At 69.8% G+C, this 57671-nt stretch carries 44 protein-coding genes and 1 pseudogene (2 of these 45 running past the window's edge); 31 read left to right on the top strand and 14 right to left on the bottom strand.

Annotation, left to right across the window (positions count from 1 at the left end; translation table 11 throughout):
- From ACIREO_RS05845 to ACIREO_RS05835, 3 genes are all read left to right on the top strand, one after another.
- On the top strand, window positions 1-169 hold the final stretch of the coding sequence (locus ACIREO_RS05845) for an acyl-CoA synthetase (protein WP_404105534.1). It extends 1289 nt beyond the left edge of the window; 169 of the gene's 1458 nt are visible here — the last part of the coding sequence; its start codon lies off the left edge, out of view; the stop codon is at window positions 167-169.
- 16 nt (window positions 170-185) lie between these two features.
- The gene (locus ACIREO_RS05840; RefSeq protein WP_404105757.1) at window positions 186-1526 is read left to right on the top strand and encodes a carboxyl transferase domain-containing protein; all 1341 of its coding nucleotides are present in this window, start codon (window positions 186-188) and stop codon (window positions 1524-1526) included.
- Between the two features lie 81 nt (window positions 1527-1607).
- The gene (locus tag ACIREO_RS05835; RefSeq protein ID WP_404105530.1) at window positions 1608-2396 is read left to right on the top strand and encodes a VOC family protein; all 789 of its coding nucleotides are present in this window, start codon (window positions 1608-1610) and stop codon (window positions 2394-2396) included.
- Window positions 2397-2416: 20 nt separating this feature from the next.
- On the opposite strand, the gene ACIREO_RS05830 is transcribed toward ACIREO_RS05835, so the two are convergent.
- Window positions 2417-3685 (bottom strand): MFS transporter, encoded by a 1269-nt coding sequence (locus tag ACIREO_RS05830; RefSeq protein WP_404105527.1) that lies wholly within the window; start codon window positions 3683-3685, stop codon window positions 2417-2419.
- A gap of 101 nt (window positions 3686-3786) precedes the next feature.
- On the opposite strand from ACIREO_RS05830, the gene ACIREO_RS05825 reads away from it, so the two are divergent.
- Complete coding sequence (locus tag ACIREO_RS05825; protein WP_404105524.1) at window positions 3787-6210, top strand: GH92 family glycosyl hydrolase; 2424 nt, start codon at window positions 3787-3789, stop codon at window positions 6208-6210.
- A 521-nt stretch (window positions 6211-6731) separates the two neighbouring features.
- A complete protein-coding gene (locus tag ACIREO_RS05820; protein ID WP_404105521.1) occupies window positions 6732-8270 on the top strand; it encodes a PQQ-dependent sugar dehydrogenase in 1539 nt (512 codons plus the stop codon).
- Between the two features lie 66 nt (window positions 8271-8336).
- On the opposite strand, the gene ACIREO_RS05815 is transcribed toward ACIREO_RS05820, so the two are convergent.
- From ACIREO_RS05815 to ACIREO_RS05805, 3 genes are all read right to left on the bottom strand, one after another.
- Entirely contained in the window at window positions 8337-8960 is a 624-nt protein-coding gene (locus ACIREO_RS05815; RefSeq protein WP_404105519.1) for a DUF6461 domain-containing protein, read from the bottom strand.
- Window positions 8961-9101: 141 nt separating this feature from the next.
- A complete protein-coding gene (locus ACIREO_RS05810) occupies window positions 9102-10514 on the bottom strand; it encodes a hypothetical protein (RefSeq protein WP_404105516.1) in 1413 nt (470 codons plus the stop codon).
- 96 nt (window positions 10515-10610) lie between these two features.
- Window positions 10611-13970: an ALF repeat-containing protein gene (locus ACIREO_RS05805; protein ID WP_404105513.1), complete on the bottom strand. Its 3360-nt coding sequence runs from the start codon at window positions 13968-13970 to the stop codon at window positions 10611-10613.
- Between the two features lie 609 nt (window positions 13971-14579).
- Here ACIREO_RS05805 and ACIREO_RS05800 point away from each other — a divergent pair.
- The gene (locus ACIREO_RS05800; RefSeq protein ID WP_404105510.1) at window positions 14580-15077 is read left to right on the top strand and encodes a hypothetical protein; all 498 of its coding nucleotides are present in this window, start codon (window positions 14580-14582) and stop codon (window positions 15075-15077) included.
- 134 nt (window positions 15078-15211) lie between these two features.
- The gene (locus tag ACIREO_RS05795) at window positions 15212-17314 is read left to right on the top strand and encodes a trypsin-like serine protease (protein ID WP_404105507.1); all 2103 of its coding nucleotides are present in this window, start codon (window positions 15212-15214) and stop codon (window positions 17312-17314) included.
- 70 nt (window positions 17315-17384) lie between these two features.
- Here the strand turns inward: ACIREO_RS05795 and ACIREO_RS05790 are convergent, their stop codons facing one another.
- Entirely contained in the window at window positions 17385-19778 is a 2394-nt protein-coding gene (locus ACIREO_RS05790; protein ID WP_404105504.1) for an MFS transporter, read from the bottom strand.
- 171 nt (window positions 19779-19949) lie between these two features.
- Window positions 19950-20459, bottom strand: coding sequence for a MarR family winged helix-turn-helix transcriptional regulator (locus ACIREO_RS05785; protein ID WP_404105501.1), 510 nt, complete (start codon window positions 20457-20459; stop codon window positions 19950-19952).
- Between the two features lie 152 nt (window positions 20460-20611).
- Between ACIREO_RS05785 and ACIREO_RS05780 the strand changes: the two genes are divergently transcribed.
- The 12 genes from ACIREO_RS05780 to ACIREO_RS05725 all read left to right on the top strand — a co-directional run bounded on the left by ACIREO_RS05780 (window position 20612) and on the right by ACIREO_RS05725 (window position 36184).
- Entirely contained in the window at window positions 20612-23776 is a 3165-nt protein-coding gene (locus ACIREO_RS05780) for a discoidin domain-containing protein (protein WP_404105498.1), read from the top strand.
- An 85-nt stretch (window positions 23777-23861) separates the two neighbouring features.
- Window positions 23862-23996, top strand: coding sequence for a hypothetical protein (locus tag ACIREO_RS05775; protein WP_404105495.1), 135 nt, complete (start codon window positions 23862-23864; stop codon window positions 23994-23996).
- Between the two features lie 204 nt (window positions 23997-24200).
- Complete coding sequence (locus ACIREO_RS05770; RefSeq protein WP_404105492.1) at window positions 24201-24950, top strand: TetR/AcrR family transcriptional regulator; 750 nt, start codon at window positions 24201-24203, stop codon at window positions 24948-24950.
- Between the two features lie 101 nt (window positions 24951-25051).
- On the top strand, window positions 25052-26737 hold the full coding sequence (locus tag ACIREO_RS05765; RefSeq protein ID WP_404105489.1) for a (2,3-dihydroxybenzoyl)adenylate synthase: 1686 nt from the start codon (window positions 25052-25054) through the stop codon (window positions 26735-26737).
- Entirely contained in the window at window positions 26734-28380 is a 1647-nt protein-coding gene (locus ACIREO_RS05760) for an FAD-dependent monooxygenase (RefSeq protein ID WP_404105486.1), read from the top strand. The genes ACIREO_RS05765 and ACIREO_RS05760 overlap by 4 nt, the downstream gene beginning before the upstream one ends.
- A gap of 49 nt (window positions 28381-28429) precedes the next feature.
- A complete protein-coding gene (locus ACIREO_RS05755; protein WP_404105483.1) occupies window positions 28430-29092 on the top strand; it encodes a VOC family protein in 663 nt (220 codons plus the stop codon).
- Entirely contained in the window at window positions 29089-29406 is a 318-nt protein-coding gene (locus ACIREO_RS05750) for a hypothetical protein (RefSeq protein ID WP_404105480.1), read from the top strand. The genes ACIREO_RS05755 and ACIREO_RS05750 overlap by 4 nt, the downstream gene beginning before the upstream one ends.
- A gap of 69 nt (window positions 29407-29475) precedes the next feature.
- Window positions 29476-30282, top strand: a complete 807-nt coding sequence (locus tag ACIREO_RS05745) for an Asp/Glu racemase (RefSeq protein WP_404105477.1) — start codon at window positions 29476-29478, stop codon at window positions 30280-30282.
- The gene (locus tag ACIREO_RS05740; RefSeq protein WP_404105475.1) at window positions 30282-31532 is read left to right on the top strand and encodes a hypothetical protein; all 1251 of its coding nucleotides are present in this window, start codon (window positions 30282-30284) and stop codon (window positions 31530-31532) included. Before ACIREO_RS05745 ends, ACIREO_RS05740 begins: the two co-directional genes overlap by 1 nt.
- 30 nt (window positions 31533-31562) lie before the next feature.
- On the top strand, window positions 31563-32891 hold the full coding sequence (locus ACIREO_RS05735) for an MFS transporter (RefSeq protein ID WP_404105473.1): 1329 nt from the start codon (window positions 31563-31565) through the stop codon (window positions 32889-32891).
- An 18-nt stretch (window positions 32892-32909) separates the two neighbouring features.
- The gene (locus ACIREO_RS05730; protein WP_404105470.1) at window positions 32910-35069 is read left to right on the top strand and encodes a hypothetical protein; all 2160 of its coding nucleotides are present in this window, start codon (window positions 32910-32912) and stop codon (window positions 35067-35069) included.
- A 443-nt stretch (window positions 35070-35512) separates the two neighbouring features.
- Window positions 35513-36184 carry an enoyl-CoA hydratase-related protein gene (locus ACIREO_RS05725; RefSeq protein WP_404105467.1) on the top strand — a complete coding sequence of 224 codons (672 nt, stop codon included), beginning with the start codon at window positions 35513-35515 and terminating at the stop codon, window positions 36182-36184.
- A gap of 293 nt (window positions 36185-36477) precedes the next feature.
- On the opposite strand, the gene ACIREO_RS05720 is transcribed toward ACIREO_RS05725, so the two are convergent.
- Together ACIREO_RS05720 and ACIREO_RS05715 are read right to left on the bottom strand one after the other, a co-directional pair.
- Entirely contained in the window at window positions 36478-36606 is a 129-nt protein-coding gene (locus ACIREO_RS05720) for a hypothetical protein (RefSeq protein ID WP_404105464.1), read from the bottom strand.
- Between the two features lie 219 nt (window positions 36607-36825).
- Complete coding sequence (locus tag ACIREO_RS05715) at window positions 36826-37353, bottom strand: SRPBCC family protein (protein WP_404105461.1); 528 nt, start codon at window positions 37351-37353, stop codon at window positions 36826-36828.
- Window positions 37354-37491: 138 nt separating this feature from the next.
- Between ACIREO_RS05715 and ACIREO_RS05710 the strand changes: the two genes are divergently transcribed.
- Both ACIREO_RS05710 and ACIREO_RS05705 read left to right on the top strand, forming a co-directional pair.
- Entirely contained in the window at window positions 37492-38397 is a 906-nt protein-coding gene (locus ACIREO_RS05710) for a helix-turn-helix domain-containing protein (RefSeq protein WP_404105458.1), read from the top strand.
- Window positions 38398-38489: 92 nt separating this feature from the next.
- Entirely contained in the window at window positions 38490-39554 is a 1065-nt protein-coding gene (locus ACIREO_RS05705; RefSeq protein WP_404105455.1) for a hypothetical protein, read from the top strand.
- A 98-nt stretch (window positions 39555-39652) separates the two neighbouring features.
- Here ACIREO_RS05705 and ACIREO_RS05700 read toward each other — a convergent pair whose 3' ends face one another.
- Together ACIREO_RS05700 and ACIREO_RS05695 are read right to left on the bottom strand one after the other, a co-directional pair.
- On the bottom strand, window positions 39653-39928 hold the full coding sequence (locus tag ACIREO_RS05700; RefSeq protein WP_404105452.1) for a GlsB/YeaQ/YmgE family stress response membrane protein: 276 nt from the start codon (window positions 39926-39928) through the stop codon (window positions 39653-39655).
- 182 nt (window positions 39929-40110) lie between these two features.
- Window positions 40111-41292: an alpha/beta hydrolase family protein gene (locus ACIREO_RS05695; RefSeq protein ID WP_404105449.1), complete on the bottom strand. Its 1182-nt coding sequence runs from the start codon at window positions 41290-41292 to the stop codon at window positions 40111-40113.
- Window positions 41293-41590: 298 nt separating this feature from the next.
- Here ACIREO_RS05695 and ACIREO_RS05690 point away from each other — a divergent pair, with 298 nt between their 5' ends.
- On the top strand, window positions 41591-42907 hold the full coding sequence (locus ACIREO_RS05690; protein ID WP_404105447.1) for a sensor histidine kinase: 1317 nt from the start codon (window positions 41591-41593) through the stop codon (window positions 42905-42907).
- Window positions 42904-43590 (top strand): response regulator, encoded by a 687-nt coding sequence (locus tag ACIREO_RS05685; RefSeq protein ID WP_404105444.1) that lies wholly within the window; start codon window positions 42904-42906, stop codon window positions 43588-43590. Before ACIREO_RS05690 ends, ACIREO_RS05685 begins: the two co-directional genes overlap by 4 nt.
- A gap of 111 nt (window positions 43591-43701) precedes the next feature.
- Here the strand turns inward: ACIREO_RS05685 and ACIREO_RS05680 are convergent, their stop codons facing one another.
- The gene (locus ACIREO_RS05680; protein WP_404105441.1) at window positions 43702-45114 is read right to left on the bottom strand and encodes a cytochrome P450; all 1413 of its coding nucleotides are present in this window, start codon (window positions 45112-45114) and stop codon (window positions 43702-43704) included.
- A gap of 287 nt (window positions 45115-45401) precedes the next feature.
- Complete coding sequence (locus ACIREO_RS05675) at window positions 45402-46292, bottom strand: LysR substrate-binding domain-containing protein (RefSeq protein ID WP_404105755.1); 891 nt, start codon at window positions 46290-46292, stop codon at window positions 45402-45404.
- 328 nt (window positions 46293-46620) lie between these two features.
- On the opposite strand from ACIREO_RS05675, the gene ACIREO_RS05670 reads away from it, so the two are divergent.
- Window positions 46621-47190: a hypothetical protein gene (locus tag ACIREO_RS05670; protein ID WP_404105438.1), complete on the top strand. Its 570-nt coding sequence runs from the start codon at window positions 46621-46623 to the stop codon at window positions 47188-47190.
- Between the two features lie 818 nt (window positions 47191-48008).
- Here the strand turns inward: ACIREO_RS05670 and ACIREO_RS05665 are convergent.
- Both ACIREO_RS05665 and ACIREO_RS05660 read right to left on the bottom strand, forming a co-directional pair.
- On the bottom strand, window positions 48009-48365 hold the full coding sequence (locus tag ACIREO_RS05665) for a transposase (protein WP_404105437.1): 357 nt from the start codon (window positions 48363-48365) through the stop codon (window positions 48009-48011).
- Window positions 48288-48652 (bottom strand): annotated as a pseudogene (locus ACIREO_RS05660) (hypothetical protein); the annotation flags it as partial. The gene ACIREO_RS05665 and the pseudogene ACIREO_RS05660, both read right to left, overlap by 78 nt.
- Before the next feature lie 698 nt (window positions 48653-49350).
- On the opposite strand from ACIREO_RS05660, the gene ACIREO_RS05655 reads away from it, so the two are divergent.
- From ACIREO_RS05655 to ACIREO_RS05625, 7 genes are all read left to right on the top strand, one after another.
- Entirely contained in the window at window positions 49351-50052 is a 702-nt protein-coding gene (locus ACIREO_RS05655) for a YciI family protein (RefSeq protein ID WP_404105434.1), read from the top strand.
- The gene (locus tag ACIREO_RS05650) at window positions 50049-51296 is read left to right on the top strand and encodes an RNA polymerase sigma factor (protein ID WP_404105431.1); all 1248 of its coding nucleotides are present in this window, start codon (window positions 50049-50051) and stop codon (window positions 51294-51296) included. The genes ACIREO_RS05655 and ACIREO_RS05650 overlap by 4 nt, the downstream gene beginning before the upstream one ends.
- 519 nt (window positions 51297-51815) lie before the next feature.
- Window positions 51816-53534, top strand: a complete 1719-nt coding sequence (locus ACIREO_RS05645; protein WP_404105429.1) for a carboxylesterase/lipase family protein — start codon at window positions 51816-51818, stop codon at window positions 53532-53534.
- Window positions 53535-53951: 417 nt separating this feature from the next.
- Entirely contained in the window at window positions 53952-54266 is a 315-nt protein-coding gene (locus tag ACIREO_RS05640) for a hypothetical protein (protein ID WP_404105427.1), read from the top strand.
- Window positions 54267-54461: 195 nt separating this feature from the next.
- Window positions 54462-54695 (top strand): hypothetical protein, encoded by a 234-nt coding sequence (locus ACIREO_RS05635; RefSeq protein ID WP_404105752.1) that lies wholly within the window; start codon window positions 54462-54464, stop codon window positions 54693-54695.
- A 46-nt stretch (window positions 54696-54741) separates the two neighbouring features.
- Window positions 54742-55764, top strand: coding sequence for a glycoside hydrolase family 16 protein (locus ACIREO_RS05630; protein ID WP_404105425.1), 1023 nt, complete (start codon window positions 54742-54744; stop codon window positions 55762-55764).
- A gap of 456 nt (window positions 55765-56220) precedes the next feature.
- Window positions 56221-57671 carry the start of a GH92 family glycosyl hydrolase gene (locus ACIREO_RS05625; protein WP_404105750.1) on the top strand. Its footprint extends 1831 nt past the window's final position, so the window shows 1451 of its 3282 coding nt (coding positions 1-1451); its start codon is at window positions 56221-56223; its stop codon lies beyond the right edge, outside the window.

Below are 57671 nucleotides of genomic sequence, written 5' to 3'. Positions count from 1 at the left end.
CGCCTGGGTGGTGCCGTACGACCCCGGATCGCCTCCCGGAGAGCAGGAGCTGGCGGACCATGTCGCCGGCCTGCTGGCACCGCACAAGCGCCCGCGCGTCGTCCGCTACCTCGACGTGCTGCCCCGGAACGAGCTGGGCAAGATCATGAAGAGGTCACTCGGTGTCTGACTCCGTACGCACACGCATGTCGGCGCGGGAGGCGATCGGGGCCGTCGCCGTCGCCGGGAGCTTCACGGAACACCGCGCGGCCGCCCGCCCCGTATCCCCGGACGGCCCGCTCGGCTGGAGCGGTTACGCGGAGTCCAGGGCGCGTGCCTCGGAGCGGACCGGTGAGGAGGAGTCCGTGCTGTACGGGACGGCTGTCGTCGGCGACCGGGAGTGCGTGCTGGTCTCGTTCGAATTCGGCTTCCTGGGCGGCTCGTTGGGCGCTCGCACCGGGGACCGCCTGGAGGCCGCGTACGCCCTGGCGGGTGAGCGGCGGCTGCCGCTCGTCTCACTCGTGGCCACCGGGGGCAGCCGGATGCAGGAGGGCATGATCGCGCTGATACAGCTTCAGCGGGTCGCCCGCGCGTCCACACGGCTGAGGGCCGAGGGGCTGGCGCAGATCGCGGTGCTGCGGGATCCGACGACCGGGGGCGGCTGGGCCACCGTGGGGGCCGGCTCCGACGTGGTGCTGGCGCTGCCCGGGGCGCAGATCGGGTTCGCGGGTTCCCGGGTGCGGCCCGCCGGCGCGGATCCGTACGCGTACACCGCCGAGGGTCAGCTCGCGGCGGGCCAGGTCGACGCGGTCGTCACGCCCGGGGAGCTGCCCGGGACGCTGGGCCGCTGGCTGGCCGTGCTGACCGTCACCGGGCCGGTGCGGGCCGCTCCGGTGCCGGGCGCGCTGTCGTCCGCGGGACTTCCGGAGACCGGCTGGGAGGCGGTGGAGCAGGCACGGGCGGCGGCGCGGCCACGGGCCGAGGCCTATCTGGACGCGTATTTCGAGGACCGGCTGCCGTTGAGCGGCGACCGGTGCGGCGGCAGGGACCCGGGGCTGCTCTGCGGGGTGGGCCTGCACGCAGGGCGGCCCGTCGCGTACGCCGCCCAGTGCGGCACCGCGACCCGCCCTGCGGGCTACCGCACGGCGGCCCGGCTGATCCGGCTCGCGGACCGGCTCGGCCTCCCCGTGCTGACCCTGGTCGACACCCCTGGCGCCGCCAACGACGCGGAGGCGGAACGGGCGGGTGCGGGCGCCGCCATCGCCGACGCCTTCGCGGCGGTCGCCGGCGCCCGGGTCCCCGTGACGACGCTGGTGATCGGCGAGGGCGGATCCGGCGGCGCGCTGGCCCTGGCGGCCCCGGACAACACCCATGTCACGGCGGACAGTTACTTCTCGGTGATCGCACCCGAACTGGCGGCGGCCATCCTGAAGCGCGGCCCGGAGGAGGTGAGGTCCACCGCCGACCAGCTCCGGCTTCGCCCCCAGGACCTGGTGGAGCTCGGGGTCGCCCGCTCGGTGGTCGGCGCCCCCGGGCCCGAGCACTGAGACGCGTTCGGCGCGCCGCTCGGGCGGGGCTTGGTTAGCGTGACGGGAGGACCATCCGTCGAGCGAAGAAAGGTCCGAGTCATGGCCGCAGAATCCGAGGGCACTCCCTGCTGGGCCGACGGCACGTTCGGCGACCTGGAAGGGGCGAAGCGCTTCTACGGTGAGCTCCTGGGGTGGACGTACGGCGACTCGATGCCGGAGTACGGCAACTACACCCAGGCCTACGTGGACGGCAAGGCGGTCGCCGCGCTGTCGCCGCCCATGCCCGGCCAGGAGGTGCCGCCCGCCTGGTGCCTGTACATGGCGTCGCCGGACGCCACCGCCACCGCCGCGAAGATCCGCGAGCACGGGGGCGAGGTGCTGGTCGAGCCGATGCGGGTCGGCGACTTCGGGACGATGGTGCTGGCCGCCGACCCCGGCGGGGCGGCCTTCGGGGTGTGGCAGGCGGACAGCCATGAGGGGTTCGAGGCGCGGGCGGTGCCCGGCGCCTACGCCTGGGCGGAGATCTTCACCCGGGAGCCGGCGAAGGCGGACGCCTTCTTCCCTGCCGTCTTCGGGTACGGCGTGAAACACCTGGACGACGCCTCGATCGACTTCTCGCTCTACGACCTGGGTGCCGACCCGGTACTCGGCCGGATGAAGATGGGAGAGGAGTTCCCGTCCCAGGTGCCGGCCCATCTGAACGTGTACTTCACCGTCGCCGACTGCGACGCGGCGGTGGAGAAGGCGAAGTCGCTGGGGGCGGAGCTCCGGTTCGGCCCGATGACCATCCCGTTCGGCCGGTTCGCGTCCCTGACGGACCCGCAGGGCGCGGTTTTCTCGGTGTTCGACCCCACGACGACGGGCGGCGGGATGCCGGACGTCTCCTGACCGGCCCCGGCCCCCGGCCCCTACGGCTGCGGATCGCGTGCGTCGTACCGGGCGAAGCCGCGCCAGCGCAGCCCCAGCAGGCACACCACCAGCACGCATGCGATGCCGCCGCCGGTCACCGCCACGGCCGGCGATGTCAGATCGGCGACGGAACCGGCCACGAGATCGCCGAGCCGGGGGCCGCCCGCGACGACGACGATGAACACGCCCTGAAGCCGGCCCCGCATGTCGTCCGGCACCGCCGCCTGGAGCATGGTGTTGCGGAAGACCATGGATATGGAGTCGGCGCACCCGGCGAGCGCGAGAAGGACCAGCCCGGGCCAGAGCTGCCGGGTGAGCCCGAACACGGCGATGGCTCCGCCCCAGCAGGCGACGGCGATCAGCACCGCGAGCCCGTGCCGGCGGATGCGCCCCAGCCACCCGGAGAAGATGCTGCCGAGCAGTGCGCCCAGCGCCGGGGCCGCGACCAGCAGTCCGGTGGTCTTCGCGTCGCCACCGAACCAGACCACGGCGACCACCGGGAAGAGGGCGCGGGGGTGGGCGAGCACCATGGCGCTCAGGTCGCTGAAGAAGGTCATCCGAAGGTTGGGCCGGGTGCCGAGGAAACGCAGACCGTCCATGACGGACGCCCGCTTGGCGCCCTTCTCCCCCTCCGCCCGGTCGGGCAGCATCGAGGGCAGCCGCCACATCGCGTAGAGCGAGGCGGTGAAGGTGACGGCGTCGACGGTGTACGCCGCCCGGTAGCCCCACCAGCCGACGATGAGGCCGCCGAGCATCGGGCCGGCCAGGCCGCCGGTGGTGGATGTCATGGCGTTGAGCGCGTTGGCGGCGGGCAGCTGTCCGGCCGGGAGCAGCCGGGCGATCATCGAGCTCCGGGCCGGGGAGTTGAGCGCGAAGCAGACGGCCTGGAGGGCGACGACCGCGTAGAGCAGACCTATGTGCTCGACACCGGCGAAGGTCACCACTGCCAGCACGAGGGAGAGCAGGAACGACCCGGTCGCGCTGAAGAGCCCCAGCTTGCGCCGGTCGACGGTGTCGGCGACGGCCCCGCTGTACAGCCCGAGGAGCACCAGCGGAACGAGTGAACAGAGGCCGATCAGCCCGACGGAGAACGCGGACCCGGTGATGTCGTAGACCTGGAGGGAGACGGCCAGCGCCGTCATGCCCTGCCCGATCCAGGAAACGGTGTTCCCGAACCAGAGCCGCCTGTAGTCGGGGGACGAACGCAGGGGCGTCAGGTCGGCGAGTATGCGGGTGCGGGATACACCTTGTTCGGCTGTTTCGGTCACAGGGGATGGTAACGAGCCCTCGCGGCGGATGCTTCGGCCCGGTCCCGTCCGGGCCCGGCACCCGGGCAGCCGAAGTGGCAACGATGGGTTGACGGAACAGCGTGGCAACGGCAAAGATCGTCGAGCTCGAAATTGACAACGTTGTCTACGAGAGGATCGCGATGAGAGCGTTGCAGCGCGTGTTCACCACCTTGTTGGTCACCGCCACCGTGGCCGCGGCTTCCGTCACCTCCGGCGTCGCCTACGCCAAGGAGCAGGGACCGAAGTTCGCCGATGACCCCACCACTCTTGTCGACACATCGATAGGCAACAACGGGGACGGGACGACCTTCCCGGGCGCCACCGCCCCGTTCGGCATGGTGCAGCTGAGCCCCGACACACAGCTGAACAAGTACGCCTCCTACGACTACGCGCAGGACACCATCCTCGGCTTCAGCCACACCCACCTCTCGGGTGTCGGCTGTCAGACGATGGGCAACTTCCGGTTCATGCCGACCACCGGTGCGGTCACGTCGTCCGACCCGGCCCAGTACGGCGCGAAGTTCAGCCATGACAACGAGACCCGCGCGCCGGGCTACTACGGCGTGAAGTTTGACAACGACATCCAGGCCGAACTCAGTGCGACCGAGCGCACCGGCCAGCACCGCTACACCTTCCCCGCCGGGGCGACATCGCAGAACGTCCTCATCGAGAGCGGCCAGAGCAACGGCAGCACCTATGCCGGCGACATCAAGGTGGTCGGTGACGACACCGTGGAGGGCTGGCTCCAGGGAGGCAACTTCTGCGGTGAGACCGGCAAGGAGCGTTACCGGATCTACTTCAGCGCCAAGTTCGACCGTACGTTCTCGAAGTTCGGCACCTGGTCCGACGACACCCTCACCCCGAACCGGCGCGAGGCGACACGCGGCACCGAGCGCGCCGGCGCCTGGTTGTCGTTCGACCCGTCCGATGGCGACCAGGTCGGTGCCTCGGTGGGCCTCTCCTACACCTCGGCCGACGGCGCGCGCCTCAACCGCAGGACCGAGCAGCCGCGCTCGTTCGACAAGGCGCGCACCGGCGCGCACGACGCCTGGCAGGACGAGCTGAACCGCATGCGCGTGGCCGGTGGCAGCACCGCCGACCAGCGCACCTACTACAGCGCGCTCTACCGCTCGCTGCTGCACCCGTCGATCGGGTCCGACGTCGACAACCGTTACCGCGGCTTCGACGACAAGGTGCACCGCGCGGATTCCACGTACTACCAGATGTTCTCGCTCTGGGACACCTACCGCTCGCAGAACCAGCTGGTGGCCCTGCTCAACCCGGACAAGGCCGCGGACATGGCCAAGTCCGTGCTGCGCGTCTACAAGGACGGCGGCTGGCTGCCGCGCTGGGGCCTCGGCAACGGCGAGACCAACGTGATGAGCGGCGATCCCGTCACCCCGTGGGTCGTCGACATCTACAACCGGGGCCTGCTCGACGACCGCACCTCGCGACAGCTCTTCGAAGCACTCTGGAAGAACGTCAACGAAGTCCCCTCGGACCAGTCGGCCTTCCGCGGCCGTGACGGCAACCCGACGTACGTGAAGAACGGCTGGGTCGGCTACCAGGACCTGCCCGGTTACACGTACGGCGACAGCCGCCAGGCGGGCTCGGCCACGCTCGAGTATTCGCTCGCCGACTGCGCGCTGTCCACGATGGCCGACGGCCTCGGCTACAAGGACAAGGCCGCGGCGCTCGCCCCGCGATGCGACAACTTCACCAAGCTCTGGGACGACGACGTCACGTCGCAGGGCTTCTCGGGGTTCCCTGTCACGAGGAACGCGGACGGCACCGTGGCCGGCGACCCCGACCCCACCCAGTCCGGCGCGTTCCACGAGGGCACCGCATGGCAGTACCAGTGGCTCGCCCAGCAGGACCCCCAGACCCTCTTCGGCCTGATGGGCGGTCAGGAGAAGGCTGAGCAGCGGCTGGACACATTCTTCGACATGCCGACCGTGCTCTCCGATCCGGCGAAGGCCGCTTCGGAGTCGTGGGTGACCGGCGCGTACGACTACCACAACAACTTCGCCTTCAATCCCAACAACGAGCCCGACTTCCACGCGCCGTGGATGTACGCGTGGACCGGCGCACCGTGGAAGACCTCGGCGGTGCTGCGCGCGATGCGGACGCTCTTCACCGACAACGCCTACGGCATGCCCGGCAACGACGACCTCGGCTCCACCTCGTCGCTGCTCGTCTTCGCCATGGCCGGCGTCTTCGAGGCCCAGCCGGGTTCCGCCAACTACATCGTCAGCGCCCCGATGTTCGAGAAGGTCGAGATCCGGCCCGAGCACGGACGCAAGATCAGCATCGAGGCACCGGGCGCGAGCGCGTCGAAGCTCCAGTACGTGTCCTCCGTGGGCACGGACAAGGGCAAGCTGCGCCGCAGCTGGGTCTCTCACGAGGACCTGCTCCGCTCCGGCACGATCAAGGTCAAGCTCTCCGGCAAGCCGACGAACTGGGGCGTCGACGCCGCCCCGCCGGCCCTGGCCCCCCAGGGCTGAGGCCTCGGGGTGCGGCCCCTCCCGCGAGGGGGGCCGCACCCCTACCGATGCGGCGACCGCGCGAGTTCGCGCCGGGCGCCCACTCGCAGCCGTGCGGGAGTTCTTCGGGGTCACGCTGGAACGCATCGCAGACCCCGGCCTGCCCGCCGGATGCCTGGTGGCCCAGTCCGTCATGGCAACGCCCGTGCCGAGTGCGGGCGTTGCCGCGCGCACAGGAGGCGGTCGGTTTCCAGCGCACCCGACTGCGGGCCGCGATGGAGGCCGGTGGGCTGTAGCACCGGGCGGGCGGACGCCCCCGGAGTCGGTTTTTCGCCACCCGGCGCGAAGGTGGCGCAATCACGCGTTGCCGCCCCGTGCCGCGACGCGCAGCCTGGTGCGGGAGCGCTCCCATGCCGCTGAGACCGCGGCCTGGCCGCGCTCGCCCTCCATGGAGCCTCCCCATGGAACCGCCACCGCGTGCAAGCACCATCCATGTGCGAAGACCACCGCTGCGCAAGCGTCCCCTTGTCTGGAGCCGATCTATGTCAAGACGCCGCTGGGCCGGACCCCTCCTGCTGGCCCTCCTGTTGACCGCCCCCCTCTCGTTCCCCGCCACGGCGGATACCGCCGACACCGTGCCGCCCCGGACGGAAGCGGCCCAGGCCGCCTCGGCCGTGCCCCTGCCGTCGCTCAGCGCGACCACCACCCAGGTCGCGTCCGGGCTGAAGCGGCCCACCGCGCTCGTCGCCCCCGACGACGGCACGGACCGGCTGTTCATCACGGAGAAGTCCGGCACGGTCCGCGTCTACGACCCGGACACCGGTCTGGAGGCGACCCCGGTCATCGACATCACGTCGGCCGTGGACGAGTCGGGCAACGAGCGCGGACTGCTCGGCATCGCCCTGCCGCCCGACTTCGCCGAGAGCCAGGACCTGTACCTGGCGTACACGGCACCGCCCGACGGCGCGGTAACCCTCGCCCGCTACCGGCTCGACGAGTCCCGCCTGGAGGTCCTGCTCTCGCAGCCGCACTCCGAGAACAGCAACCACAACGGCGGCCAGCTCGCGTTCGGCCCGGACGGCAATCTGTACTGGAGCATCGGTGACGGCGGCGGCTCCGCGGACCCCCTGCGCTCCGCACAGCATCTGGACACCCTGCTGGGCAAGATCATGCGCATCGACGTGAGCCGGGCCTGCGGCGCCCTCGCCTACTGCGTTCCCGCCGACAACCCCTTCGTGGGCACCTCCGGCGCCCGCGAGGAGATCTGGCTGTACGGGCTGCGCAACCCGTGGCGGTTCTCCTTCGACAGCGCCGACGGCTCGATGTGGATCGGTGACGTCGGCCAGGGCCGGTGGGAGGAGGTCGACCACCTCTCCCCCGGTCAGGGCGGACTGAACCTCGGCTGGTCGTGCTACGAGGGCCTGGAGAAGTTCGACGGCGGCGACTGTGTGTCCGGCGAGACGTACACCGAGCCGGTCTTCACGTACTCGCCGTACACCGGCGGCTGTTCGGTGATCGGCGGCCGCGTCTACCGGGGCCAGGAGTACGCCGGCCTGGTCGGCGGCACGTACATCGCCACGGACTACTGCTCGTCCACGGTCTGGGCGCTGCGACCCGACGGCAGCGGCGGCTACGAGCAGGCCGAGATCGGGGAGATGCCCACCCAGGTGACATCGATCGGCGCGACCGTCGACGGGGAGCTCTACGTGGTCAACGACCTGCCCGGCGGCCTGCACCGGGTGTCGTTCGCGCAGGAGGAACCCACCTGCCGTGTGGACCGCACCGTGACGACCTGGGGCACGGGCACGACGGTCGGCCTCACCGTCACCAACACGGGCAGCACCCCCGTGGACGGCTGGACGCTCGAATTCCCGCTGGCCCTCGGACAGACCGTCGTCTCCGACTGGAACACGGATCTGACCCAGGGAAGCAACACGATCAAGGCGGTCAACTCCCCGCACAACGCCACGATCGCTCCCGGCGCGAGCATCACTCTCGGCTATCTCATCGAACACACGGGAGACGCGTCGTCACCGCCGCGGTTCATGCTCAACGGGGACGCCTGCGCGGTCGGCCACTGAGCCGCCCGGTCACCGTCGCCTCCCGGAGGCGGCGGTGACCCGTCCTGGCGGAGACCGTCTCCTCGATCAGGCCGGCGCCGGCCCCTCGACCGCACCGGCGTCTCCCGGCGGCGCCGTCATCACGTCGTCCTCGGCGAGCGTCAGGCTGGGCCAGGGCCCGTCGAGGGTGGCGTCGTCCAGGGCGATGCCGAGGTGGTCGAGTACGAGCGCCACCACGGGCGCCGTCCCGGCGTCCTCGTCCTCGTGCGCGGCCAGCACCGCTTCCACCCGGTCCCACCAGGGCGCGGTCTGTTCGGGCCGGGTGTACTCCATGCCGGGCTCGAAGTGCTCGGCACACTCACCGTCGCGCCAGTACTGGAAGATGCTCATGCCGTCGGTGGTCGCCACGCTGTACGTCTCGGTGTCACGGGAGAGCTCTGCGAGCGATTCCTCCCAGGTACCGATGGAGCCGTCCTCCTCGACGCAGAAGGTCCATTCACCGAGCCTGCCGGCCCGCAGCAGCGAGACCGTCCCGTCGGCGGCGTCGCCCGGGAGAAGGTCCGAGGCCGCGTCCCCGTCGAGCAGGCGCGCCCGGCCCGGATCGGCCCCGTACCGGGTGAACACCTCCTCGGGGCTCAGGCCGCGGGTGAAGGTGACACACATCCAGGCCGTCGCCCAGCGGAGCGAACGCACATCCGCGCCTGCTTCCATATCCTGCCTCCGTCGTTCATGTCGGGTACCGGTCTGCCGGGCCCCGGCCGTGCGTGTGCGGCGCGGACGGGGCCCCGGCTCATGTTGCCTGGTTCCAGCCGGTGAACCCGGTCCCGGGTGATCCGCCCGGGCGGATCATCATCAGGCGGTGAACTCGATGCGGAAGCGGTCGCCGTCCACGAGGCGCTGGTACTTGCGCAGGGAGCCGAGGACTCCGCCCGCCGAGTAGTTGGGGCGCCCGGCCACGTGAAGCCGTACGCAGGTCTCCGTCCCCGTGGTCGGCCGGTTGGGCCAGGTCGCCGGGGCGGACCACACCCCGTTCACGACCTGCGGGGTCAGCTCGGCGCACAGGTTGCCGTCCTGGCCGCCCTCCTTCGTGCTGGCGGGCGGGAACTCGTCGCAGGTGTCCTTGTTCTTCTGCGTCGGGTAGAGGTTGGTGAAGGGTGTGCAGGTCGCGGCACGGTTGGTCTTCGCCGTGCTCTGGTTCGCCGCGGTCAGGACGTCGGTGCCCCGGCGCCGCATGATGTCCTCGTAGATCGGTACGACGATCGCGTACTTCGGGTGGGACCGTGAGTAGCTCAGCACCGGGAGGTCGTTGGTCGGTATGACACAGCCACGCAGCTTGGGCTGCTCCGCGTCGCAGCGGATCTCGCCGCCCGTGGGACTCGACCAGGAGGCGTTGGGGTCGAGCGGGGTGGAACCGGGCATCAGCACGTACATCTTGTAGCTCGTCCGGAACGAGGACCGGGTGGTGTTCGCTGCGAATGCGTCACCGCTGTACTTGGTCTTTCCGGTCTTCTCCTGGCCCGGCGTCAGGTTGGGTGTACCGAGCCACGGCTGCTTCGTCGTCGTCTTGCAGCCGGCGTCGCAGCTCACCTCCATCTTCACCCCGAGGCTCTTCACCTCACCGGTCACCCGGACCAGCTTGGCGGTGATCGACTCGTTGAGGTCCAGTGACTTGTAGGAGGTGGCGAGCGTGGAGTCGACCCGGATGAGGCCCGTGCCGACGGGCTTGGCGTACTGGTCGTAGAGCGTGTACGTGATCTCGGCGCCGTTCAGGCACAGGCCGCCGGTGCGGCTCCAGCTCCACATGCCCGGGTTGGTCACCACGCACGCGGGGGCGGGCGGCTCGATGTCGGGGGCATCCGGCTCGAACTCCGGGTCGGTGTCGGGAACATCCGCGTCGTCGTCGCCGGTGCCAGGGTCGTCGGCCGCCGGGACGAGGGCCTTCGTACGGGCCGCCTTGCCGGACGCGCCGTCGACGCTCACACAGGCGGTGACCGCGCTGCGCAGCTTCGCGCGGGCTCCGGCCGGGAGCGGGGAGCACGAGTCCTCGACAGCGAACGCGGTGCCTTGCAAGGTCGCGGCCGGAGCGGCGGGGTCCACCGGAGCGGTGTCCGTGGGGGCAGTTCCGGTCGCGGTGCCGGCGAGGGGCGTACCGGCCGGTGCGGCGTGACCGCCGGAGGCGACCGCGGTGCCGGTCGCGGTCAGGGTCATGGTGAGTGCGAGGGCGGCGAGGACGGGCAGCGCCCGTCCGGTGACTGGTGAGGGCATGTCTTCTCCCGGGTCTGAGTGGAAGAGGGGTGCGCAGCCGGGCCGCCCGGTCACCCGGGCACGAGGGCCTCGGTGACCGGGCGGCGGCTTCCGTGCCTAGAAGAAGCTCTTGACGAGCGAGGAGACCCCGTCGCCCACCTTCGAGATCCCGCTGGCCACGGGCGCGGCGATCTCGGGCACGACCCGCGAGACGCCCGCGCCGATGGCCGCGACGCTCAGGACCGTCTTGCCTGCCGACAGGGCGAACTTCCCGCTGGTGAAGCCGTATTCGATCCCGTTGCAGAGACTGCTGAGGGCCGAGGTGGCCACCGAGACGCCGATGAGCACCCCTGCGATCGCCCCGAGCACGGGCGCGGCGGGCGGGAAGAACGCCGAGGCGATGAGGAGGCCCCCGGCGACGAGGCCGGTGGCCATGCTGGTCACCTCGAAGGCGTCCGCCCACCAGCCCGCATCCGAGTACCACGGGTCGTCCCCGCCGTCGCCGGTGCCGTGCGGGTTGACCTTGTCGTTGTGCTCGTTGTCGGCGGGGTTGTGGTTGTTTTCGCGGTCCTTCTCCGCCTCCTTGGCGGCGTCCTCGGCCGCCTTCGCGATCTCGGCCTGTCGCTTGTCCGAGGCGATCTTCCGGGCCTGGGACGCGGCGTTGGCGGCCGTCTGGGCGTCCTGGCCCGCCTCCAGCGAGGACTGACGCGCCGAGGCCGCGGAGGCGCGGGCCTGGGAGGAGGACCGGAGGGCGCTGCGGGCGGCGTCCACGGCCTTGTTGGCGGAGTAGTTGGCCGAGCGCGAGGCGCTGCGCGCGGTCGCGGCGGCTGCGGAGGCCGAGGCGGCCGAGGCCGCGGCGTCCGCGGCGGACTTGTCGGCGGCATCGGCGTTGCTCTGCGCATCCGCCGCGTAGCCATCCGCCTTGTTCTTTGCCTCGACGGCCTTCCTGCCCCAGTCTTCGGCCTCGTTGGCCGCGTTGTTGGCCAGAGCGGCGGCCTGGGACGCCTTCGCCGCGTCCTGCTGGGCGTGCTGGGCGACCTTCCCGGCGGCGGCGATCGCGGCCCGCATCGCGGCGGAGTGGCTGAGCGAGTCGAAGTCGAGTTGCGCGGCGCGGTACTGCACCGCCTCCACGAAGCGGCGCCGCATCCACGCCGGCCCGGCCATCGCCACGGCGCCGTACGCCTTGGAGTAGTCACCGCCCTGGGCGACGACGGTCATCGTGGTGACGGCGTCGTCCTCCTTGATCGCCTCCGCCAGGTCGTGGTCGAAGAACTTCTGGAGGGCTTCGGGCGTACCGGTGTTGAGCGCGTCGTTGGCCGCCTTGGTGACGGCCTTGCCCGGCTTGCTCGACAGGATGCGCAGGATGCGGACCCGGTTCTCCTCCGAGCCTGACCGGATCATGCCCGAGGTGACGAAGTCCCCGATGGCGGCGGCGCTGCCGTCCGCGAGTGCGGCGGCGGCCGCCGCGGCGACGGCAGGGTCGGAGGTCTGGGCGATGTAGAGAACCGTTTCCCGGTCGTCCTGGCCCTGGGCGAGGAACCGGTCGAGGTCGACCCAGTTCAGTACGTCCATGTCCTCGCCGGCGAGGGCGAACTGCGCCGCCTCGCGGGACCAGTTCCCGCTCGCGCCGAGGAAGTTGACGGAGGCCTTGCGCCCGAGGGTCGTCGCGAGTCCGTAGTCCTCGGCGTTGATGGCCTCGGCGGCCTTGTCGAGCAGGTCCTGTGTCTCCTGCGTGAACCGCTGCTGCTGAAGGCGCTTGCCGGTGTACTCCGACTGCATCTCCGCCTCGGCCGCGGCGAGGGCCCGCGCCTCCTCGATGCCCTGGTCGCGGTTCTGGATGAGGCTGTCGAGTTCCGCCTCGCGCGCCGCCTTCTCGACCTCGACGGCCTCGGCGACGGTCTTGGTGGCGGTGTCGGCGGCCTTCACGGCCTCGGCCGCGTACGCCTTCGACTTGTTGGCGTAGTCACGGGCCTGGCCCGCGTACTTCACGGCCTCCTCGGCCGCGTCGGCCGCCTTGTCCGCGTGTACGGCGGCCGAGTTCGCGGCGTCGCGGGCGGCGCGTGCGGCGGTGGCGGCCCGGTTGGCGAGGGCCTGCGCCGTGGAGGCGGCGTTCGTCGCCTGGCCGGCGGCGGTCGAGGCGATGGCCGCCTGCCGCTTAGCCTCGGCCGCCTGGCTCTGCGCGACCCCGGCGGATGCCGCGGCCTGGGCCGAGGCGGTCGCCGCGGCGGCGGCGTTACGGGCGGCGGACGCGGCCGAGGCACCGGCGGCGGAGGCCTGCGCCGAGGCGGTCGCCGCGCTGTCGGCGGCCTTGGCGGCGGAGCGCGCCTTGGCGGCGGCGTTGCGCGCGGCGACAGCCGCGTCCTTGGCGGCGGCGGTCTTCGTCGCGTCCTTGGAGGCGGCGATGGCGGCGTTGTAGGCACGGGAGGCGGCGCCACCCGCGGAGGCGGCGGCCTGGGAGGCGGCGGTCGCCGCATAGGACGCGCGGCGCGAGGCGGTGATCGCGATCCCGGAGGCGCGGATCGCGGAACGCGCCGCGTCGGCGGCGCCCTTCGCTGCGCCGGCCGCCTTGCGCGCGGCGGCGGCGGACCTGCGGACGTCGTTCTTGGCCTTGTCGGCCTCGGCCGCCGCCTTCTGGGCCGCTTCCTTGGCCTTGTCGGCGGCCGTCTGGGCGCGGGCGGAGGCTTCGACGGCGGCGTCGGTCTTCTGCTGGGCGATCTTGCCCTCGCGTTCGACGACGGCGACCAGCGCCTCGATGGTGGCGCTCTCCTGGTCGCGGGCGCGGGCGATGTGCTGCCCGGTGTCCAGGTACCACTGGATGTCGTCGGCGGTTCCGCTGAGGGCCCGGTTGGCGTACTTCTTCTCTTCGGGTCCGGCGTGGAGCAGGCTGCTGACGATCTCGACCCGCATGTCCTCCAGCCGCGCGGTGTACTGGCCGGAGAGCAGGAAGTTCTCCAGCGGCTCGTCCCCGCTGCCGTCGAGGGCCGCGGAGCCCTCTCGCTTCACGGCCTGTCCGCCGGCCGCCAGGACGGTCAGCGTGGCGACGCGCAGGTCGTCGGAGACGACCGGGGCGAAGCCCTCCTCCACGAATTCCGATATCGCCGAGTCCCCGCCGGAGAGCGCCTCGCTCGCGGCGGCGCGGATGCCCCGCCCGCCGTTGGCGAGATAGCTCAGCACCGCCACGCGGTTGTCCTCCGCCAAGGTGACGGGCAACTCCGTGGTGAGGAAGGTGGTGATGTCGGCGTCGGTCCCGCTCAGCGCGTACTCCGCCGCTGCCCGTACGGCCTTGCCGCCCAGCACCCAGGCCCGTACGGCCTTGGCCCGGTCGGTGTCGGGCAGGCCCAGGGAGTCGGGGGCCTCGTCGTCCCCGTCGGCGGCCCTGGCCAGGGGTGCCAGCATCACGTGCGGCAGGGTTGTCACGGCTGTCGCGGCCGCGAGCGCCCCCACGAATCTGCGTCGGCTCCAGAACGTCGTCTGCATGTCCTCTTCCACCCGTCGGCCCGGCCGGTGACCGGGCTGTCCGCCGGAGGGGGAGATGTGTCACGTCCTGCGACGCAGGCACGGACCGCGCCGACCACACCCGCTTCGCACTTCCCCCGCCGCACAACGCCCCACAGCAGATCAGAAGTTGACCGCAATGGCCAGGATTTGTGAAGTAATTGCCAAGGGATGAAAAGAACTTGATAAGCGCAAGGAAGGAGGCTAAGAGACCCCTTCGCGGCCGTCATGGAACAGCTCCCAGCGCCTCGCGCGACGCCCCGGCGTGCGCCCGAACCGTTTCGCCGCGCAACCGCAAGGTCGCCCATGACCTGCACCGGCAGCACGGGAGGCGCAGCACCGGGCGTACCCGGCGAACACCCCACACGTGCTGGCACCACCAACTCGCCCTGAACCAGGAGAGATGGACGAAGGAAGCCCTACAGCCCCGACGATTGAAGATGATATGAATATTCGGCCCGGCATGTGAAGATGCTCGTCGGGTGGACGCTACGTACTGGGGGGTGCGGTCTCGATCTCTGTCGAGCGGTGCACAACCGCTCTCTCGTACGCGACGTCTCATCGGTCCGGCTACGAGAGGCTGACGAAACCGTGAGAACCCGTTCGTTCATTTCCTTCGCCCTGGCAGCGAGCGCCGTCACCGGGATCTTCCTGGCGGCTGCTCCACTCGCCGGAGCCGAGCCCGGAGCCCCGGTCGCCGCGGCCGACGAGCTGCCGCCGGTGGCCGTGGAGGACTTCGCCTATCCGGGCGCGGACGACATCTTCGCCGAGCGGGGCATCCGCCTGAAGAGCGGCGACGGGCACATCCTGCTCGCCGACTGCGCACCTGGCACCGGGCAGGTCGAGGTCTGGGCCCGCGGCATGGGCACGTTCTGTTTCGAGACCACCGGCAACAGCGGCTTCCTGTCGCTCGAACTTCCGCGGGTCTACGCGGTGGTGGGCAACGACTACAGCCTTCAGGTCGACATGGAGGCCGAGGGCGAGGCGTCGTCCTTCGACGTCGCCAGGAACAGCTGGACGCCTGTCGGCGAGACCGCGGATCCCGAGGCCCGCGACCACACGCTCCTGGAGATCCACTCCACGAAGTAGCCCCGCTCGGGACACCGCCGTCAAGTGGCACCCACGGGTGCCGCTGCGCGCCTTCCACAGGGCTCCGCGGAAGGCTCCTCCGACAGAAAGCAAGATGACACGTGTTTGGTAGACACTCCCGCGCGAGACGCGGCATGACGTTGTTCGCCCTCACCGCCGCCATGGGCGGCACCACCCTCGCGGTACCCGCACAGGCAGTGGTCGGCACCCCTGCCGCCGCGAACAGCTATTCCTTCACCGCGCAACTCGACATAGGCGACGGACGGCGCGCCTGTACCGGCGCCCTGGTCGATCCCCAGTGGATCGTGACCGCCGCCTCCTGTTTCGCCGCCGACCCGCAGGCGCCCACCGACGTCGTCGCCGGGAAGCCCGCCCTGAAGACCGTCGCCACGGTCGGCCGCACCGACCTGACCGCCACCACCGGCGGCCATGTCAGCGAGATCGTGCAGATCGTCCCGCGCGCGGGACGCGACATGGTGATGGCCCGGCTCGCCACCCCCGCCACCGGAGTCGCCCCTGTCGAGCTGGCGACGACACCGCCCGCCGCCGGTGACACGCTGAAGGTCACGGGCTACGGCCGGACCAGGGACGAGTGGGTACCGGACAAGCTCCACGAGGCGGACTTCACGGTGGGCTCCGTCACCGGAGACGCACTGAACATCACCGGCGAGACGGCCGACGACGCGATCTGCATGGGCGACACCGGCGGCCCCGTCCTCCGGGACACCGGCAGCGGCTCGTACGAGCTGGTCGGCGTCAGCAGCCGGTCCTGGCAGGGCGGCTGCTTCGGCACCGAGGAGACCCGCAACGGAGCAGTCGCCTCCCGCGCGGACGGCACGGCCCTCGGCGCCGCACTGCGACCGGGGCAGCGGCTGCTGTCCGGTGACTCGCTGATCTCCAACTCCGCCAAGGCCACGCTCCAGGCGGACGGCAACTTCGTCATCACCTCCAACGCCGGAAAGACCTTGTGGTCCACCGGCACCGGCGGCAACGCCGGCGCCACCGTGAGCCTGGACACAACCGGCAACCTCGTCGTACTCAAGGCCGACGGCACCACCAAGCTGTGGGAGTCCAAGACCTCGGCCCCCGGCGGCTCCGCCGTCCTGACCGACCGCGGCAACTTCGTCGTCCGCACGGACAAGAAGGAGTCCCGCTGGTCCAGCGGGACCGTCATCCGCAACGACTACAACAACGACGGCCGCAGCGACATCGCCGACTGGTACGACTACGCCGACGGCCACGACGCCATGCACCGTTTCATCGCGGGCCCCGACGGCACCTTCCTGCCGCCGGTCACCAGCTGGACCCGGGCGGCCGGCGGCTACACCGCCGACAAGATGAAGTTCCTCACCGGCGACTACAACGGTGACGGCACCGGCGACGTGGCGGCCTTCTACGGCTACACCGACGGCTCGATGGCCCTGCTCACCTGGCTCGGCAAGGGCGACGGCAACTTCGCCGAACCCCTCACCTCCTGGAAGGTGGCGCCCGGCAACTGGACCGCCGCCAACGTGAACCCGCAGAGCGGCGACTTCAACGGTGACGGCCGCGACGACATCTCCGTCTGGTACGACTACTCCGACGGCAGCGACAAGGTGTACACCTTCCTGTCCAGGACCGACGGCGGCTTCGCCAACCCGGTCGCGTCCTTCAGCAGGCCGAAGGACAACTGGTGGGTCGAGAACATGAAGTTCGGCACCGGTGACTACAACGCCGACGGCCGCGACGACCTCGCCGTCCTCTACACCTACAGCGACAAGTCCGCGCGCCTGTTCACCTTCCTCGCCAAGCCCGACGGCGGCTTCGCCGACCCGGTCGCCGGCTGGGAGTCCCCGGTCTGGGGCGACGGCGCCCGCTCCACCGTCAACTCCGGTGACTTCAACGGTGACGGCCGCGACGACGTCTCCGTCTGGTACGACTACGCCGACGGCTCCGACGGTGTCTCCACCTTCCTCTCCGGGACCGACGGCACCTTCAAGACCCGCACCATCACCGCCACCATCCCGGCGGGCAACCTGTGGCGCGAGCACATGAAGGTCGTCGCAGGCGACTACAACGGTGACGGTCGTGACGATCTCGGCTTCATGTACGGCTACGACGCCGGCACGATCCGCATGTTCACCATGACGTCGAAGGCCGACGGCACGTTCAACGGCCACACGGGCAGCTGGGCTTCCACCGGCTCCGCCTGGACCTTCGACCGGGTTCACCTGGTGGAGCGCTACACCCAGCAGTAACCACTCCGCCGCACGCGCGGCCGGGGATCCCCGGCCGCGCGCTTCTCCCTGGCCGGCCGTCAGGAAACGCTCAGGACGCCGGGTGGGACAGCTCGATGTCGAGGTCTTCGGCGCCGGAGCCCGTCACACGCAGCGCGGTGGCGACGGCCGGGTAACCGCTGGCGACCACGGAGTACTCACCGGCGTCCAGGTCGGCGAAGGCGTACACGCCGTCCGCGCTGGTGGTGGCCGTCGCGGCGACGTTGCCCGCCGCGTCGAGGAGCGTGACGCGGGCGTCCAGCAGCGGGCGCCGGTCGGTTCCCGCACGCACCGCGCCCTGGAGCAGGGCGCCCGCGACGAGGGCGATCTCCACCCGGCCGGGGCCGCCGACGCCGACCGTGACGGGAACGGCGGCCGGCCGGTGCCCCGCCGCGTTCACCGCGACCGTGAACTCGCCGGCGGGCAGCTCCTCGAAGGTGAACTCCCCGTCCGGGCCTGTCTGTCCGGTGCCGACCACCTCGCCGCGCACATCGGTCACGATCACGACGGCGGCGGCGACCGGCAGCCCGTCGGCGCCGCTGACGGCCCCGCTCAGACCTGGCGCACCGGAGAGAAGGATGTCGTACGCGAGCGGTTCGTCTCCGACGGTGACGGTGACCGCCTGCGGCTGGTGCCCGTCGGCTGCGGCGATCAGCACGTAGGTGCCGGCACCGGGTACGGCGAGCTCGTAACCGCCGTCGGAACGGCCCACGACCCGACCGAGCTGACGCCCCGTCAGGGAAATCAGCGTGACCGTGGGGCGAGGGGCGCCGATGGGGCTGCGGATGTGTCCGTGGAGCGCGGGACCTGCCTGGACGGGTGCCTGGCCGGCCTGGTCCGCATGCGTGTCGTGGGCGGGTGCCGGTTCCGGGGCGGGTGCCGGTTCCGGGGCGGCGGCCCGCGCCGCAGGCTGCGGGCGGCGGAAGCCGATCAGGGTGGCCGTGGCGATCAGGGCCACCAGCATCCCGACCGCGCCGACGGTCATGCAGACGTGGACGGCGTCGGTGAAGCTCGCACCGATCGCGCCGAGCGCGGGGCCGGTCGCCTCGGGGGCGAGCCCCAGGTGACCGGCGGCGCCCACGCCGCCCTCCGCGAGGGCCTCGCCCACCCGCTGCTGGTCGGCGGCGGACAGTCCGGAGTCCGCGAGGTGCCCGGGCAGTGCGGAGGTGAGCCGGCTGGTGAGTACGGCACCGAGGACGGCGGGGCCGAGCGCGCCGCCGAGCTGGCGCAGGGTGTTGTTGCCGGCGCCCGCCATGCCCGCCAGGTGGTGCGGGACGCTGCCGACGGCGACGGCGCTGATGGGCGTCATCACGAAGCCCATACCGAGGCCGAACAGAGCGAGCGGACCGGCCATCTCGCCGAACCCGGAGTCGGTCTCCAGGCCGGTCAGCCACAGCATGGCGCTGCCGACGCCGACCAGGCCGACGCTCAGGAGCAAGCCGGGCGCGACCTTGCCCATCAGACGGCCGACGAGCGGGCCGGTGAGGACGGAGACTCCGTTGAAGACCAGCATCCGCCAGGCGATGTCGAGGACGGAGAGCTGCTGCACGCTGCCGAAGAAGAGGCTGAGGGTGAAGACCGACCCGATCATCCCGAACATGACGACCGCGTTGACGACGCCCGCGCCGGTGAAGGGACGTACCGCGAACAGCTTCAGGGAGAGCATCGGCGAGGCGGAGCGCAGCTCGGCGACGATGAAGCCGATCAGGCCGAGCGCCGCGGCGGCGAACGCGACGACGACCTCGGTCTGGCCCCAGCCGCCGGCCCCGCCGCCCTCGATCACGCCGTAGATCAGGCCGATGATGAAGACGATCGCGGCGATCTGGCCGGGGACGTCGACGGCGCGGCCGTGCGCGGAACGCGAGTCCTCCAGCATCCGCACGGCCACCAGGCCGGTGACGGCGGTGATCACGGCGGCCGGCAGGAAGATCCAGCGCCAGGTGGCGTGCTCCAGGATGACGCCGCTGATCAGCGGGCCGAGGGCCATGCCGATGCTCAGGGACGCGGCCCAGGCGGCGATGGCCTTGGCGCGGGCACGGAAGTCCGGGTAGGCGTGGCTGATCAGGGCGAGCGTGGAGGAGGCGAGAGCCGCGGCACCCGCACCGGCGACGGCCTGGCCCGCCCAGACCTGCTGGACGCTGTGCGCGGTCAGGGAGATCACCGAGCCGGCGGCGAACAGGAGCATGCCCGCGAGGTAGGCCTTCTTGCGGCCGTACAGGTCACCGATCAGGCCGAAGGTGAGGATCAGCGCGGCCATCGGCAGGATGAACGCGTCGGAGACCCACTGCAGGTCGGCCGTGGAGGCGCCGAGCCCCTGCTGGATACGCGAGAGGGACACCGAGACGCTGCCGATGGGCACGTAGGCGGCGAACATACCGAGACACGCCAGCACGGTGGTCAGTACCGGTCGCTCGACAGCGCGGTGGGGGGCGGATATCGCGGACATGTGAGACAGACCTCCTGATGGAACGCGGCGGCCAAGTTATCAGGCGCCTGTCACAGTCCCAAATGACTGAGACCGGCGAGCACCGGCCACTGCCGGGGACGCAGACATCCGGCCGGTGACAGGGGAACGCGGGGTGACGGGGGAACGCTGAAGGCCTGTGACGGAACGGCCTCAGCCGACGTCGGGCGGGTCGGGCCACATACGGGCCACCGGGGAGTCGGGGCCGTCGAGAGCGATGGCGATGCGACGCATGCCGAGCGTCAGACGGTCCAGCTCCTCGGGCCCGCCGACCACATCGGAGAGCCGTTCCACGACCGCTTCGACGAGCCGCCGCCCCTCAGCCATGCCCCGCAGTCCGGCTTCGGTCGGCTCGACCAGCACGACCCGACGGTGCACAGGGTGCGGATGCCGCTCGATCCACCCGATCCGCTCCAGATGCGCGAGGGCCGTCGTCACACTCTGCGGCGTGATGTTCTGCCCCCGGGCCAGATCCGCCCCGGACAGCGGCCCGTGCTGGTCGAGCGTCAGCACGATCCCGAGCTGCGTCATCGTGACACCGAGGGGGCGCAGCCGTTCGTTCAGGGCACGGTGCACGGAGTTGTTCGCCCGCCACATCGAGTGGCTGAACGTCTGGTTCCACGACGTGCCGGAGGCAGTCCCCTCCGGGCGACGGCTCGGCATTTTCAACTCCCTGCGGACAAACGGATCCCATCGTAACGGCACGGGCGGTGGGCCGGGCGGCCCGCGTTGCGGTACGGAACCCTTGACGAGCAGCAGGTCAGGGGAAAGGATGGCCAGCATCTGACAACGTTGTCAAAGCCCCGGAGGGCCCCATGACCGACAGCCCGACTTACCTCGACAGGCGTAGGTTCGTCCAACTCGCAGGACTGACAGGGCTGTTGACGGCCGGGTCGCTGGCTTCCCCAGGTATGGCGGCAGCGGAGCCGACTGCAGCCGCCGGGGGACGCCACCACGAGGGCCCCGAGCCGGACGGCATCGCGGAGACCTATTACCAGGTGCTGCTGACGCACACACGCTGGGCGGAGACACAGTGGGACTCCGCTCTCGGTCATTACACGGCCAAGGACTTCGGCTTCGCGGTCGTGCTCGGCAACGCCGTGCTCCTGACCCAGGGGACCTACGACTCCGGGCGGGCCGGCGTGGGCAAGGACGAACTGCTCTCCCGCACGCTGGCCACCATCAAGCACTTCGCCGCCTCCAATCGCCTCACAGGAGGCACGGAGTGGGGCCGCACGTTGTTCTTCGACACGACCTTCCAGTTGTACTTCGTGCTCGCCGCCCGGCTGCTCTGGGATCAGCTGGACTCCGGCACACGGCAGAACGTCGACACGATCGCCCGCGAACAGGCGCAGTACACCGCAGCCCTCGGCAGCAGGACCGACCCCGCCTCCGGGAGCTGGACGCCGAACGGGCTCAAGGGTGGCTTCGTCGGTGACACGAAGCTCGAGGAGATGGGCGTCTACGCCCAGTCGCTGGCACCGGGCCTCGCCTGGGCCACCGACGACTCCCGGCACGACGAGTGGACGGCGGCCTTCGGCCGGTGGACCCGGAACGAGGCGGGACTGCCCGCGGCGGACCTGGCCAATCCCGCCCTGGTCGACGGAGTCGCAGTCCGGACGAACACCGCGACGAATCTCTACGACACGTTCATCGTCGAGAACCACGACTCCTTCGGCCCGCACTACCAGGAGGAGCTGTGGCGCACCTCCGGCCGCAACGCCGCCCACTTCATCACCGCGGGCCGTCCCATGCCGCAGGTCCTGACCGCGCAGCCGAACGCGGGGCCGCTGTGGCGCACTCTGCTCATGGTGATGAGCGACGCGGGCGAGCCGCTGATGCCCATGGTGGCGGACCGCGAACACCTCTACGGACGGGATGTGATCCCGCTGGCCTTCCTGGCCCAGGTGACCGGGGACCGCGCTGCCGCCTGGGCCGAGGCGGCGATGGCGAAGCGGCTGGCGCCCTACCAGGCGTACGCGCCGGAGTACCGGCTCGCCAAGTTCTCGGGCGAGGCGAAGTACGAACCGGAGGCTAGGGCCGAGATCGCCATCAGCTATCTGCTGCACCGGTGGCGCGCTGCGCACGGTGGCGCCGTGACCCCGCTGTCCGACAAGGAGTTCTACGCACAGGCCTCCGGGGTACGGGACTTCGCCGAGGGCCCTGGCCTGGTGGTCCAGCAGACCCCGGCAGCCTGGGCGGCCACGGTGAGCAAGCCGGGCTTCGTCAAGTTCGCCTGGCAGCCCGCCCATGACGACTGGCTGTTCGCGCTGAGCGGCAACACTCCGATGTTCCTGCCTTCGACCGGCGGCAAGGTGCTGCGCCGCTCGGTCACGACCTACCGGAAGGTCCGCGACGGTATCGACGCGACCGCCTCCGTACTCGAACTCGACACCGGTACCGCCGGGTTCACCACCCTCCCGTCGGGTGTGGTCGTCTACGCGACGACCGGCACGGCCGCCGGTGAGGGGCACCTGCAGATACACAACCTGACGATGCCGGGGCTGGCGGGCCTGGACGGCAGTCGTACGTACACCTCGGCCGAGGGATCGGTTCAGGTGAAGTCGAAGGACAGCGGGAACACCTCGGGCGGGACCGGGCCCCGGGTGGACACCCTCGCGCTCCCCCGCGGCTCCCACCGCTTCGTCCGCATGCAGGGCGTCTCCGGACACCCGCAGTACGGGTACTCCCTCTACACCTTCTCCGTCCGGGACGGCGCGGACGGAGACGACCTCGCCCGCACCGCTGCCGCCACCGCTTCGTCGGCGACGCCGGGCCGCGAGGCGGCACAGGCACTGGACGGCGACGACACCACCCGCTGGGCCGTCGCAGTCGCCGACCGCAACCGCCAGGACAGCTGGCTGACTGTCGACCTCGGCAGCGCCGTCACCTTCGACCACGTCACCCTGGCCTGGGAGTCCGCGGCTGCGAGCAGGTATCAGGTACAGGGCTCCGACGACGGGGAGAACTGGACCGAACTGACCCGTTTCCCCGAGGCCGAGCTCACGAGCAGCGGCGGCTGGGTCTCCGTGGACGGAAGGGCCGGGCTGGTGGTCCGTGACGCCGCCAACCCGCTTGCCGTCTACGGCGACATGCTGGTGCTGTCCGACGGTCCCGCCGAGCCCCTCACCGTCGAGGGTCATCCGACAGGGGACCCCGCCGCCCTGGAGGCGGCAGCGTCCCGGAAGGCCCCGAAGGCCGGGGACCCCGCCGTCCACGCCAGCACCGCCGGCGGCCACCTGAGTCTGTTCAACCTCTCCCCCGACACCGTGAAGACCGCCGTGGCCGTGCCCGGGCAGGGCGTCGGCCTCGTCCTCTACGCCGGTTCGCAGACGGTGACGGCCACCGGTACGGACTTCGCGGCCGAACTGGAAGGGGCGACCGCAGCTGTCGCCGCGGCCCGGTTCACCCTGCGTCCGGCGACGGGACGGACGGTACCGCCGGGTGTCCGGGCGGATGTGACCGACGCCGCGACCGTGCGGCTGACCGGGCCGTCGTGCGACCTGCTCGTGACGGCCGTCGACGGCCGGCGCACGAAGGTCCGGCTGCGCCGCGGCCGGACCGCGACGGTGTCGGTGCGCGACGTCGTCCCCTATCCGCTCGACGACGCCGCGCTGGGATGCGACACGTTCCCGAACGCACCGCGCCCCGTCGGCATGTCGGACCCGTCAGCCGCGGTGGACGGCGACCGGCAGACATCGTGGACCCCTGGATCCGACCGGGCACGGATGGTCGTGGACCTCGGTTCCGCCATCCCCGTCGAGCGGGTCCTCGCGGAGTGGACGTCGAGGAGGCTGCCGCGGGCGACAGTCGAGTTCAGCGACGACGGCGTCACCTACCGGCCCGGTGGAACGCTCCGGGGCCGCAACACCACGACCGGCCTCACCGCCGGCGCCACCGCCCGCTATGTGGCGCTGGACGTCTCGGGCTGGACCGGCGGGCACGCACGCCTCAGGAGCCTTTCCGTACTCCCCCGGTAAAGACTCCTGGTACCGCAGACGCACCGGCCCTCGCACGGGGGCCGGCGGCGTCAGCCCGTCCGCCCGTGACCACGCGACGCAACGCATGGTCCAGGCCGTCACCGCCATCTCCCTCACCGCGGAACTGCAACGGGACTGGGGTCGCGCCGGCGCGGACGACCCGCGCTCCGTCCTGCGCTGGTACTTTCCCCGGCTCAGCGACATCCGCGCCGAGGCCTGAGGCCCCAAGAGCCCCGCACCGACGGGTTTCATGAGTGTCGAAACCTTGACGCTCATGTCGAACCGCCCGTAGCGTGCGTCGTACCGGCCGACACCACGGGGCAGCGGTATCCGATACCCCAGGCGGTGCGCGCGATCACCCATGGACCTGTCACGGCACGCTTCGGGCCGAGGCCGGTGCAGGCAGAATGAGGGGAGCAGCAGCATGGCGGTCGACGCGAGCGGGGCATTGATGACGAAGCAGCACAACCGGCGACGACTGATGTCGAACGAGTTGCTGGAGCACTCGGCCCGGCTCTTCGCCGAGCAGGGCTTCGCCAACACGAGCTTTCAGGACATCGCGGACGCGATGGGCATCAGCCGCCCCGCCCTGTACCACTACGTCAGCAACAAGGAGGAACTGCTGGCGGAGCTCGTCAGGGACGTACTGCAGCGAGTGGTGGAGATCCTCGAGGGGGCCTGCGCCCGCTCCGACCTCGCGGAGGCCGAACGCCTGGAACTCGCCCTCCGTGAGATCGTGCTCCACAACACGCGCAACACCACTCGGTTCCGGCTGCTCGACCGCAGCGAGCCCAATCTTCCCGCGGACATCGCCGACATGCACCGCCAAGCTCGCCACCGCGTGCTTGAGCTCCTCACGGGCCTGATCTCGGACGCCCAGGCCGCAGGCGCGCTGCGCCCGCTCCCGGCCCGCACCGTCGCGCTGAGCATGCTGGGCATGACCAACTGGGTTGCGTGGTGGTACCGCCCCGGAGCCGAAGGGGGCGCGGAGGACGTGGCGAGGGTACTGGTCGATGTAGTGATGAACGGTGTCCGCCGGGGCGACGAGCGAACGGTCGAGCCGGGACCGTGGGCAGCCCTGGAACTGCTCAAGGAAGACATGAAACACCTGGAAGGCGCCATGACCACCGCGCTGGCAGACGAGAACCCCACCCCTCCTCGCACCCGCGACTGACGTCGAAGCCGACCCTGTTTCCGCATGACCCGTATGACCCGCACCACCGCACTTGTGACAGGTATGTAGAAATTTTTACGCCTACGTAACTGGAGGTTCGCATGCTGCTCGATGCCGACCACGACGCATCCCGGCCCTTCCCTGCCGAACGGGCCGAGCGCTACGTCAGAGAGGGGGTGTGGACCGGCGAGACGCTGGGCGACGCGTTGCGCGCCGCTGCGGTCGAGCACGCCGACCGCACCGCCCTCATCACGGTCGACGACCGTCTTACGCACCGTGAACTCGACGAGCTCACCGAGTGTTTCGCCGCGGGTCTGCTGGCCACCACGGCCCTGGCGCCCGGCGACCGCATGATGTTCCAGCTGGGGAACGTCGCCGAGACGATCGTCGTCTACTACGGGGCGATCAAGGCGGGCATCATCCCTGTCTGCACCCTCCCCCAGCACGGGGAGCGCGAGATCGGCCTGCTCGCCGAGCACACCGGGGCCCGCGCGCACGTCGTGCAGGCGGACTTCCGTAACCGCGACCTCGTCCACCTGGGAGAGCAGCTCGCCGGCAATGTCGATGTGCTCGACACACTGATCGTCGCCCGCGGGCCGGCGCCGGAGGGAGCTCACTCCTACGACGACATCCTCACGGCGGGCAAGGGCCGCGTGGCACGTGAGCGGCTCGCCGCGCTCGCCATCGATCCTGCAGGGCTGGTGGTCCTCCAGCTCTCCGGAGGTACGACCGGGCTCCCGAAGGTCGCACCCCGCCGCCACAGGGAGTACCTCTACAACTCCCGCGTATGGGGGGAGACACTGGGCCTGAACCCCGGCTCCGTCGTCCTGCACGCGCTGCCCATCATGCACAACGCCGGAACCGTGGGCGCACTGCAGCCCGCCCATCTGGCCGGTGCGGCCTGCGTGATCACGCCAGGGGCGGAGCCCGGGCCGTTGCTGGCGCTCATCGCCCGGGAGCACGTCACCGTGCTGCCGGTTGTGCCGCCGGCCGTCGCGATCCGGATGCTGGAGCACGAGGACGCACGCTCGACGGACCTGAGCAGCGTCACCGGATTCTGTCTGGGCGGGCAGCGTCCGTCGGTCGAGCTCATCGAACGTCTCGAGTCCGAACTGCGCCTGCCCACACGGCAGATGTTCGGGATGGCAGAGGGGATGTTTCTGTGCACCCCGGCCGATGCCCCGGAATGGATCCGCCGCAACACCGTGGGCACGCCGGTCTCTCCCGCCGACGAGGTGCGCGTCCTGGATCCGGCCGGGGAGGACGTCCCGGACGGCACGCTAGGCGAACTGGCCTGCCGTGGCCCGTACACCATTGAGGGCTACTACCGGGCGCCGCAGCACAATGCGTCGGCTTTCACCGAGGACGGCTTCTACCGCACCGGTGACCTCGTCACCCGGCATGTGGTCGGCGGAAGGGACTACTACGCGATCGACGGCCGGATCAAGGACGTGATCAACCGTGGCGCGGAGAAGATCCACGCCGAGGAGGTCGAGGAACTGCTGGTGCACCACCCGGACGTCCGTAACGCGGCTCTCGTCGCGATGCCCGACCCGGTGCTGGGCGAGCGGATCTGCGCCTACCTGGTGCTGAGGTCCGGTGCCGCCCGGCAGTCGGTCGGTTCCGTCGCGGAGTTCCTGCTCTCCCAGGGACTGGCGAAGTTCAAGCTCCCGGAGCGCGTCGAGGTCGTCGGCGCCTTTCCGCTGACCAACGTCGGCAAGGTCTCCAAGAAGGACCTCCGGGCGGACATCAAGGAAAAGATCGAGAAGGAAGGCGTCTCGTCATGAGACTCGACAGTGTCGCCGTGCTCGGCGGCGGTCCCGGCGGGCTGTACACCGCACGGCTGCTCAAGCTCGCGCACCCGGAAGCGAAGGTCGCGGTGCACGAGCAGAGTGCGCCGGAGAAGACCTTCGGTTTCGGAGTGGCGGTCGCCGGCCGCACCCAGCGCAATCTGGAGGCCGCGGACAGCGCCACCCAGGCGGACATCATCGCCGCGGGACGCCCGCACGACATGCGGATGCTCATCGGTGACCAGGACGCACGGGTACAGAACGGAGCCCTCACCGGCATCGCGCGGCCGCAGTTGCTCGAGGTGCTGAGCAAGCACGCCGAGGCGGCCGGTGTCGAGCTGCATTACGGCCGACGCAAACGGCTGGAGGACCTCCACGCCGAACTCGTCGTCGTCAGCGACGGCGTGAACAGCCGGACGCGTACCGAGCACGCGGAGGACTTCGGCGCGCACATCGAGGTCGCAGAAGGTTTCTACCTCTGGGCGGCGGCGGACTTCGCGCTCGACACCGCGATCTTCACACCGGTGACGACCCCGCACGGCACGTTTGTCACACACGCCTACCCGTACGCGCCGGATCGCAGCACATTCCTCTTCGAGACGGACGAGGCCACCTGGCGCGCCGCGGGCTTCGACGTCACCACCGCAGCGACCGCTCAGGACGCCTCGGACACCTCCGCGCTCTCCTACCTGGAGACGGCGTTCGCCGAGCACCTCGACGGCCACCGTCTCATCGGCAACCGCACGCGCTGGCTGCGTTTCCGCACGGTGCGCTGCGACCGCTGGACGCGCGGGAACACGGTGCTGCTGGGGGACGCCGCGCACACGGCCCACTACTCGATCGGGTCCGGCACCAAGCTCGCCATGGAAGACGCCATCGCACTGAGGGACGCCGTCGCCGGGGCGGACGACCTGCCCACCGCGCTGGCGAATTACGAGCGGACCCGCCGGCCGCAGGTCGAACGACTGCAGGAACTGGCCAGGCGCAGCCGACTGTGGTGGGGCTCGTTCCCGCGGAGGACGCAGCTGCCGGTGGACCAGCTGATGATCGCGTACATGACCCGGGCCGGAAATGTCGCCCTGCAGCGATTCGCCGGAACCAACCCGGAGATCACGCGGCGAGGGCTGGCGCAGTTCGCAGAGCTCGAACCCGAGAGCGCCCCGACCGAGGGAGTCGTGGAATGGGTGCTGAGCCGCCCCCTCCAGCGCGGTGACCGGCAGTGGCCGAATCGGCTCCTCGTCGCCACACAACGGGAATCACTGTCGGCGCCGGCACCCGTCGAAGCTGTCCCGCCGCCCACGGATGCCGGGCTGGCAAGGGTGGACGTCTCCCTGGGCGACCCGTGGAGCGAGGAGGGTGACGCGCTGGTGAAGCGTCTCAACGACCTTGTCCTGGCGGGTTGGCAGGGATTCTGGCTGACCGGGGAAGCGGACCGCGGAAGTGTGCTGACCCGGCTCGATGTGGGCGAACGGCTTCGCACCGAGACCAACGGCCTCGTAGTGGCAGACGGGCCGGCCACGCTCACCGACGAGCTGGCCGCAGGAGTCGCAGCGGGCCGGGTGGATCTCGTATGCCCGCTGGAGCCCTTGCCCGACCGCACACCGACACCCCGTGACACCAGCGTCAAATGTTCGGCATAACTGTCAAGCGAGAGAAAAGCCCGCACAGGAGCACGAGGAGGATCACCGAATGACCCGCAACGAGCACCGGGTGAAGGGCGTCGACCACGCCGCCTTTCCCACCTTCGACCCCGTCGCGACCGTCCGCTTCTACCGCGACACGCTGAAGTTCCCGGTAGTGCACTCGATCTGCGCCGCCGGGTGGGGGCCGGAGAACCACCCCGACTTCATCCACTTCTTCTTCGACATCGGCAACGACGACCGCATCGCGTTCTTCTACTACTTCGGCCACGAACCCGCCGGAGACCCGAACCTGCGGGGCGACGCGTGGGCCCGACTGCCGGAGGGCACTCCGGAGTTCTTCGCCAACTCACGGCACCTGGCCATCCACGTCGACTCCGAGGAAGACCTCCTTGAGTACCGCAGGCGCCTGGACGAGAGCCGGTGGCCCTGCGAGATGCAGGTCATGCACGAGACCATCGAGTCGGTCTACACCCATGACCCCAACGGCTACATGATCGAGATCACTCGGTCCCTGCGTCCCGTCACCCCGCAGGAGGATCTCGACGCGGAGCTCACCATCGAGGCCCTGTGCGACGTGGCCTCCGGCCCCGAGCCGACCATGGACAAGCTGCTCACCCGTAAGGCAGAGCTGATCGTCGAGCGCGCGGACGGGTGGGAGACCGCCCGCAGGGCCCGGGAAGCCGAATCGCCCCAGGCGGTGACGCCGTGACCGCGTTGTTCGTCCTGGACGTCCCGGAGAACGAAGGGGTCGTGCGCGTCGCCAGGCAGGACGCCCTGCTGCTGGTGGAGGAAGTCGGCCCGTACTTCCGGATCGCCGCGACCGAGGAAGCCGGCCCCGGCGCCGTGGGCCCGGCGCCGGGCGAGGACGTCGGCGCCGGCCGTACGAGCGCGGACGGCCAGATCATCATCGACCGCCGCGCGACCGGCTGCCGGCACGCCGTCTGGTACTCCGCGATCGCGGGCCTCCAGGAGGCCCGCATCGTCCAGCACGACAAGAACGCCCTGCGCGCCGTCCGCCGCTAGGCCCTCCCCTCCAGGAAACCCACCCAGAGCCCGGTGCTCCCCACCGGGTCACGCGAATCGGGACGAACCATGCGCGAAACAACCACAGTTCACAGCATCGCCCACCCACGACCGCACCACCGCATCGGGCTGGTGGTACCCAGCTCGAACGTGACGGTGGAGACCGAGATGCCCGCGCTGCTGCAACGGCACCGCGACGCCACGTTCTCCTTCCACTCCACCCGGATGCGGATGCACACCGTCTCGCCCGAAGCGCTGCGGGCGATGAACAGCCAGCGGCAGCGGTGCGTCGACGAAATCGGTGACGCCGGGGTCGACGCGATCCTCTACGCCTGCCTTGTCGCTCTCATGGCCCAGGGCCACACCGAAGGGGAGGGGGAACACAAGCTCACCGAGGCGGCAGTGGCCCGCGAGCTCGGTGCGCGCGGCATGCGTCCACACGTCATCTCCAGTGCGGGGGCGCTGGTCCACGCGCTGCGTGCGGCCGGTGCCAGGAATGTTGCCCTGGTCATGCCCTACATGCGGCCGGTCGCCCGACTCGTGGTGGCGTACCTGGAAGCCGAAGGCATCACCGTGACGGACTGGCACACGCTGGAGGTCGCCGACAACGCCGAGGTCGGCTGCATCCCCGGCGACCAGGTGCTCGGAGCGGCCCGCTCACTCGACCTGTCCGGCGCCGACGCACTCATCATCTCCGCCTGCGTCCAGATGCCCTCCTTGTCCCTGGTGCAGAAGGCGGAGGACGAGTTCGGACTGCCCGTGCTGTCCGCCGCGACGGCCGGCGCGTTCACCCTCCTGGAGACGCTGGGGCTCCCCGTCGATCTGCCGGGCGCCGGCCGGCTGCTCACCCGCGACGCGAAGACGGCGGTGCTGTGATGGCCGCATCCGGCGCACCGAAGAATCCGGGCCTGAACGTCGACTGGTACCCCCACTCCCTGCCCGACAGGGCCGGCGTCCATCTGCAGACCAGCGCCACGGTGGACAACAGCGCGGCAAAGGGCACGCTCTACACCCCCGCCGGCCGTGAGCCGGAGAACACCACCGTCGTCGTCCTCATGCACCCGCGCGTCGACTTCTCCCGGCACTACCTGATCCCCGCCCTCCTGCGGGCGGGCCACGCGGTCTACGTCCAGCAGCCCAGGGACGCCGGCAACGACCTGCGCCTGGTGCACGAGCAGACACTGCTCGACCTGGGCGCGGGACTCACCTGGCTGCACACCGTCGGGTTCCGGCGGACGGTCGGACTCGGCAACTCGGGCGGGGCCGGTCTGCTGACCTACTACGTCCAGCAATCCCTGCGGGCCCCCCAGGACCGTACGGCCCGTACACCCGCCGGCCGCCCCGCCCACCTGGAAGCAGCCACCCTCCCCGCACTCGACGCGATGGCCTACCTGGCGCCGCACCCCGGCCAGGGCCGACTGCTCGCGAACTGCATCGACCCCTCCGTCACCGACGAGGACGACGCCTTCTCCGTCGACACCTCGCTCGACCCCTTCGCCGAGGACAACGGCTGTCGTCCGGCTCCGCAGAGCGCGTCCTACTCCCCTGAGTTCGTCGCGCGCTACCGTGCCGCACAGCTCGACCGGGTCGCGCGGATCGACGAGCGCGCCCGCACGTACGTGGCCGAGGCGCTCGCCGCCCGCAGGACGGTCAGGTCCACAGGCGGCACCGCAGCGGACCGCCGCCGCTCGGGCACCGCAAGGCTGATCACGGTGTGGCGTACGGATGCGGACCTGCGCGCGATGGACCAGGACCTCGACCAGTCCGACCGTGGCTACGGCTCGGTCTACGGCGCCAAGCCGGAGACCACGAACTACGGCATCGTCGGCTTCGGCCGGCTCACCACACCGGACGCCTGGCTCTCCACGTGGTCAGCGCTCTCCTCGAACGCCTCGATCGAGAAGGCGGGACCGGAAATGGTCCTGCCGAGCCTGCTGATCGCCTACACCGCGGACAACTGCGTGTTCCCCAGCGACTTCGAATCGATCGTGGCGAACATCGGCAGCGGTGACAAGCGTGTCGGCTCGGTGGCCGCGGACCACTACGGGAACCCGGTGGGCGAGGGCCGCCAGGGACGCGAGGACGCTGCCGGGATTCTCGATGCCTGGCTCAGGGACCTCGACTGACAACCATGTGATCACTCTGTGGAGGACAGAATGCCCGGTAAATCCCGGAGGACGCTTGTCGCGGGCTGTGTAGGCCTGTTCGTCGAGTGGTTCGACTTCTCCATCTACGCGCTGTCCGTACCCGTGCTGGCCTCGCACTTCTTCCCCAGCGAGCACAGGCTGGCCTCTCTCCTGGCGACGTTCGCGACATTCGCGGTCGCATTCGTCGCCCGCCCCATCGGGGGCGCGGTGTTCGGCGCCCTCGGGGACCGCAGGGGGCGCCGGTTCACCCTCACCCTCGTCGTCACGACCATGGGCTGCGCGACGCTGGCCATCGGGCTGGTTCCCACGTACGCCACGCTGGGGGTTGCCGCCCCGATCCTGCTGGTGCTGTTCAGGCTCGTGCAGGGATTCTCGGCAGGTGGCGAGACCGCCGGCGCGCTGTCCTTCCTCGCCGAGCACGCTCCGCCTGCCAGACGGGCGTACTGGGTCAGTGCGGGCGTCGCGTTCAACGTCATCCCCACGATCGTCGCCGCCGCGGCGGTGACCGGCACGATGGGCCTGGTCGGTCAGCAGGGCTACGAGGACTGGGGCTGGCGGATTCCGTTCCTCCTGGGCGGCATCTTCGGCTTCGTCGGCCTGCTCCTTCGCCGGAACCTCGATGAGTCACCGGAGTTCGCACAGGCGCGGCGGGACGGCCTGACGACGCGTACGCCGATTCGCGACTCCGTCCGCCGTCATCCGCGAGCGATGCTTCTGGTCTTCGGGCTTTCGGCACTGAACGGCCTCGCCTTCTACGTCCTTGCCGCCTTCGCCCCCACTGCCATCGTGGAGTACGGGCACATGTCGCGTCAGCAAGCGGTGGTCGCCAACATGATCGGGCTGGCCTTCACCGCGGCACTGATCCCGCTCGTCGGCAAGCTGGCGGACCGCTACGGGCGCAAGCCACTGCTCTACCTCGGCGCTGGCGCCATCGCCCTCACCAGTGTTCCCGCGCTCCTGCTGATGTTCGGCCGGTCAGTCGTCGCCGTCACGCTCGGACAGTGTCTGCTCGGCGTAGGCATAGCGGTGTTCGCGACGGTCTACGGCGTCGTCCAGGTCGAACTGTTCCCGCCGGCGATCCGGTACACCGCGGTATCGCTGAGCTACAACATGGCGTACGTCATCTTCGCCGGAACCGCGCCCTTCGTCGGGACCCTGCTGATTTCCGAGTTCGATTCTGCCGTCGCGCCAGCCTGCTATCTCGCCGTGATCGCGCTCGCGGCCCTGGTCGTATCGCGTTTCGTCCCGGAGACGCTGCCAGGGGCCGGACCCGCAGCACCACAGCGGACGGAATCGCTCCCATCAGCGCGTGCCTCGCACAGCACCCCGAGTGTCTGAACAGAACGGAGAAACCTCGTGGCTCGTCATGTAATCCCGGCGGACAGCGCCGGAATACGCACCCTGTCCGCCCTCCAGTCGGATGCCCACTACGCGGTCCATTCCGCGCACCGCGCGATCGCCGGCCTGGACCCACGTCACACCGGCCGGGCCGCGGCGCTTGCCGCCGTCGACCCGGTACTGGCGGACCTCTACTGGGCGAAGTGGCATCTGGGAAGCATCACAGGCACCTACGCCGATTTCGCGGCCCGCTCCCCCGAGGTCACGCTCGCTGACATCGCCGGACGGTTCCGCACGGTCACCGAACGCGCCGAGCAGGTCGTCCGGATGTGCCGTGACGGCCACGAGGCAGCCCACCCCAAGAGCCCCCGGCTGACCGGCCGAGGCACCGAGATCGCCTTCTACGACGGCGTACCGATGGTGCCGACCCTGTGCCCCGTGGTCGTTCTGGGAGGCTCCAGCCGTGACATGGGCAGGCAGTACGCCAAGCAGGTCGTCGAGATCTACGGGAGGTGGATCTTCGAACGTCTCGCGGCGCGCGCGACGAGCGAGACCGACACGGCTGAACTCGCCCAGTGGGCAGAACAGCTCCGGAAGTCCATGCCGGAGATACTCGACTTCGCACGTGGCTGGTCGGAAGGCGCCGCCGAAGCCGGAGTTCCGCTGACACGGGCACAGGCATTGGCCATCTGGACCGGATACGCCCCGCCGGCACGGGACTATCTGCACATGGGGGCCGGACTCGGCGCCGACGACGGGGCGGGGGTCTCCGCCTACCTCGGGTCCCGCAGCGGTGAGGCGGCACTGCGCGAGCTCTCCGACCTGTGCAGCGGTGGCGCCGCCTGGGGGGCGGGGACGTCCGACGGAAGCCTCATAGCCGGCTCAACGACCGACCACGACTGCACCTACCAGGCCACGATCGTGGCCTTTCCCGACGAGGGCAACAGGTTCATCTACACCCCCTTCTCGGCCAACGGGTCCATTCCGGTGCTGGGCCGTTTCCACATGGCCGGACATCCTGGGATGAACGACAAGGGCGTGGCCTACGTTCATCACGGCGGACAGCAACTGGACGGCGGCAGCGCCGGAGGCGGCCCGAAGGACGAATGGGGCTACGGGGTGAGGCGGGGCGCATCGACCTTCCACGCCCTCCAGTACGCCGATTCGGCCGTAGGCGCACGGGACATGATGCTGGCCCTGCCGGTCGGGGATCCTGCACGGATTCTCGGTACGGCGGGCGGGTTCTTCGCCGACGCCCGCTACGGCGTCGCCATCGAGGAGCGCGCCGGTTCTCCGGACTCCCCCCGGCCGATCATGCGCGAAGCCACCTATGACGAGCACGGAGCCGCCCACGACGTCCTTTACGCGAACAACAATCCGCTCAGTGAGGACCCGGGCAGCTGGGCCGCCGTCCACGAGGCCGATTTCCGGTACAGCAGGACTGCCGGCTGGCATCTCACGCGTGCGTCGGACAGCGGGACGACGGATCCGGTGACCACGGCCGCGAGGCTGTCCACGAAGAACAGCGCGGGACGCAATCGCTACCTCTACCGTCGTCTGATGGAGGGGTACGGCCACATCGACCTCCCGTACATGCACGACGTCTACTCCACGAGCGGGCGCGTCCCCGAGGGCGACGACCGTGCCGTGCAGCAACGCTGGGACGAGGGCGAGGAGTGGGAGTGCTCGGCCGCCCACCGCGGCAACGCCTTCACCGCGGTGATACGTCCATCGAGCAATGGGGACGGCGTCTACCGCGCCTGCGTCGGCCCCACCGGCCGCTTCCTGCAGGTGCGCGAACCGAGCCATGGCTACTACTACTTCGACGAGACCAACGCCTTCTGGGAACTCTCCCTCACCGACCGGCCCCGGGATCTGATGGGGGCGGCCGAACACGAAGCGGTCCGTCGACTGGCCCGGGCGGAGACTCTGGCAGCCGACCTCTCCGGGGGGCGGCCCGACGAGGCACGGCTCCACGCCCTGCTGACCCGCGCACGCACGGACATCGCGACGGGGCGCACCTGCCAAGCGGACCTCCGCGGCCGGATCGACCCGCACGACGACACCACTATGGCTGAACTCGCCCGGGCCGTACGCGCCTTCACGCGGGCCCAGGTGCGTGCCCAGCAGGTCTGTGACGCACTGGGCACCCAGCCGGACCTCCCCGCGCGAAGGTGAACCGCGTCGCCCCCCGGGTGATGAGGTGCTGACCTGTCGCAGCGAAGGTGAGCCCATGACCGCGTGCACCGGAAGGCGGTCGCCGACGGCGTGGTGCGAGGCAGGGAAAGGCCGGGCCCTCCTCCAGGACGGTCCGGCCCTGGCGCTCGCGTTCGCCGCACGCAGAATGCCCTCGGAGAACGCGTAGCCCCTCTTGCGTGTTCTCTGGCCCACCACATAAGTTACTGGCAAGTAGTTCGCTTGTCGGCGCCTCCACCGTCGCCGCGGTCGAAGGCGCGGTGATCATGTGCCGGGCCGGGCAGACACCGCTCCGATCGACGCGGACGCCGCAGAGATCCACGGTCTGCTCCTCCACGCCCTGCGCGACCGCCCCAGTACAGAAACCCGGCCCCGTCGTAGTCCGCAGCCACTTCACCTGATCAGCTCAGCTCGAAGGAGTCGCCATGCCCTCGCTCGACCGCCACGACAACGTCTTCGTCCTCGACCTAGGCGACGGAGAGAACCGTTTCCATCCCGACTGGCTCGCCGCCGTCAGTGCCGCGCTCGACGAGGTGGAGAAGGCGGAGGGCCCCCGCGCCCTGGTCACCGCCGCCACCGGTAAGTTCTACTCCAACGGGCTCGACCTGGACTGGCTGTTCGCCCACGCCGACCAGCACCAGGATTACGTCGTCTCCGTCCACGAGCTGTTCGCACGGATGCTGTCGCTGCCGGTCATCACGGTGGCCTCGCTGCAGGGACACACCTTCGCCGCCGGCGCGATGTTCTCCCTCGCCCACGACTTCCGTGTGATGCGCGCCGACCGCGGCTACTGGTGCCTGCCCGAAGCGGACATCAACATCCCCTTCACCCCCGGCATGGCCGCCCTCGTCCAGTCCCGCCTGGCACCGCAGACCGCGCACCAGGCCATGCTCACCGCCCACCGCTACGGCGGCGCCGACGCCGCGGCCGCCGGCATCGTCGACCAGGCGGTCGCCGAGGAAGCCGTGCGCTCCACCGCGATCGAGATCGCCCAGGCGCAGGTCAACAAGGCCGGCGACACCCTCGGGACGATCAAGTCCCGCATGTACGCCCCCGCCCTTGCCACCCTGCGCGACACCACGAACCCGCTCGGCTGATCCCGGCGGCAACCTGGTCGAGAGAGCGATCTACCGCGCTTCGAGTCGCACCGACTGCGGCGGTGTGGTGCCGGATCTCAGGATCGCGCGGGCCTGATCCATCTCGATGTCCTTCTACTCAGAACCGGGGATCAGAAACAGGTGCCCAGCTCGGTCTTCAAGGTCCGGCTGGGATGTCAGAGCCATCGCATAGAGTCCTGGCGATGGGGCCGGTAACGGGGCAACCAGCACCGAAGAACGGCGACCTCCCTGGTCTGCGCGGAGGTGGTTACGGCCCAACCGGCGTCCAGGCATCAGTAGAGGGCCAAGAGTGCGGCCCGCCGGCCCGGCCCCATCCAGCGGTTCGAGGTGCCGCGCGAGCGCACGGCGACTCCACCGTGGAGGTCGCGTCCCTGGCCGAACACGAGGCGGGGTCGCGTCATCGCCCCACTCGCGGACTTCTGGGCCCACCTGGCGGGACACCTCTCCCGCCCGGGCGGGACACCTCTCCCGCCCGCCCGGCCGACGGCCCCGTCACATCCCCCGTGCTCCCGAACGCGCGAGCCTTCTGCAGCGGGCTCAACTACCGGGATCGCGCGAAGGAGGACAGCTTCCGAGGCCATGAACTGCCACCGTGCCCGACTCTGGACCGGAGGCGGCCACTACTCGGTGCGGTGGCCCGCGATCCACTCCGCCAGGGAGAGCAGGGTGGCCTCCGCGCTGTTCGCCATGTGGTCCCGCAGGGCGTGGAGGTCTTCGGGTGTGTCGCCCAGGACCGGGTCGGTCCGCAGCAGTCGCCAGGTCTGCTGGACGATGCTCCCGGCGCCCTGTTTGCAGAAGTGCCAGTCCCAGCGGACGATGCCCTGCTCGGCTCCGCCGACGACGAAGGCGAACGCGGAACCCGGATCCGCCTGGACCACTTCGGAGTGGGTGACCCATTCACGTCCGTCGCGGCGATTGCGTCCGCTGAACCGTGCGCCGACCCACGGGCCCTCCCCCGGCTCGTAACTCACGGCGCTGGCGCTCGGGCTCCACGTATCGATCAGGGACACGTCGCTGATCAGTTGATATACGGAGTCCGGCGTCAGGTCGACCCAGCACCGCCTGGTGAAGGTGAAGGGTGCCAGGTCGAGGCCGGCCAGCGGACTGTGCGGGGCGGGGGCGATGTTCTCGGACGTAGTAGTGGTCACCGGGTCTCCTAAAGGTGAAGGCAACAGAGGGGGTGTACGGCTCACTCTGGGGGCCGGTGCGGGAAGCAGCCAGACCCTGTGGATCCGTACCCCAGCAGGGTGAGGCGCGGTTCGGCGGTGCCGCACATACTCCATCTCATGAACAAGCACGGGCAGCTCGCCGACTTCCTCCAGGCACGCCGGGGCCTTCTGCATCCCGAGGATGTCGGGTTGCAGACCTACGGCGAGCGGCGCCGGGTGCCGGGGCTGCGAAGGGAGGAGCTGGCGATGCTCGCGGGCATCAGCGCGCCGTACTACGCCCGGCTCGAGCAGGGCCAGTCACGCAACGCCTCGCGCGAGGTACTCGATGCCATCGCGACCGCCCTGCGTCTGGACGAGTCCGAGCGGGCCCATCTGCACGAGCTTGCCCGTGCACCGAAGCGGGGCAGAGCCGCACCACGCCCCCGTCCCGAGCGCATCACCCCGGCCACCAGCGCGTTGCTGGCAGCTCTCGAAGGCACCCCCGCCATCGTCATGGGCCTCCGTAGCGACGTTCTGGCCTGGAACACGCAGGGTCACGCGTTGTTCGCCGGTCATCTCGACCGGGGCAGCCCCGACGAACCCGGGCGACGGCCGAACATGGCCAAGCTGGTGTTCCTCGACGCTCACACCCGCGACCTCTATACAGACTGGCCCACCAAGGCCAAGTCCGTGGTCGGCAACCTGCGCATCACCGCCGGCCGGCACCCGCAGGACCCTCTGCTGGCCGGGCTCGTCGGCGAACTGATCATGCGCAGCCCGGAGTTCGCCACCATGTGGGCCGATCACCGGATCCTGGCCTGTGATGTCGCCGACTACGAGATGCACCACCCCACGGTCGGAACCCTGACCGTCACCCAGCAGACACTCCAGAGTCCGCAAGGAAGCGGACCGGCCGTGGTGATCGCCACGGCCGCCCCGGGGTCCCCCTCCGCGACATCCCTGAAGCTGCTCGCCCACGGCACCGCGCCTCGGGAAGCGGTCTCCCCGCGCAAGGACGCTGACGCGGGGACCCCCACCACCTGAACCCCCTTCGATCACCCCTCTCGACCACCATCAGCACGGCATCGCCGCATCGCGGCTCCAGCCTGCCCAGAACCAGCGAAGTGAAGGAACCCGTGTCCCACCGAATCACCCGACGAAGCCGCAAGATCATTACTGCGGTCGCCCTGATGGCCGCTACCGCTTCCGCCGCGCTCATGTCCGCCCAGGCGGCACCGGCGACGACCCATGCCGCGCCGCCTGCCCACAGCACCGCAGCGGGGACCTCTGCGGCACCGACCGTCCACAGCACCGCAGCTGCTCAGGGGCTCCTGAGCGACGTTCGAATCGCCAAGCACTTCGACCTGGCGGCGGGCCAGATGCCGGAGAACATCGCCCTGTTGCCCGACGGCACGGCCTACGTCACCTTCGCCGGCAGCCGCCAAGTCGCCCAGATCACCCCTCGGGGCAACACCCGCATCCTGGCGACCCTGCCCGCGCCCGCCGACGGCGGAGTCAAGACCCCCGCCCTCGGCTTCCCTCTGGCCACCGGCATCGTCCACGCTGACGGCGCCACGTACGTGCTGTACGCGACCGGCACCGCCGACCTGACGGGCCTGTGGCGGCTGGCCCCTGGCAAGGCCCCCAAGCGCATCGCCGCGCTGCCCGCGAACGGCCTGCCCAACGGTCTGGCGCTGGACCGGCACTCCAAGCGGCTCTACATCACCGACTCGGTGCTCGGCACCGTGTCGACCGTCCCCCTTTCCGGGGGCCGGCCCACCACCTGGTCGACCGCATCCGAGTTTGCCTCGACCGGCTTCCTCGGAGCCAACGGCGCGAAGGTACACAACGGCGCCCTGTGGGTGACCAACCTCGACAAGGGCACCCTCCTGCGCATCCCGATCCGCCACGGAAACCGGGCGGGAGCACCGCAGGTGAAGGCAACGGGCCTGGTCGGCATCGACGACTTCGCCTTCACCGGTCGAGGCAACGAGGTGCTCGCCACCCTCAACGCCCCCAGCAAGGTCGTGAGCATCCAGCCCGACGGCACCAGCACCACCGTTCTGGACTCCGGCGACGGACTTCAGAACCCCACCTCCGTCGCCCTGCGCGGCAAGGAGGTGTACGTCCTCAGCGCCGCCTACACCACGCAGAAGGACCCCAACCTCCTGCGCGCCCGCCTGCACGGCCACCACCGCTGACCCACGCCCGGCACCCGATCTTCCACGACGTCAAACGGCTCCCCCATCGAGCAGAGGGGGAGCCGTTTCAGCGCATGCGGTCCGCGTGGACGCGGGTGTCAGGCGTGACGGGAGTGTCGATTGCCGGTGATGACCCGGTACAGGACCAGGAGGATGATGGAGCCGACGATGGCGGCGATCCAGGTGGACAGGTCGAAGAAGCCGTCGATGGAGTCGACTCCGAAGATGACCTTGCCGAGCCAGCCGCCGAGAAGGCCTCCCGCGATGCCGATGAGCATCGTGATGATGATGCCGCCGGGGTCCTTGCCCGGCAGGAGTGCCTTGGCGATGACGCCGGCGAGCAACCCGATGAAGATCCAGGCGATGATGCCCATGATGCGTCTCCTACCTCGTCGTATAAGGCCTGTGTTAATGCACCGTCTTTACCGTCCGAGCCTTTTCAAACGCTGCACATCTGCCCCGTTGTCGGCAGGCCTCTTCTGCACTACGCCTTCCTCGGTACTCGCACTGTCGCGCGACCTGAATCCCGCCCGGCACATGAACCACCGGACAGATCTCAGACGCAGATGCCCGTCTCCGGGGTGCAGGGATGGACCTGCGGGTAGCGCGTGGACGGCTTGTCCAGGAGGGGTTGCGGCCGGTGGCGCAGGTGCAGGTCGAGGAAAGCGCGGGTGTACCTGCGGACGATCTCCGCGGCGCGGGCAGCCGGCAGGTCGGCACCGATGCCGATCCCCAGCTGCTCGGCCAGCAGTCCGACGTCGGTGAACGAGGCGTGTTCGGCTCCTTCCACCACGAGCCACCGCTTCCACCCTGTCAGGCGTTGCCAGTCGCGTTCCCAGGTGGCGACGGCGCCGTCACCACTGCCCGGGCTGTACTGGTTCTGCCTGCCGAGCAGGAGGAACGGCCGGGACAGGCCGCTGTCCGGGATCGGGATCTGGGTCGTGCCGTCGATGTCGATGCCCGCGCGCACCCGGGGGTCGGCCAGCATGGAGGTGACGGCGCTCGCACCGCCGACGGAGTGGCCCGCCATCGCGATCCGTGACGGGTCGACAAGCCGGGCGCCGACCCATCTCGCGTGCGCTCCGGTCAGTTCCTCCAGTACGAAGGAGACGTCGGCGGCCCTGCCTGCGACCAGCCGGTTCCAGAACGCTTCGTCATGCGGGACCTCGCAGGCGGCGCAGGTAGCGACCCGGCCGTCCGGGAAGGTGGTGGCGACACTTTCGTAGGTGTGGTCGATCGCGGCCACGATGTAGCCGTGGCTCGCGAGTTCCTCGGCGAGGGTGGTCAGCGTGGTGCGCGGCTTGGAGAAGCCCGGTGAGAGCACGACCAGTGGCAGACCGCCCACGCGCCCTGCCGGCCGGGCGTCGGTGAAGGCATTGGTTCGAACCGTGCTCAGCACGTCCGACGGCACACCGGTGATGCCCCCTTCCTCGAGAAGCAGTTCCGACTCCGTCGGCGTCATGTACTGCGCCCGTCGTCCGTTCGGCGAGGCCGTCGGATACCACAGGGAGACCATGAGTTCGCGCGCGTCGGCCCCCGGAGCCCAGGGATCGGGGCGGGAGTCGTCCGTGAGGTGCAGGGACGTGGTGCCGACGGCACGGGGCCCGGTCGGTCCGGGCAGATACGGTGCGCTGTCCGGGCCGTCGGCCGCCGCGGCAGGAGGTCCGCCCAGGCCGACGGCGAGCGTGAGCAGTGCGGTAGCGATGGTGAGGCCACGGCGGAGGAGTGCAGGGTTCACGAGTTCGTCCGTTCTCCACTCGATGCGGGCGGGCCGTCGTGGCGGCGGCCCACCTCAGACAGTTCGATCACCGGCATGGTCATGAAACGGCTCCTCGGGCACGGCAGTTGGTTTCCTGCACGTTAGGAGCGGGACCAGCTGTCACACATCGCCCGCTCGAACCCATTGCGGTACCTCGCCGGGATGAGCCCCCGGAATCGTCATCCCTGCGATGTAGGCGGGTGATGTATCCGGTGCGACGGAAATGACCGCCAAGGCGGACTCCGCCGGTCCGTGTGGCAGCAACAATGAACCGGTGATGAACGTGCGTACGGGGCTGGAGCGGCTTCAGGAAGCCGCGCGTCGGTCGGTCCGCGACCTCTGGCGCTCCGGCGGTCCACCTCTCCGGCCCGCCAGGCGCGCCTGGCAGTTCGACGTGCTGGTGGCGCTGACGATCGGTATCGCCACCGTCTACTACGGCATCGACAACGCCGACAACGTGGTGGTGCGGGAGATCGCACCCGGCGTGGAGCGCGTCATGACGCGCCCGAACGGACCCGGCGGCATGGCCTTCATGGTGACCCTCGCGTTCATCGCCTCGGGCGCCCTGGTGCTGCGGCGCCGCTATCCGCTCGCCGTGCTGTGCGTCGTGACGGCCGCGACACTGGCGACACCGCAGAGCGTCCTGCGGCTGACCTTCTACGCGTTCGTCATCGCCGTCTACAGCGCCGCCGTGTACAGCCCGTACCGGTCGGCGACCCTGGCGGCACTGCCGACGTCAGTCCTCTTGGTCAGCGCCTCGGGCAATTCGGTGACCCCGATCGTCCCCAACCAATACATCGCCCTGCTGATCCTGGTCCCGATGGCCGTGGCCGCGGTCGGCCTGCGTACCTGGAAACTCCGCACCGACGATGGGCATACTCGGCTCTCCGCCCTGGAACGCGAACAGGCCGAGGCGCTGCGCCGGGCCGTCGAGCACGAGCGGGCCAGGATCGCCCGCGAACTGCACGACGTCGTCACGCACAACGTCAGCGTGATGACCATCCAGGCGGGTGCAGCCCGCAAGATCATGAAATCCTCCCCCGAGCAGGCCGGCGAGGCACTGCTCGCCGTCGAGGCGGGTGGGCGAGCGGCCATGACCGAACTGCGCCACGTCATGGGACTACTCACCATGGCCGACGAGAGTGAGGTGACGGGCGTGGACGGTTCGGCGGCGGTACCGGCCCCGCAACCCGGCCTGGGCCAGCTGGAAACGCTGGTCGGGCGGGTACGGGACACCGGGCTCCAGGTCGACCTGACCGTGGCCGGCCGGCCCTGCTCACTCCCGCCCGGCGTCGAACTGGCTGCCTACCGCGTAGTGCAGGAAGCCCTGACCAACGCCGTGAAGCACGCCACCGGAGCCACCGCCGCCGTGACCGTCGAATACGGTCCGGACCAGCTGCGGGTGGAGGTCACCGACACCGGAGGACACGCGGGCGCCGCCACCGGAGGACACGCGGGCGCGGCCACCGGAAACGGCCGGGGGCTGATCGGCCTGCGCGAGCGCCTCACTGTCTACGACGGAACCCTGGACACCGGCCGTCGTCCGACCGGCGGCTACCGCGTGGAGGCCCTGATCCCCCTGGAGGCACCGTGACCGAGCCCCTGCGTGTCCTCCTCGCCGACGACCAGACCCTGGTCCGCACCGGATTCCGGATGATCCTCGGCGCCGACGGCATCGACGTCGTCGCCGAGGCGGCCAACGGAGGCGAAGCGGTCGAGGCGGTCTGCCGCACCCGTCCCGACGTGGTCCTGATGGACGTCCGCATGCCCGAGATGGACGGCCTGGAAGCCACCCGTCGCATCCTCACCGGCACCCCGGGCGAGCCCCACATCATCATCCTGACCACCTTCGACCTGGACCGCTACGTCTACGCGGCACTGTCCGCCGGGGCCAGCGGATTCCTCCTCAAGGACGTCACCCCCGAATACCTGGCCGCGGCCGTCCGCACGGTCCGTACCGGCGACGCCCTCCTGGCACCGGCCATCACCCGCCGCCTCGTGCAACGGTTCGCCCAGCGTGGCAGCGGCGCCGCCGCCCTCCACCGTGACCTCGCCTCGCTCACCCCGCGCGAGCTGGAGGTCCTCGGCCTGCTGGCCCGAGGCCTGAGCAACGCCGAGCTCGCCGCCCGCCTCCACCTGGCCGAGACGACCGTCAAGACCCACGTCGCCCGCATCCTCGCCAAGCTCGGACTCCGCGACCGGGTCCAGGCCGTGATTGTCGCGTACGAGACAGGGCTGGTCAGCGCCGCAGCGCGCGGGGCCGCCGAGGAGACGTAGACCGAGGCCGGGGCCGAACCGGAGTCCTTGACCAGGCGGACGAGTTCGTCGTCGGTGGTCCTGTTGCCCGGCTGCAGAGGACGGGCGCGTGGGAGCCTGTCGGGGCAGGGTCTACGCAGCGGCTTGCCGGCTGTACGTCATGGCCATCGTGTCCGGTTTGACCGTGACCACGGCCTGGGCTGCCGGGGGACGGCCGACGAGTTCCAGCCGGGGCCACGTCTGGAGAATGGTGGCCAGGATGATCTGAAGCTGCGACCAGGCGAAGTTCTCTCCGATGCATTTACGCCGGCCGTCGCCGAAGGCAAGGAACGATCCGCGAGTGATCGAAGCACGCTCCGCTGTCCAGCGGTCCGGGTCGAAGGCGTCGGGTTCGGGGAAGAATGCCGGGTCGTGCTGGTGAAGGTAAGGACTCCACACAACGTCGGCGCCCTGAGGGATGCGGTGTCCGCCGAGGTGGACGTCCCTCGTCGCCGTTCGGGTCACCATCCACGCAGGGCCGTACTTCCGGATGCTTTCCTGCAGGACGAGTCGCGCATAGGGAAGGTGGTCGAGGTCGCCGTCAGCGAGGGGGCGGTCGGCGCACACGGAGGTGAGTTCGCCCCGGAGCCGCTCTTCGATCCGGGGGTTCCGGGATATCTCGTAGAGCGCCCAGGCCAGGGTGGCGCCGGTGGTCTCGATCGCTCCGGTCAGGAGCGTGATCGCCTCGTCCTGCAGCTGTTGGTGCGTGAGTGGATCCTCCGCGTTGAGCAGGGTGTCGAACAGGCCGGCCTCCTGCTGAGTTCGCAGGGCGTGAGGGCATCCCGGAGGCTCGGTTGCTTGGTCTGCCGAACCTGACGGGGGCGCCGAGACCTTGCGGTGGTCGATGGCCTGGTCGACGAGCTCACGGAGGCGCCGGACGCGATCGGCGTGGGCTCGGTTGGCGGGCAGCGGGAGTCGGTTCAGCCAGGAAGGGAGGACGGTCTGACGGATCGTCCCCTTCATGATCTCTGGCATGAGGGCGGTGAAGTCGCTCTGTAGGTGTTCGGGAAGATCGGTGCCGAACAGGGCGACGAGGAAGGCCGCGAGGGTGACGTCGTTCATGTCCGCGAACACGTCGCGTGGGATGTCTTCAGGCCAGTCGGTCACCAGCGCGCGCACCTGGTCGATCATGGCCGTGCTGCGGGTGGCAATGTGCGCCTTGTTGAACATGGGTTGCATCAGGCGCCGGTTGCGTAGGTGGGTGTCGCCATCGGCGACGGTGGCCAGGCCGTCGCCGAAGAAGACGCGCAACGCGTCGATGATCTTGCCACCCTTGGCGAAGTCCGCCGCGTCCGTCACCAGCACGCGGCGGGTGAGGGCGGGGTCGGTGACCACGTAGGCGGGCGTGGTACCTATGCGTATGCGTACGACGCCGCCGTGTTCACGCAGTGAGGTGATGAACGGCAGCGGGTCGCGGGCGAGTCGGTGCACGTGGCCGAGCAGGGGGAGACTGCCGGGCGCGGTGGGAGTGGCGGTGGGGGAGGTCGGTGCGGTGGGGGAAGGCACGGCGTCATCTGCTCCTGACGTGGGGGGGGCTGGGCTGCGGCCCATAACATCCCCAAGATCACGTCGGTAGATGCATTAGCTTACGATCTTTGCGTTGGGCAGGGGTGGTGTGATACAGGCTTTCTGCCCTGCCGCTGTCCGGGCGCAGCGCGAACACGACCGCCCCTCCACCTCGCCCTGACCTCGCCGACGCGGGTGCTGATTCGGACCGCGTGATCAGTCATCGCACCCGTCCTCTCCGTCGATTCGCTTGCGATGTTCCGCGTGCGCCTGGCGCCGGCGTCTCGTCACTTTCCGCTCGGCCCTGCGTCCTGTGCCGCTTGCGCGAGCGCCCGGACAAGGTCCGTCTCCCCGGCCGTGGGCCAGATGAGGACCCAGGTTCCCATCGGGGCGTCGTACGGGTGCAGGTACCGGAGACCGGGCCACTGGTAGCAGTCGGCGGCGTCGCCGTGGATGAGGCAGATCGCCTCGCCTGCCGCGACTACGGCGGCGACTTCCTGGATCGTGGAGACCTTGGGCCCGCGCCGGATCGGCCGGCCGCGGGGGGTGTGGGTGGGCACGAGCGTCTGCTGCCAGTACTCGGGGATGGGTGCTGCGGAGTAGGGAAGGGGCCAGTCCGCCACGTCCTCCATGCTGACCTTGCCGCGGGAGGTAAGAGGATGATCGGCGGCCACCATGAGGACCAGGGGCTTGGTCGCGATCACCGGACCAACGGTGAGATCCGGCTCACGGACCGGCAGCCAGGAGGTCGCCACCTGGACCGAGCCGTTCCGGAGGGGGCCGAAGGGATCCGAGAAGTTGATCTCCTGCACGCGGAGCCGGACCTCGGGGTGCCGGGCCTGGAAGAGGCCGATGACGTGCGGGTAGTAGTGCGCCTGGGGCCCGTGCAGACCGATGGTCAGCGTGCTCGTGGTGCCGCGGGCAGCAGCGGTGGCCGCGCGGGTGCCGTCGAGTATCTGCTGGTAGCCCGCACCGAGGTCTTGCCGCAGCTGAGCTCCGATGGCAGTGAGCTCGACCTTGCGGCTGCTCCGGGCGAAGAGACTCGCGCCGATCCGTCGCTCCTGCTTGGCGATCGACTGGCTCACTCGCGCCTGTGACACGTGCAGTCGGTCTGCGGTCCGGCCGAAGTGCAGCTCCTCGGCCAGCGTCAGGAAGATCTCGATGTCTCGTAGCTCCATCACATGCCCCCAGTCTCCACCGATAACTTCGGGGTTATCAGACCATGTGCAGTCGGGGGTTGTTCGTCCGTATCCCGCGCCGCATCCTGGGTCACGTCCTCCTCGAGGACGCCCATCGGTACTCGGCCCAGGCGCACAGGGAGATGACGTGCTCACACCGCTCGGGCCGGTACCGGCCAGGCGTGTGTGGCTGGTCGAAGGTCCGCCACAGGGACTTCCGCCGAAGCGGCTCATCGGGGTTTCCTGTGATGCCCCAGGCACTGCTGCTGGGCCGCTACGACATCACTGGCCGCCTGCAACTGGTGGGGAAGACCACCCGGCCCGCCTCATGGCCGCCGACGCGCCCTGGCACACCGGGTCCGCCTCCGAACTGACCGGCCGCCTCGTCACCGCCGCCCTCCACACCCTCACCACCCCGCTCACCATGGACCAGCCACCGGTGAGCGCAATCAACGTAAGGATCACCGCAATGAAGAAGCGCATGGCGTTTTCCAGCGCCGCCTGTGCGGCCGTTCTGGCTGTACTCCCCCTGGCCGGCACCGCCTCCGCGGCCGAGTACACCGTGACGCACACGTCCGGGCCGCACACCGGCGACAAGTGCACCTGGATCAACAGCTGTGCCGGCTCGGCGTCGTTCGTCCATGACGGCGACCACCTGCTGGTCTGGGACAACGCCGGCGACGGGCACTCCGTTGTGGTGGAGTACGAGCGCTCCGATGTGGGCGGGAGCGACTACATACTCGACTGGAACCACTACGGCAAGAACACCAGGCTCGACGTCAACATGAACATCCCCGAGGACGGATGGATCACCTACCGGGTCTGCGTGGGCGAGTACGGCACTCGCAGTGTTCTGAGGGACACCTGCTCCTCCTTCTTCTGGGAATCCGCCGGTTGATCACCACGCCTTGACCGTCACGCCTCGGGCGAAGGAGATCATCGAATCGCTGCGGGCCCGCGCCGAGCGCCCTACCCGTACCCGTACCGGTACCCGTAGGCCTCGGGCGGACGCGCCTTCCTCGATCTCGGCGTGCCGTAGAGAGGGGTGTTAGTCACCGTCTCTGCGCGTCGGGGCCTTCCAAGTGACCTGATCATGGCCACGGCCCTCTCGGAGCCTTCGTCAGATATCCGCGATGGGCAGATCCCCGGCAACAGTCGCCCAAACCCTTGCCGCTGCTTGCCAGCCAGGCCTCCCCGTCACGCTTCGGTGCCGGCACCTAAGCGTGCAAGGGCGTGATAGGGCGTGATAGGGCGATCGTGAAGCTTCCGGATCTCGTTGTGACCCTGAGATGTGCATGAACGCGATATTGCGGGGCACGAGGATCAACGCAGCAGAGACCTAACCGCTATCGATTCGAAACGAGCCAGGTTGTACGGGTCGGGCGCGACGAGGTCGCTGCGAAGCGAATGTTCATGCACGCCTACGAAACTCGAGGACGGGAACTGTCATGATTCTACTCGGTGTCATTCTGCTCATAATCGGCCTGCTTGTTGGTATGTCTTTGCTGACGACCATCGGTGGTGTACTTGTCGTGGTGGGAGCTGTCCTGTGGCTCCTTGGTGCAAGCGGGCGTAAGGTCGGCGGACGCAAGCACTACTTCTAGGTCCTGTGCGGAGTTCAGACCACGTTTCGGGTGATCCGCAGCGCGGAAGCGTGTGCGCTTGATAGGCAATCAGGTTTGGCACCTGGCGACCCAGAGGGCACCTGATCACCATTCAGGACCTGTTGGTTGTTTCGCCGGAATGAATTCGCCAGGTCGGGGTGGATTCCCCAGTGAGTTCACGGCTCATTTGGTCAGCCATCGCCCAGTGGACCATTTCCCGGGATCTCTGAGGCAGAGTCTCGCAGTCCCGCGCGAGACGTCGGTACTGCATCAGCCAGCCGAAGGTCCGCTCGATCACCCATCGTGTGTGGCGGCCAACTCGTCGAGCAGACGCCTGCCGCCGGTCGAGTCGTGCACGGAGGCGGCCGTGACGACGGCGAGGACCAGGCCGAGGGTGTGAGTGATCAGGTGGCGCTTGCGCCCTTTGATCCTCTGCCGGCGTCGATGCCCTGGCTTGCTTCGGCGACACTCTCCGAGGTCTTCACCCTCTGGGCGGCCCACCACGGCTGCCGACGGTTCCGCGGCGCGACCGTGTAAGCGCCGGGTCCTGTCCCGCAGCAGGTCGTGGACCTGACCGGTGGTGCCGCCTGCCTCCCACTTCGCGTAGTAGTCGGCAGCGAAGGCTCGCGCCCCTCCAGCACCTCGCACACCACGATGCCGTTCCAGCCGGGCTTCGGTTTCGCGAGGAACTTGAACGTGATGCCGACCGTGGTAGCGAAGCCCTCCGGCCGAGCGCCGACGCCGGTGGCCGTCCATGGCGGGATCAGCTCCGGATCGGTGACCGCACGCCAGACCTTCTGTGACGGCAGCTGTCCGGCACAGCCACCGGGATGTTCATGGAACGGGGCATCCTGACCGATCCGGACCTGTCGCCGGTCGAAGCGGCGTTGGCGATCCTCTCCGGCGAGCCGGCCGGCGTCGCGCAGCCCGACTCTTCGACACCGGACTTACCTCACTCGCCCTTGGCCGGCGCAGCCAGTGAAACGTCTCCCCGGCCGGGGCAGCGGCGAGCTGCGGCGCCTACGGTGGCCTCTGTAGCCTGGCGGCGCTGTACGTCGGGGGGAGCTGACTGTGGAGAACATCCTGTCCGTGACCATCGGGGCCGCTATCGGCCTCATAGGGGCGGTGTCCGGTCGTCGGCGACCGACCTGAGCGTCGCTCCGGGCCGCGACCCGTACAGCGTGACCGCATCCGCCTTGAACCCCGGCGGGTAGTTTGTCATGACCACGAGATGTCCGCTCTCAGATCTCCTGGATCCAGGATCCAGGATCCAGGATCCAGCGTCCCGTTTGTCCAACGTCGGGGGCAACGCCCAGTTTGAGTAACACGTACTTGCAGCTCAGCTCCTCGGCCAGAGCCGAGTGGGAGATGTCTTCGACAGAATCCTCGCCGTTCTGTCGGATTCCGCAAAGACCCTTCGTCGTCCTCGTGAAACGTTCGGAAGGAGAACGGTCATGAAGTACGTGTTGTTCGTCGCCACCGACCCCGCCGGAGAGTCGACAGACGAGAACCCGGAGGCATGGGTCGAGAAGTGGAGCGACAGTGGCGTCCGTATCGAGGGGATGCCGCTCGAGCCGGTCACCGAAACGAGAACGGTCCGCGTCCGCGGAGACCGGGTGTTGGTCACCGACGGCCCGTTCACCGAGACGACCGAGTGGATCGCCGGGTACGACCTCGTCGAGGCCGCCGACCTCGACGAGGCGATCGAGGTCGCCGCCTCGCACCCGATGGCGACCGGCGGACGCATCGAGATCCGGCCGGTTGAACCCCTCGATCTCGGGCCGGGCACCGAAAACGTCCCACATGAGGGCGACTCGCCCGCCTCGCGCTTTCTCGGGATCCTCCGGACGGACCCGAGCGCTCCGTCCTTCATCCCTGATCCCGCCTCGGTGGCCGAGTGGGTCCGCGAGGGTCTCGCCTCCGGCCGTTACCTCGGCGGCGAGCACCTGCGTCCCGTCCAGGACGCCACCCTCGTGCGTCGTCGCGGAGGTGAACTGCTGGTCACCGACGGCGCGTACGCCGACGTGCTGGAGTGGGTGACCGGAATCGTGTTCATCGACGGTGAGTGGGAGGAGGCGATCGATTACCTTTCCCGCTGCCCCATGGCACGATCCGGAATCGCCGAGCTGCGCGAATTCTGGACGGACTTCTCGTGAGAACCGGGCCGCCAGACGTCCGGGCGGCGCTCGCCGAGGCGTACCGCGGCGAGTGGGGCGTCGTCTTCGGCACGATCGTGCGCCTCACCGGAGACTGGGAATTGGCCGAGGACTGCGCGCAGGAAGCGTTCACCCGCGCTCTGCCGGCCTGGGAGCGTGACGGGGTACCGCGCAGACCGGGAGCGTGGCTGGTGACCGCCGCTCGGCACCGCGCCCTGGACGTGCTGCGCCGCCGGACGACCGAGCGCGGCAAGCTTGTCGAGGTCGCCGCGATCGAGGCGGTCCGCGAACCGCCGCCGCCCGGAGACGAGAGGCTGCGGCTGGTGTTCACCTGCTGCCACCCGGCGCTCCCCCTCGAATCCCGGGTGGCGCTCACCCTCCGGGCGGTCGGCGGCCTCACCACGCGCGAGATCGCCCGCGCCTTCCTGGTCAGCGAGGACACCGTTTCGCAGCGGATCCTGCGCGCCAAGCGCAAGATCGCGGCCGCCGGGATCCCCTACCGGGTTCCGCCGCCCGGAGCACGCGCCGAACGGCTGGGCGGAGTTCTCGCCGTCATCTACCTCGTGTTCACCGAGGGATACGCTCCCAGCGACGGAAGCACAATCCGCGACCCGCTCGCCGAGGAGGCCATCCGGCTCGCCCGGCTCGTCGCCGCCGAGGCGCCGGAGGAGCCGGAGGCACGGGGATTACTCGCGCTGCTGCTGCTCCAGCACTCGAGGCGTGCCGCCCGGCTCGACGAGGACGGCAGCCTGATCACTCTGGAGCACCAGAACCGCAGGTGTTGGGACCACTCGCTCATGTCCGAGGGCGTGGGCCTGGCCCGGGAGACGGTCGCGTCGGGCGGCCCCTACGCGCTCCAGGCGGCGATCGCCGCGCAGCACGCCCTCGCCCCGGCCGCCGCCGCAACCGACTGGGTGGCCATCGTGGCGTTGTACGACCGCCTCCTCGCCCTGCGTACGAACCCGGTCGTGGCACTCAACCGCGCGGTCGCCCTTGGAATGCGCGACGGTCCACAGACGCAGTTGGACGCCGTCGACGCCCTGGGAACACCCAAGGAGCTGACCGGCAACCACGCCCTGCACGCCGTCCGCGCGGACGCGCTGCGCCGCCTCGGTCGGACCCGCGAGGCAGCAAAGGCGTACCGGGCGGCGAAGAGCGCCGCCCCCAACGAGGCGATCGTCCGGGAATATGCCAAGCGTATGACCGAGTTGGGGCCAGAAGATCGGCAGACCGACAAGGTCTGAGCATGCCGCCCCGCCGCAGGCCGGTGCCGCCCGGTCCGCTCTCTCCCGACCGGGAGTTCCGCGACCCGGCCCACAAGTGGAGACAGATACGCGAGCGTCGCCCATGGAAAGACAGCGGCTCAGGAAGTCACCGGGAGGTCGCGGATGGTCTGGCGCCACGACACGCCGAAGCGTGTCCGCCGCAGGCGCGGCTCTGACCACACATACGTAGCCCCCTGAGTCCGATATTGTTCGACAATTAAGAGGCTCAGGCGTCACTCAGACCCTACTCGCACAGCACCCCCGATCAGGGCGACGCCGTAATTTCCCGCTTGCTTCTTGTCGCTGCGGGACCACAGTGTTACGTTCACCACCAACGCTCGTCGGACAATCTCCGAGTCGTCATGTCTCCGGCACCGGCCACTGACGTGGCCGGGTAAGGGCCAGGAAAACAGCCACGCCGACCCATCGGCGTCACCTTGTGGAAAGACCTCTCTGGCATCTGATCGCCCTCAATCGCTTCGAAGATCGGAGACCCGCATGCATGTGCCGGACGACAACAGCTCGCGCCCGGGAAACGGCCCCCTGTGGGATCGGCGGGACTTTCTGGGGCGGACGGCCGGCGTCGCCGCCGGTGGCGCACTCCTCAGCGCCCTCGCCGCCCAACCGGCCGCCGCCTCTCAGGCGTTCGGCGACCGGCCGGTGCGTACCGAGTCCGGCCTGGTGTCCGGAGTCCCCGCCGCGCTGCACGGTGTCACGGCTTACAAGGGGATCCCCTACGGGGCTTCCACCGCAGGCGAGAACCGCTGGCAGCCGCCCCGGCCCGCTTCGGCCTGGAAAGGAGTGCGCAGGTCGGACACGTTCGGCGACGCGCCCCCGCAGGCGGGCAGCGGTTTCGCCATGAGCGAGGACTGTCTGAACCTCAACATCTGGACAGGCGCGTCGAACGCCGGGGAGCGGCGCCCGGTGTACGTGTGGCTCTACGGTGGCGGCTTCTCCGGAGGCAGGGGCTCGGACCCGCTGTTCGACGGCTCGACGCTGGCAGGCAAAGGCGTGGTCTTCGTGACGATCAACTACCGCCTCGGCCCCCTGGGATTCCTTGCCACCCCCGAGCTGAGCCGGGAGTCCGGCCATCATGCCTCGGGCAACTACGGTCTGCTCGACCAGATAGCGGCACTGAAGTGGGTGGGGCGCAACATCAGGGCGTTCGGCGGGGACCCGGACCAGGTCACCGTGGGCGGCCAGTCCGCCGGAGCCGGCTCCACGGACCTGCTCTCGATCTCCCCGCTCGCTGCGGGCCTCTTCCGGAGGGCCGTCGCCGAGAGCCAGGTGCGCTTCCCCGGTGACCCCGAGCTTCGCTATCTCGGGACGTCGTACCGGGAGAAGACCACCGCGGAACAGCAGGGCACCGCGTACGCCGCCTCGCACGGCGCGACCACCCTGGCCGAACTACGCGCCGTGCCGTGGCAGGAGCTGACCGACGCCGCCACACTCAAGGACGAGACGGTCGACACCGGAACCGTCGCCAAGCCGCCACTGTTCCGGCCGGTCATCGACGGCTGGGTGCTCCCGGTCGGCTACCGCGACGCCTATGAGCACCGTACGCAGCACGACGTCTGGTACCTGGCAGGCAACAACCTGGACGAGAGCGGCGCGGTACCGGAGACCGCATTCGACTACTGGCGCGACGCTGGTTACCCCGACCGCCCCGGCGCTCCGCCCGTCCACGTCACACTCGACGACTACGTGAGCGCCGCCCACCGCAAATTCGGCGCGCTCGCCGACGAGTTCCTGACGCTCTACCCGGCAAGCACGGACGACGAGGCAGCCCTCGCCAGCAACGACGCCGTTCGCGACAACTCCCGCGTGAGCACCCACCTGTGGACAACCGAGTGGAGCCGCGGCGCCGGCCGCCCCGTGCGCACCTACTTCTGGACCCACCGCCCGCCGGGACCAGACCACGATCTCCGTGGCGCCTACCACGGGTCCGAGATCGCCTACTTCTTCGGCAACCTCTACCCCTCCGGCCAGGGATGGACCCGCACAGACCGGAAGCTGGCCGACACCATGTCGTCCTACCTCGCGAACTACATCTCCACCGGCGACCCCAACGGCCCCGGGCTGCCCGAATGGCCCGTCCACGATCCGAGTTCACCGACCGTCATGGAGGTGGGTGAACACTTCGGACCGGCACGGGTCGCGTCGGTTCCCAAGCTCGACTTCTGGAGCCGGTACCTCGCTGGTCAAGAGGCCTGGTAACGCCAGCCCTTCTCGGCCGTGGCCCCTTGCGGAGGCACGCCGTGGCATCAGGTTCCACTGCATCTCGGCGGCCACCGCCATCGGCTGCGTGCGTACCATCAGGGCGCATACGCACCTACTGCCACCCCGGCTGGCCGAGCCGAGGAGCGCCTCCAACAAGCCCTTCGAGGGCGCTGGACCGCTGCTCCGCAGCCACTTCGGCACCGTCGATTCTCTCCGACATGGCCGAGCCGGTTGACCAGCAACTGACACCGGGACCAGTCGACAAACGCGGTCCCCGGACACCCATAAAGCCCCTCGACGGAGTTCGGGCTGACTCGTGACGGTCAGCCCTGCGCTCACACCATCGCGCACCCGGACCACTGAACCGTTCCGGATTCGGTAGAGACTCTAGATTGTGGCTGTGACCTGGGGCTCTTGACCGCGGGCCTGCTCCAGGACGGCAAGGGCGGGGCTGTCCAGGTCGACGAGTACACCCCGGACGACGCTGCCCACATCAAGCACGGTCCCACGGGCTGCGTGGGCGTACGGCAGAGCGAGGTCCAACTGCCGGACGGGTGTGCGAAGAAGATGAAGAGGCCCGACGCGCAGTACATCACCGTCACCCTCAAGATCTCACCGGTCGCCGTCGTCGGACGGGACTGGAACCACGCGTCACTGATGAAGGACTCGCGCACGGCGATACTCGAGGCAGCGGAAAACCTGACCGAACAGTACGACTGTGCCACCTGACCGTCGCCCGACCCGCCAGACCACCCAGCGGCACCGCCGGGCTACCGCAGCCCGGCTGCAGCGACCTCACCGGATCAGCAGCTCAGCTGCGCGACGATCCGCCGGATCGCCACCAGGCTGGCCGTCAGGGAGAGTGTGAGACAGGCGGCGAACAGCCCGAGCGGCGCTCCCCGCGAGCGCGAGGTGCTGGCGCTGATGGCCGAGGGGCTCAGCAACCAGACCGTCGCGCAGCGGCTCACCGACACCGAAGAGACGAGTGCCCGGCGCGCCCGCGTAGCGGTGCCTGCCCGGAGAGCGTCGAGCCCGTCACCGCTGAACCCTTGCACCAACTGGAGTCCTGTTGAGTCCAGTTACGTTCAGAAAGTGAACGCTACAAGTACCTTGACGGGTTCAGTCACCGTGCCCGACAGTCGTCCGCAAGGCAGTTGAGAGCGCTCTCAACCACCTGTCCCCCCACCCCACGAAAGCAGACCCCATGAACAGGATCGCTTCCTTCGGCAGGTCTCAAGGCATCTCCCCCGGCCCCGGACACCACACCCGACGGCGCCTGCCGGCCACACTCGCCGCACTCGCGCTCTGCCTGCCACTGGCCGGGCTCATGGGCGTGACGGGTCCCGCCGGGCTCTCCGGCGGCACCGCGTCGGCCGCCGAACCGGCCGCACAAGCCCGTACAGCCGCCGCCGACTGGACCACCATGTTCAGGGACGACTTCGACGGCGCGAGTGGAACAGGCCTCGACACGGCCAACTGGCTCTACGACATCGGCACCAGCTACCCCGGCGGCGCCGCGAACTGGGGCACCGGCGAGATCGAGACATCCACGGACTCGACGGACAACGTCTACCAGGACGGCTCGGGTCACTTGGCGATCAAGCCCATCCGCGACGACTCCGGGCACTGGACATCCGGCCGGGTGGAGACCCAGCGCACCGACTTCGCCGCACCGGAAGGCGGACAGATGCGGCTCAGCGCCTCCCTGAAACAGCCCGACCCGGAGAGCGGACTCGGCTACTGGCCGGCCTTCTGGGCGATGGGCGCCGACGCCCGCCCGACCGGAGCCACCAACTGGCCCAGCATCGGCGAGCTGGACATCATGGAGGACGTCAACGCGCTCAGCCAGCACTCCACCACCTTCCACTGCGGCGAGTGGGCCGGCGAGTGCCACGACCCCGACGGAATCAGCAGCGACCTGCAGGCCTGCGACGGCTGCCAGTCCGATTACCACACGTACTCGGTGATCGTCGACCGCCGGGACACCGCAGCCGAACAGCTGCGCTTCTACCTGGACGATGTACAGACCTTCGCGGTGAACCAGAGCGAGGTGTCCGACGCGACCTGGAAGGCCGCCGTCGACCACGGATTCTTCGCGATCTTCGATGTGGCGATCGGCGGTTCGTATCCGGACAAGGTCTGCGGCTGCACCTCCCCCGGGGCCGACATCACCTCCGGGGCCGAGATGAGCGTCGACTGGTTCGCGGCCGAGGTGAGCCAGTCCTGAACCACGGCCGCCGGTGACCGGGCCGGGGGTGGTGTCGCAACCGCCCCCGGGTACGGGTCCGGACCCGGCGGTTCCGGACCCGAGAGGCCGAGGATTCTCCCGTCGGCGGCAGGTCGGCGGGCCGGGAATGCGCCGCGGACCTCATACGCTCCGGGCGTCTCCCGGTCCGACGATTCGGCCGATCGCCGCCGTCCGACGACGGCCGCAGGACAGCTCCGGGTCGTGCGTGCCCACGGCGCGGCGGTCGCGGGGCCTTGACACCCCGGTGCGGCAGGAGGAGCATCCTCCCGTCATTGACAACGTTGTCGGGACAGGATTGCCCGGGCAGGCAACGGGGCTTCCGCTCCGGCCCGTTGACCGCCCGCCACACACGAAGGGGCAGGATCGGTGTCAGACACGCACAGCCGTCGGACGCACGCCGGGCTCAGAGCTGTCAGCTGCGTCGCGGTGACCGCCATGGCCGCACTGGGACTGGCCTCCACAGCCGCCCCCGCGTCGGCAGCATCCTCGTACACCACCGTCAAGGACCCGGTGTCGTACGTCCACCCGCTGATCGGCACCGCGAACGCGGGCAACACCTACCCGGGCGCCGTCCAGCCGTTCGGCATGCTGGCCTGGAGCCCGCAGAACTCGCAGGGCAAGCAGGTCTCGACGCCCGCTCCCGGCGGCTACCAGTACGACGCGACGAAGATCCGCGGCTTCAGCCTGACGCACCTCAACGGCGTCGGGTGCTCCGGCGCGAACGGTGACATCCCGATCATGCCGTACGCGGGTGACATCGACACCTCGCCCACCTCGGACACGACCGACGCGAAGTACGCGAGCGACTTCTCGCACGCGGACGAGACTGCCGCCCCTGGCTACTACAAGGTGGGCCTGGCCAGCGGCGCTTCGGCGGCACTCACCACGACCGCCCGCACCGGCACGGGGCGGTTCGGCTTCCCGGCCGACAAGCCCGCCAGCATGCTCTTCCGCACCTCGAACTCGGAGAGCGGCAGCACCGCCGCCACCGTGAAGATCGACAAGGCGGCACGGACCGTTACAGGCTCAGTCTCCGCCGGCAACTTCTGCGGTCCGCAGAGCGCGAACAACCGCAAGGACCTCTACACGCTCTACTTCACCGCCCACTTCGACAAGGACTTCGCGAAGGTCGGCACCTGGACGGACGACACCGTCGCTCCCGGCTCCACCTCGGCCTCCGGCGGTACGGGGTACAGCTCGGCCGGCAACCCCGTGGCGGGCAAGGGCTCCGGGGCATACATCACCTTCGCCGACGGCACCACCGGCGCGCAGGCCAAGGTCGCCGTCTCCTACGTCAGTGCGCAGAACGCGGAGGACAACCTCCGCGCGGAGAACGGGCGTCACGAGACCTTTGACTCCGTCAGGAAGCAGGCCGCCAAGACCTGGAACAAGGCGCTGAGGACGATCGAGGTGGGCGGCGGCACCGACGCCCAGCGGTCCACCTTCTACACCGCGCTCTACCACTCCATGCTGGAACCCACTCTGACCAGCGACGTGGACGGCCGCTACCTCGGCTCCGACCGCAAGCCGCACCGGCTCGCCAAGGGGCAGAAGGCGCAGTACGGCACCTTCTCCGGCTGGGACCAGTACCGCGCGCAGGTTCAGCTGATGACGCTGATCAACCCGCGGGCGGGCAGCGACTACGCGCAGTCTCTCTACAACTACGCACGTCAGAACGACGGCGAGTGGGACCGCTGGCTGCTGGAGAACGGCAAGACAAGCGTGATGTCGGGTGACCCGTCGGACGCGGCGCTCGCCGGGATCTACGCCTTCGGCGGCCACGACTTCGACGTCAAGGGGGCGCTGAAGTCGCTGGTGACGGCGGCCACCGTGCCGACGGCGAACGACTCCGACAGCTCGGGCTGCAACGTCGAGTGCGTAGGCCA

The organism is Streptomyces sp. NPDC102441 (assembly GCF_044765585.1).
In the GTDB taxonomy this organism is placed as follows: Bacteria; Actinomycetota; Actinomycetes; order Streptomycetales; family Streptomycetaceae; genus Streptomyces.
The sequence above is the reverse complement of the archived record's forward strand: the minus strand, read 5'-3'. Positions and strand labels throughout refer to the sequence as shown.

Coding starts and splice junctions, on each gene's coding strand:
- ACIREO_RS05840 (WP_404105757.1), top strand. CDS start 186: ATGTCGGCGCGGGAGGCGATCGGGGCCGTCGCCGTCGCCGGGAGCTTC.
- ACIREO_RS05835 (WP_404105530.1), top strand. CDS start 1,608: ATGGCCGCAGAATCCGAGGGCACTCCCTGCTGGGCCGACGGCACGTTC.
- ACIREO_RS05820 (WP_404105521.1), top strand. CDS start 6,732: ATGTCAAGACGCCGCTGGGCCGGACCCCTCCTGCTGGCCCTCCTGTTG.
- ACIREO_RS05815 (WP_404105519.1), bottom strand. CDS start 8,960: ATGGAAGCAGGCGCGGATGTGCGTTCGCTCCGCTGGGCGACGGCCTGG.
- ACIREO_RS05810 (WP_404105516.1), bottom strand. CDS start 10,514: ATGCCCTCACCAGTCACCGGACGGGCGCTGCCCGTCCTCGCCGCCCTC.
- ACIREO_RS05805 (WP_404105513.1), bottom strand. CDS start 13,970: ATGCAGACGACGTTCTGGAGCCGACGCAGATTCGTGGGGGCGCTCGCG.
- ACIREO_RS05795 (WP_404105507.1), top strand. CDS start 15,212: ATGACGTTGTTCGCCCTCACCGCCGCCATGGGCGGCACCACCCTCGCG.
- ACIREO_RS05790 (WP_404105504.1), bottom strand. CDS start 19,778: ATGTCCGCGATATCCGCCCCCCACCGCGCTGTCGAGCGACCGGTACTG.
- ACIREO_RS05785 (WP_404105501.1), bottom strand. CDS start 20,459: ATGCCGAGCCGTCGCCCGGAGGGGACTGCCTCCGGCACGTCGTGGAAC.
- ACIREO_RS05780 (WP_404105498.1), top strand. CDS start 20,612: ATGACCGACAGCCCGACTTACCTCGACAGGCGTAGGTTCGTCCAACTC.
- ACIREO_RS05775 (WP_404105495.1), top strand. CDS start 23,862: ATGGTCCAGGCCGTCACCGCCATCTCCCTCACCGCGGAACTGCAACGG.
- ACIREO_RS05770 (WP_404105492.1), top strand. CDS start 24,201: ATGGCGGTCGACGCGAGCGGGGCATTGATGACGAAGCAGCACAACCGG.
- ACIREO_RS05765 (WP_404105489.1), top strand. CDS start 25,052: ATGCTGCTCGATGCCGACCACGACGCATCCCGGCCCTTCCCTGCCGAA.
- ACIREO_RS05760 (WP_404105486.1), top strand. CDS start 26,734: ATGAGACTCGACAGTGTCGCCGTGCTCGGCGGCGGTCCCGGCGGGCTG.
- ACIREO_RS05755 (WP_404105483.1), top strand. CDS start 28,430: ATGACCCGCAACGAGCACCGGGTGAAGGGCGTCGACCACGCCGCCTTT.
- ACIREO_RS05745 (WP_404105477.1), top strand. CDS start 29,476: ATGCGCGAAACAACCACAGTTCACAGCATCGCCCACCCACGACCGCAC.
- ACIREO_RS05740 (WP_404105475.1), top strand. CDS start 30,282: ATGGCCGCATCCGGCGCACCGAAGAATCCGGGCCTGAACGTCGACTGG.
- ACIREO_RS05735 (WP_404105473.1), top strand. CDS start 31,563: ATGCCCGGTAAATCCCGGAGGACGCTTGTCGCGGGCTGTGTAGGCCTG.
- ACIREO_RS05725 (WP_404105467.1), top strand. CDS start 35,513: ATGCCCTCGCTCGACCGCCACGACAACGTCTTCGTCCTCGACCTAGGC.
- ACIREO_RS05720 (WP_404105464.1), bottom strand. CDS start 36,606: ATGACGCGACCCCGCCTCGTGTTCGGCCAGGGACGCGACCTCCACGGT.
- ACIREO_RS05710 (WP_404105458.1), top strand. CDS start 37,492: ATGAACAAGCACGGGCAGCTCGCCGACTTCCTCCAGGCACGCCGGGGC.
- ACIREO_RS05700 (WP_404105452.1), bottom strand. CDS start 39,928: ATGGGCATCATCGCCTGGATCTTCATCGGGTTGCTCGCCGGCGTCATC.
- ACIREO_RS05690 (WP_404105447.1), top strand. CDS start 41,591: ATGAACGTGCGTACGGGGCTGGAGCGGCTTCAGGAAGCCGCGCGTCGG.
- ACIREO_RS05675 (WP_404105755.1), bottom strand. CDS start 46,292: ATGGAGCTACGAGACATCGAGATCTTCCTGACGCTGGCCGAGGAGCTG.
- ACIREO_RS05670 (WP_404105438.1), top strand. CDS start 46,621: ATGGCCGCCGACGCGCCCTGGCACACCGGGTCCGCCTCCGAACTGACC.
- ACIREO_RS05655 (WP_404105434.1), top strand. CDS start 49,351: ATGAAGTACGTGTTGTTCGTCGCCACCGACCCCGCCGGAGAGTCGACA.
- ACIREO_RS05645 (WP_404105429.1), top strand. CDS start 51,816: ATGCATGTGCCGGACGACAACAGCTCGCGCCCGGGAAACGGCCCCCTG.
- ACIREO_RS05635 (WP_404105752.1), top strand. CDS start 54,462: ATGGCCGAGGGGCTCAGCAACCAGACCGTCGCGCAGCGGCTCACCGAC.
- ACIREO_RS05630 (WP_404105425.1), top strand. CDS start 54,742: ATGAACAGGATCGCTTCCTTCGGCAGGTCTCAAGGCATCTCCCCCGGC.